This is a genomic window from Micromonospora sp. NPDC004336, assembly GCF_053602615.1.
This window is the reverse complement of record NZ_JBSGDY010000024.1, coordinates 1-50,359: the sequence shown is the minus strand read 5'-3', so window position 1 is coordinate 50,359 and position 50,359 is coordinate 1. Positions and strand designations below refer to the sequence as shown.

General features: G+C 71.8%; 43 protein-coding genes and 2 pseudogenes. 28 read left to right on the top strand and 17 right to left on the bottom strand.

What is annotated here, in order from left to right:
• From ACWENR_RS08380 to ACWENR_RS08370, 3 genes and pseudogenes are all read left to right on the top strand, one after another.
• A pseudogene (locus ACWENR_RS08380) lies at positions 1-243 on the top strand (hypothetical protein); the annotation flags it as partial.
• Positions 244-393: 150 nt separating this feature from the next.
• Entirely contained in the window at positions 394-825 is a 432-nt protein-coding gene (gene yidD, locus ACWENR_RS08375; RefSeq protein WP_452276354.1) for a membrane protein insertion efficiency factor YidD, read from the top strand.
• Between the two features lie 68 nt (positions 826-893).
• Positions 894-1,385, top strand: a complete 492-nt coding sequence (locus ACWENR_RS08370; RefSeq protein ID WP_091097298.1) for a WapI family immunity protein — start codon at positions 894-896, stop codon at positions 1,383-1,385.
• Between the two features lie 33 nt (positions 1,386-1,418).
• On the opposite strand, the gene ACWENR_RS08365 is transcribed toward ACWENR_RS08370, so the two are convergent.
• From ACWENR_RS08365 to ACWENR_RS08350, 4 genes are all read right to left on the bottom strand, one after another.
• The gene (locus ACWENR_RS08365) at positions 1,419-1,847 is read right to left on the bottom strand and encodes a VOC family protein (RefSeq protein WP_452276353.1); all 429 of its coding nucleotides are present in this window, start codon (positions 1,845-1,847) and stop codon (positions 1,419-1,421) included.
• Positions 1,848-1,918: 71 nt separating this feature from the next.
• Entirely contained in the window at positions 1,919-2,599 is a 681-nt protein-coding gene (locus ACWENR_RS08360; RefSeq protein WP_141721638.1) for a hypothetical protein, read from the bottom strand.
• Positions 2,600-2,602: 3 nt separating this feature from the next.
• Positions 2,603-4,663: a hypothetical protein gene (locus tag ACWENR_RS08355; protein WP_452276352.1), complete on the bottom strand. Its 2,061-nt coding sequence runs from the start codon at positions 4,661-4,663 to the stop codon at positions 2,603-2,605.
• Positions 4,664-4,990: 327 nt separating this feature from the next.
• Entirely contained in the window at positions 4,991-6,526 is a 1,536-nt protein-coding gene (locus ACWENR_RS08350; protein ID WP_452276351.1) for a sigma-70 family RNA polymerase sigma factor, read from the bottom strand.
• A gap of 205 nt (positions 6,527-6,731) precedes the next feature.
• On the opposite strand from ACWENR_RS08350, the gene ACWENR_RS08345 reads away from it, so the two are divergent.
• Entirely contained in the window at positions 6,732-7,916 is a 1,185-nt protein-coding gene (locus ACWENR_RS08345) for a phosphotransferase family protein (RefSeq protein WP_452276350.1), read from the top strand.
• 48 nt (positions 7,917-7,964) lie between these two features.
• Positions 7,965-8,270, top strand: coding sequence for a helix-turn-helix domain-containing protein (locus ACWENR_RS08340; protein WP_452276349.1), 306 nt, complete (start codon positions 7,965-7,967; stop codon positions 8,268-8,270).
• A gap of 30 nt (positions 8,271-8,300) precedes the next feature.
• Here the strand turns inward: ACWENR_RS08340 and ACWENR_RS08335 are convergent.
• Positions 8,301-8,458 (bottom strand): annotated as a pseudogene (locus ACWENR_RS08335) (phosphorothioated DNA-binding restriction endonuclease); the annotation flags it as partial.
• A gap of 341 nt (positions 8,459-8,799) precedes the next feature.
• On the opposite strand from ACWENR_RS08335, the gene ACWENR_RS08330 reads away from it, so the two are divergent.
• Both ACWENR_RS08330 and ACWENR_RS08325 read left to right on the top strand, forming a co-directional pair.
• Positions 8,800-9,255, top strand: coding sequence for a very short patch repair endonuclease (locus ACWENR_RS08330; protein WP_452276348.1), 456 nt, complete (start codon positions 8,800-8,802; stop codon positions 9,253-9,255).
• A 456-nt stretch (positions 9,256-9,711) separates the two neighbouring features.
• On the top strand, positions 9,712-11,025 hold the full coding sequence (locus tag ACWENR_RS08325; protein ID WP_452276347.1) for an ATP-binding protein: 1,314 nt from the start codon (positions 9,712-9,714) through the stop codon (positions 11,023-11,025).
• Here the strand turns inward: ACWENR_RS08325 and dcm are convergent.
• The gene (gene dcm, locus ACWENR_RS08320; protein WP_452276346.1) at positions 11,015-12,820 is read right to left on the bottom strand and encodes a DNA (cytosine-5-)-methyltransferase; all 1,806 of its coding nucleotides are present in this window, start codon (positions 12,818-12,820) and stop codon (positions 11,015-11,017) included. The two genes, ACWENR_RS08325 and dcm, sit on opposite strands and share 11 nt — an antisense overlap.
• A 534-nt stretch (positions 12,821-13,354) precedes the next feature.
• On the opposite strand from dcm, the gene ACWENR_RS08315 reads away from it, so the two are divergent.
• The 4 genes from ACWENR_RS08315 to ACWENR_RS08300 all read left to right on the top strand — a co-directional run bounded on the left by ACWENR_RS08315 (position 13,355) and on the right by ACWENR_RS08300 (position 20,780).
• The gene (locus ACWENR_RS08315; RefSeq protein WP_452276345.1) at positions 13,355-15,340 is read left to right on the top strand and encodes an AIPR family protein; all 1,986 of its coding nucleotides are present in this window, start codon (positions 13,355-13,357) and stop codon (positions 15,338-15,340) included.
• 108 nt (positions 15,341-15,448) lie between these two features.
• The gene (locus ACWENR_RS08310) at positions 15,449-16,897 is read left to right on the top strand and encodes an ATP-binding protein (protein ID WP_452276344.1); all 1,449 of its coding nucleotides are present in this window, start codon (positions 15,449-15,451) and stop codon (positions 16,895-16,897) included.
• 2 nt (positions 16,898-16,899) lie between these two features.
• A complete protein-coding gene (locus ACWENR_RS08305; protein ID WP_452276357.1) occupies positions 16,900-17,883 on the top strand; it encodes a PD-(D/E)XK motif protein in 984 nt (327 codons plus the stop codon).
• Positions 17,880-20,780 carry a Z1 domain-containing protein gene (locus ACWENR_RS08300; RefSeq protein ID WP_452276343.1) on the top strand — a complete coding sequence of 967 codons (2,901 nt, stop codon included), beginning with the start codon at positions 17,880-17,882 and terminating at the stop codon, positions 20,778-20,780. The genes ACWENR_RS08305 and ACWENR_RS08300 overlap by 4 nt, the downstream gene beginning before the upstream one ends.
• Before the next feature lie 557 nt (positions 20,781-21,337).
• Here ACWENR_RS08300 and ACWENR_RS08295 read toward each other — a convergent pair.
• A complete protein-coding gene (locus ACWENR_RS08295) occupies positions 21,338-21,841 on the bottom strand; it encodes a flavoprotein (RefSeq protein WP_452276342.1) in 504 nt (167 codons plus the stop codon).
• Positions 21,838-23,088: a helix-turn-helix transcriptional regulator gene (locus ACWENR_RS08290; RefSeq protein ID WP_452276341.1), complete on the bottom strand. Its 1,251-nt coding sequence runs from the start codon at positions 23,086-23,088 to the stop codon at positions 21,838-21,840. The genes ACWENR_RS08295 and ACWENR_RS08290 overlap by 4 nt, the downstream gene beginning before the upstream one ends.
• A 265-nt stretch (positions 23,089-23,353) precedes the next feature.
• Here ACWENR_RS08290 and ACWENR_RS08285 point away from each other — a divergent pair, with 265 nt between their 5' ends.
• From ACWENR_RS08285 to cyaB, 7 genes are all read left to right on the top strand, one after another.
• Positions 23,354-23,593: a hypothetical protein gene (locus tag ACWENR_RS08285; RefSeq protein ID WP_452276340.1), complete on the top strand. Its 240-nt coding sequence runs from the start codon at positions 23,354-23,356 to the stop codon at positions 23,591-23,593.
• Entirely contained in the window at positions 23,590-23,883 is a 294-nt protein-coding gene (locus ACWENR_RS08280; RefSeq protein ID WP_452276339.1) for a hypothetical protein, read from the top strand. Before ACWENR_RS08285 ends, ACWENR_RS08280 begins: the two co-directional genes overlap by 4 nt.
• Positions 23,880-24,962, top strand: a complete 1,083-nt coding sequence (locus ACWENR_RS08275) for an FAD-binding oxidoreductase (protein WP_452276338.1) — start codon at positions 23,880-23,882, stop codon at positions 24,960-24,962. The genes ACWENR_RS08280 and ACWENR_RS08275 overlap by 4 nt, the downstream gene beginning before the upstream one ends.
• Complete coding sequence (locus tag ACWENR_RS08270; protein WP_452276337.1) at positions 24,962-25,228, top strand: DivIVA domain-containing protein; 267 nt, start codon at positions 24,962-24,964, stop codon at positions 25,226-25,228. The genes ACWENR_RS08275 and ACWENR_RS08270 overlap by 1 nt, the downstream gene beginning before the upstream one ends.
• A gap of 71 nt (positions 25,229-25,299) precedes the next feature.
• The gene (locus ACWENR_RS08265) at positions 25,300-26,607 is read left to right on the top strand and encodes a VWA domain-containing protein (RefSeq protein WP_452276356.1); all 1,308 of its coding nucleotides are present in this window, start codon (positions 25,300-25,302) and stop codon (positions 26,605-26,607) included.
• Complete coding sequence (locus ACWENR_RS08260; RefSeq protein WP_452276336.1) at positions 26,604-27,437, top strand: peptidase; 834 nt, start codon at positions 26,604-26,606, stop codon at positions 27,435-27,437. Before ACWENR_RS08265 ends, ACWENR_RS08260 begins: the two co-directional genes overlap by 4 nt.
• Before the next feature lie 202 nt (positions 27,438-27,639).
• A complete protein-coding gene (cyaB, locus tag ACWENR_RS08255) occupies positions 27,640-28,197 on the top strand; it encodes a class IV adenylate cyclase (RefSeq protein WP_452276335.1) in 558 nt (185 codons plus the stop codon).
• On the opposite strand, the gene tmk is transcribed toward cyaB, so the two are convergent.
• Genes tmk through ACWENR_RS08240 form a run of 3 tightly spaced genes read right to left on the bottom strand, consistent with a single transcriptional unit; the run spans position 28,155 to position 31,061 of the window.
• Positions 28,155-28,814, bottom strand: a complete 660-nt coding sequence (tmk, locus tag ACWENR_RS08250) for a dTMP kinase (protein ID WP_452276334.1) — start codon at positions 28,812-28,814, stop codon at positions 28,155-28,157. The two genes, cyaB and tmk, sit on opposite strands and share 43 nt — an antisense overlap.
• On the bottom strand, positions 28,811-30,292 hold the full coding sequence (locus ACWENR_RS08245) for a B12-binding domain-containing radical SAM protein (RefSeq protein ID WP_452276333.1): 1,482 nt from the start codon (positions 30,290-30,292) through the stop codon (positions 28,811-28,813). The genes tmk and ACWENR_RS08245 overlap by 4 nt, the downstream gene beginning before the upstream one ends.
• Positions 30,258-31,061, bottom strand: a complete 804-nt coding sequence (locus ACWENR_RS08240; RefSeq protein WP_452276332.1) for a hypothetical protein — start codon at positions 31,059-31,061, stop codon at positions 30,258-30,260. Before ACWENR_RS08240 ends, ACWENR_RS08245 begins: the two co-directional genes overlap by 35 nt.
• Positions 31,062-31,139: 78 nt before the next feature.
• On the opposite strand from ACWENR_RS08240, the gene ACWENR_RS08235 reads away from it, so the two are divergent.
• Positions 31,140-31,538 carry an HNH endonuclease gene (locus ACWENR_RS08235; protein ID WP_452276331.1) on the top strand — a complete coding sequence of 133 codons (399 nt, stop codon included), beginning with the start codon at positions 31,140-31,142 and terminating at the stop codon, positions 31,536-31,538.
• 81 nt (positions 31,539-31,619) lie between these two features.
• On the opposite strand, the gene ACWENR_RS08230 is transcribed toward ACWENR_RS08235, so the two are convergent.
• Together ACWENR_RS08230 and ACWENR_RS08225 are read right to left on the bottom strand one after the other, a co-directional pair.
• Entirely contained in the window at positions 31,620-31,940 is a 321-nt protein-coding gene (locus ACWENR_RS08230) for a GYD domain-containing protein (protein ID WP_452276355.1), read from the bottom strand.
• A 92-nt stretch (positions 31,941-32,032) separates the two neighbouring features.
• Positions 32,033-35,317, bottom strand: a complete 3,285-nt coding sequence (locus tag ACWENR_RS08225) for an NACHT domain-containing protein (protein WP_452276330.1) — start codon at positions 35,315-35,317, stop codon at positions 32,033-32,035.
• A 204-nt stretch (positions 35,318-35,521) separates the two neighbouring features.
• Between ACWENR_RS08225 and ACWENR_RS08220 the strand changes: the two genes are divergently transcribed.
• Complete coding sequence (locus ACWENR_RS08220) at positions 35,522-36,856, top strand: AAA family ATPase (RefSeq protein ID WP_452276329.1); 1,335 nt, start codon at positions 35,522-35,524, stop codon at positions 36,854-36,856.
• 5 nt (positions 36,857-36,861) lie between these two features.
• On the opposite strand, the gene ACWENR_RS08215 is transcribed toward ACWENR_RS08220, so the two are convergent.
• Entirely contained in the window at positions 36,862-37,767 is a 906-nt protein-coding gene (locus tag ACWENR_RS08215) for a cellulose binding domain-containing protein (RefSeq protein ID WP_452276328.1), read from the bottom strand.
• A 179-nt stretch (positions 37,768-37,946) separates the two neighbouring features.
• Here ACWENR_RS08215 and ACWENR_RS08210 point away from each other — a divergent pair, with 179 nt between their 5' ends.
• Positions 37,947-38,456 carry a peptidase inhibitor family I36 protein gene (locus ACWENR_RS08210; RefSeq protein WP_452276327.1) on the top strand — a complete coding sequence of 170 codons (510 nt, stop codon included), beginning with the start codon at positions 37,947-37,949 and terminating at the stop codon, positions 38,454-38,456.
• Between the two features lie 158 nt (positions 38,457-38,614).
• Here the strand turns inward: ACWENR_RS08210 and ACWENR_RS08205 are convergent, their stop codons facing one another.
• Positions 38,615-41,410, bottom strand: coding sequence for a hypothetical protein (locus ACWENR_RS08205; protein WP_452276326.1), 2,796 nt, complete (start codon positions 41,408-41,410; stop codon positions 38,615-38,617).
• Between the two features lie 251 nt (positions 41,411-41,661).
• On the opposite strand from ACWENR_RS08205, the gene ACWENR_RS08200 reads away from it, so the two are divergent.
• Entirely contained in the window at positions 41,662-42,585 is a 924-nt protein-coding gene (locus tag ACWENR_RS08200) for an S-4TM family putative pore-forming effector (protein WP_452276325.1), read from the top strand.
• A gap of 11 nt (positions 42,586-42,596) precedes the next feature.
• Here the strand turns inward: ACWENR_RS08200 and ACWENR_RS08195 are convergent, their stop codons facing one another.
• Positions 42,597-42,917: a GYD domain-containing protein gene (locus ACWENR_RS08195; protein ID WP_452276324.1), complete on the bottom strand. Its 321-nt coding sequence runs from the start codon at positions 42,915-42,917 to the stop codon at positions 42,597-42,599.
• A gap of 40 nt (positions 42,918-42,957) precedes the next feature.
• Complete coding sequence (locus ACWENR_RS08190; RefSeq protein WP_452276323.1) at positions 42,958-43,179, bottom strand: hypothetical protein; 222 nt, start codon at positions 43,177-43,179, stop codon at positions 42,958-42,960.
• A gap of 403 nt (positions 43,180-43,582) precedes the next feature.
• On the opposite strand from ACWENR_RS08190, the gene ACWENR_RS08185 reads away from it, so the two are divergent.
• The 6 genes from ACWENR_RS08185 to ACWENR_RS08160 all read left to right on the top strand — a co-directional run.
• Positions 43,583-44,278 carry a hypothetical protein gene (locus ACWENR_RS08185; RefSeq protein WP_452276322.1) on the top strand — a complete coding sequence of 232 codons (696 nt, stop codon included), beginning with the start codon at positions 43,583-43,585 and terminating at the stop codon, positions 44,276-44,278.
• 16 nt (positions 44,279-44,294) lie between these two features.
• The gene (locus ACWENR_RS08180; protein WP_452276321.1) at positions 44,295-44,555 is read left to right on the top strand and encodes a hypothetical protein; all 261 of its coding nucleotides are present in this window, start codon (positions 44,295-44,297) and stop codon (positions 44,553-44,555) included.
• Positions 44,552-44,953, top strand: coding sequence for a hypothetical protein (locus ACWENR_RS08175; RefSeq protein WP_452276320.1), 402 nt, complete (start codon positions 44,552-44,554; stop codon positions 44,951-44,953). The genes ACWENR_RS08180 and ACWENR_RS08175 overlap by 4 nt, the downstream gene beginning before the upstream one ends.
• 157 nt (positions 44,954-45,110) lie before the next feature.
• The gene (locus tag ACWENR_RS08170) at positions 45,111-48,392 is read left to right on the top strand and encodes an ATP-binding protein (protein WP_452276319.1); all 3,282 of its coding nucleotides are present in this window, start codon (positions 45,111-45,113) and stop codon (positions 48,390-48,392) included.
• A gap of 130 nt (positions 48,393-48,522) precedes the next feature.
• Positions 48,523-49,047, top strand: coding sequence for a SigE family RNA polymerase sigma factor (locus ACWENR_RS08165; RefSeq protein WP_452276318.1), 525 nt, complete (start codon positions 48,523-48,525; stop codon positions 49,045-49,047).
• A partial coding sequence (locus ACWENR_RS08160) for a hypothetical protein (RefSeq protein ID WP_452276317.1) occupies positions 49,044-50,359 on the top strand: 1,316 nt, incomplete at its 3' end. The genes ACWENR_RS08165 and ACWENR_RS08160, both read left to right, overlap by 4 nt.

The following is a 50,359-nucleotide window of genomic DNA, read 5'->3' as shown; positions in this document are numbered from 1 at the left end:
CCGACGCCCGTGCGCGAGCGGCGGTGCGGCGCCCCCGCCAACCCCATGGGGTACGACTTCTGCGGCGGCGACCGCGTCCGCAGGCCGGCCGCCGAGATCTGCGACTGGTTCGACTGCGTGCCCGAGTTCTGGGCCGGTCGGGGCTACCTCGTGCAGTGCCGCGACGGCTCGGTCAGCCTCACCGGCGGGCGGCGCGACGCCTGCGCCGAGCACGACGGAGTGCGCCGCACCGTGTGGGGCTGACCTTCCCCGGCGGTAGGTCCCAGGTCCAGCCGTCGCCCCGGTCGCCGTCGAGGCCGTCCGCCATCCGCAACAGGCCGCGTCGGCCCCCGGTCCGCCGCCCCGGCGTCGCCCCGGCGTTCAGGGGTGGCGCGGCCGTCGCATCATGTTCCCGTGATCAACCTCAAGCACGACCGGCACCGCAAGAAGAAGAAGCGCGACCACTGCGACGGGTGCAGCTCGCTCGACTGCGACGTGCCCTGCTGCGACCTGGGCCTCTTCTCCACCCTGCTCACCCTCGGCGCACTCTGCGCCCGCCTCGTGGCGCCCCGCCGGGCGTCGGCCGCCGCCGGGCTCGCGTCGTTGGTGGACCCCGCCGGGCGTACGCCGCTGCTGGACCGGGCCGGGCGGGCCGCGATCCTCGGCTACCGGCGCTGGCTGTCGCACCGCTGGCCGGGGCGGTGCCGCTACACCCCGACGTGCAGCGCGTACGGGCTGGCCGCCGTCGAACGGCACGGGTTGGCCGTCGGTGGGCGGATGGCCGCCGCCCGGCTGCGCCGCTGCCGCCCCGACGTGCCGTGCGGCACCCACGACCCGGTGCGCTGACCCGGGGAACGCCTCTGACCTGCGCGACATCCGCCCGCCCGGGCGTGCGGTTCGGCCATGATGGGACCATGGAGATCCGCTCCGACGACGGCGCCCGGGTGAGGATCCGGCCGGTGGGCTACCAGCCCGGGGTCGAGCCGCCCGACGACCCGGACGAGGCGGCGGACTGGGACGACTGGCTGCTCATCGAGACCGATGCCCGCACCGCCGACGGCCAGGCGTGGTCGCACTTCACGCCCTGCCTCACGGTGTCGGAGGCGTACGCGCTGGCGGGCTGGCTGCGGCAGCAGGCCGAGACGACCGGCGACCCGGCGGAGCCGCTGGCGGTGGCGCGCTTCATCGAGCCGAACCTGGCCTTCCGCAGCCGGGTGCTGCGGCGCCGCCGGCTGGCGCTGACCGTCGAGTTCTCCTACGAGTCGCTGCCCCCGTGGATGCGGCGGCAGCCGCTCAGCGCGGTGTACCCGCTGACGCTCACCGTCTCCGCCGACGCCCTCGCGCTGGCGGCGGAGCAGTGGGCGCGGGAGGCCGAGGCGTACCCCCGCCGGGCGACCGCCTCCTGACCCGCCGCCGACCCGGCGGCACAGCCTGCTCCCTCAGTTCGCACCGAAGTCCGGGACGGTGAGCGTGCCGTCGTCGGCGAGGGGGAAGCCGGGGTTCCAGGCGATCTCCCAGACGTGCCCGTCGGGGTCGGCGAAGCAGCCGGCGTAGCCGCCGTAGAACGTCTCCCGCGCCGGCTGCGTCAGCGTCGCCCCGGCCTCGACCGCCACCGCCAGCACCTCGTCGACCTCGCCCCGGGAGCGGACGTTCTGCGCCAGCGTCATCCCGCCGAACCCGTGCCCGTCGACCATGCCGGCGTCGGCGGCCAGCCTGTCGCGCCCCCACAGCACCACCGCCAGGCCGCCGGCCTGGAAGAAGACGGTCTCCTCGACCTCCTGGCCGCGCCAGCCGAGCCGCTCGTAGAAGGCGCGGGCCCGGGCCACGTCGGCGACGCCGAGCGTGACGAGGCTGATCCGCTGCTCCATCGTCGTACCTCCAGAGTCGGCCGTGCCGGGCCGCAGCCAGCGGCCTCCGGACCCGGCGGTTCGGCCGGTGGCTACCGGCCCAGGTCGGGTGTCGCCGGGCCGGTCAGCCGCAGCTGGCGGGCGTTGGCCCGGGCGTGACCGGCGAGGATCTCACGCGCCTCGCCGGGGTCGCGGCGCGCCACCGCGACCACCCTGGTCACCCGCCGGGCGGCCTCCTCGACCCAGTCGAGGGGCTGCGGGTCACGACGGTTCTGCTCGGCGGCGCGCTCGGCGTATCCGGCGGCCACCTCGGCGGCCGGCAGGTCGCCCAGCAGCAGACTGGCGTACGCCAGTTCCTCGTCGAGCAGCACGTCGATCCATTCCTGCCCCGGGTCGAGCTCGGCCAGCCGCTCCCGCAGGTGCGACAGGTAGCCGTCGAGGGTGGCGTACCGGTCGAAGAACGGCACGGCGCGGGCGACGACCGCGTCGACCACCTGCGCGGCGACCGACGAGTATCCGGCCGGCGTGGCGGGCGCCTCCCAACGGCCCAGCCGGAAGCCGCACGTGTAGCTCTCCGGTTCCGGCTCGGCCAGCAGCTGCACCTGCGCGTGCAGGAAGAACGCCGACCCGTACGCCGACGGCTGCGGCACGACCCGCGCGGCCGTCCAGCCGACCGGCGCGCGGACGAGCGAGTCGCCGGCCAGCTCCCACCGCTCGCCCAGCGCCGGGACAACGTGGCGCCGCAGCGCCTCGATCCACACCCGAGTGTCCATCGGTCAGCACCGTACCTCGAACACCGGTAGCTGACGGTTGCGGTACTGCGCCGGCAGGTTGCGGTGGAGCTTGTCGTACCAGTCCTGCTTGAGCCCCTCGTCGCCGGTCTTCAGGTCGAGGAAGAACTCGGGCCGCAGCGGGTCGGCGCCCACCACGACGTCGGCGCGTGCGCTGCCGGCGGGCCAGACCATGCGCCCGAAGTACGGGTTGTAGCGCATCGGCGCGATGCGTCCCCGCAGGTAGGAGACCTCGCTGTGCAGGTTGCCGCCCTCGGCCTCGACGAGTTCGGCGAACCGCTTGTGTACGGCCGTGCCCCAGGTGGCGGCCGTGTGGTGCGGCTGCCGGGCGACCTCCCGGCAGGCCTGCCTCGCGAGCTGCTCCACCCGGGCCTTCGCCTGCTGCTGCGCCGGCGTCAGGCTCGGTGCCGTCGCGGTGGGGAAGACCATCGCGCTGCGGGTGGCCTGCGGCTGGGCGGTGCCGGTCGGGGCGTTCGGCGCGGTGCTGGTCGGGGCGTTCGGCGCGGTGCCGGCCGGGGTGGGTGTCGGCGTGGCGCGATGCCGCCGGTTGCGGGCGAGTTCCTTGGCCAGGTCGTCGGCGAGCGCCTTGATGTCGGCCTGGACGAGCGCCCGGGCCACCGTCGACGCCTGGGCGCGGACCGTGTGGACCCTGGGGTTGCGCGACGGGGGGATGCGGTAGCGGGCGAAGCAGGACGTGGTGACGCTGCCGTTGGGCCGCATGCTCTTCGTGGTGGTGCAGGTGGCGATCGGGCGGCCGTCCAGCGTCATCGAGGTGGTGATGGACGCGTTGACCGGCCGGTTGACCGACAGGTACGGCGAACTCGACACCACCCGGTTCGACACCGTCACGTTGGCGCGGCATCCGTTGACCGTGCACGGTGCGAGGGTGATCGCCCCGTCGAGGGTGAACCTGACCTGGGAGTCGACCGAGTTGCGCAGCTCCTGCACGCGCGTGGCCAGGGTGCGGAAGAACTCCTCGACCTCCTCCGGGGTGAGGCGGGCGAAGCCGAACTCGAACTCGCCGTCGGCCCGCGCGCCCCGGGCGATCAGCCGTACGCCGCCCGACCCGTCGTCGTTGCGGGTGCCGGTGACCGTCGGGCCGCTGCCCGCCCGTGCCGCCACCCGGACGACCTGCCGTGGCTCGGTGGTGGTCACGTGGACCGTCAGCCCACCCGCGTCGATGACCTGTACCGGCACGCCGTCGATCGTCGTGGTGGCACCGGGCACCGGCAGGTCGGTGACGCCTTCGCCCGCCAGCACGTCGGCCAGGGTCGACGGGGCCAGCGAGTCGCCGAGGTCGAGGCCGAAGTGGCCGTCGGTGACCTGCACCCACTGCCGGCCGTACTCGGTGACGACGTCGGCCCGTACGCCCGTGCTCCGCCAGTAGGCGGCGGGGGCCCTGACGAAGGTGCGTTCCCCGGTGTCCAGCGCCTGGAGACGGTGGCCGTTCACGCCGAGCTGCGCCAGCGTCGAGCCCTCGGCGGTGACCCGCGCGTCGACGGTGACCCGGTCGCCGTCGTCGTCGGTGAACCAGCCGGTGTAGCGGGCGCCGGGCACGCCCGCCACCGTCACCGCCGCGGCGGCCAGGTCGCCGGCCGCCGCGACCTGCCGTGCGACGTGCGGGTCGAGGGGCGGCGGCGCGTCGGGGTCGTCGCCGACGGCGCGGACCAGGAAGACGCCGAGCAGGGCGCAGACCAGCAACAGCGCGAGGGCGCCGCCGCCGAGGCCGAGAAAGAGCGCGGTGTGGTTGCGGCGCGGCCGCGGTGGCGCAGGCGGACAGCCCGGGTACGGCGGGGGCGTGGTCGCCCGCAGCGGCGCACCCGCCCACGGCTGCCCCGGCGCGACCCCCGGCCGGTACTGCGGCGGCACGGCCGTCCCGGCGGCGGGGGACGGCGGCGGCAGCGGCGGGCCGGTGTGCGCGGGTGGCGGGCCCGGCGGCGGGCCGACCTGGGCGGGCGGCGGGCCGGTGTGCGCGGGTGGCGGAACCGGCGGCGGGCCGACCTGGGCGGGCGGCGGGATGGCCGGTGGGCCGGGCTGAGCCGGCACCGCACCCGTCGCTGGGCTACCGTGCGCCGGCGGCGGGGGCGCCGGCGCCGGCGCCTGCGGAGGGTGCGCCGGCTGCTGCTCTGGCTGTGTGTCGTCCGCCGCTGCGCCCTGGACCATGATGTCTCCCGGTGAGGTGACCGGCACCGTCGGTGAGAGCCTATGGCCTCGATGCAAGACGGTGTATGTCCGGACGCCCGCTGCGGATGTGGGAGTCATTCCGTGCCGAGCACGACGGAGGCGGCGAACTGAGCCGACCGGCCCGGCGCCGGGTTGGCGTCGGGCCGGTCGCGCCGTCGGCGCTGTGGCAGCCTCGCTCTTGCGAGAGCCTCAGTAGTCGATGTTGATGGCGGCGATCTGGCGGGTGCCGTTCCAGACGATGGCGGGGCCGGCGTAGCGGGAGCTGGCGTAGGTCAGCGCGGTCTTGTGCCCAGGGCTGTTGAACCACGCCTCGATCATCTGCTCGGGTGAGGAGTTGCCCGAGGACGCCCACAGGACCTCGTGGCCGCAGTGCTCGAAGGTGCCGGCGTCCAGGTTCCGCTTCACGCAGGACTCCGCGGCGCGATGCTCCGTCGTGCGCAGCCTCACCTCGGGCAGCCCGAGCGCGCGGCGCCGCTCGTTGAGCAGCACCAGCAGCCGCTGCTCCGCCGCGGACACGCCGGTGGACGTGGCGGCGGCCCGGGTCGGTGACTTCGTCGGCGTCGGCGACTTGGTCCTCGGCGACCTGCTCGGCGTCGGCGACTTCGTGGCGGCGGGGCTCGATCGTGAGGGGGTCGGCGACCTGTCGAGCGCCGTCGGGGAGGGCGACGCGGGCACGGGCCCGGTCGGCTCGGCGGCGGGCACGGTGATCGCGGTCGACGACTGCGCGCCCGTCGCGCCCGCCGGCCGCCGGCTCGGCTCGGCGGAGTAGCCGGAGACGATGAAGCCTCCGCCGCCGACCACGGCGACGGCCGCGAGGACGCCGACCAGGGCCTTGGGCAGGGACAGTGCCTGCCCCAGCAACCCGGCGGTCTTCGCGTGCGCGCCCGCCGCCGCGGCACCCCGCGACGCGCCGGCGGCGGCACGCATCCGCTGCGTGACGTGGGAGGCGAGAGCGACCGGGATCGGCGTGAGCGCCAGGCCGGCCAGCAGCCGCTCGGCCGGGACCAGGTCCGACGTGGCGTCCGGGCAGTACGCGCAGGTCCGGATGTGCCGCGCCAACCGCTTACGCCACACCGGCGCCGGCCGGCCGTCCCAGTCGGCGGCCGTGTCGAGCAGGCCCGCGCAGCCGGGCCGGGCGGCCAGGGCCCGCACCACCAACCGAGCGGTGTCCAGCTGCGCCTTCATCCGGGCCACGCGGACGGTCACGTGGTGCGGCTCCAGTCCCAGGGCGTCGACCAGGTCGGCGCGGGAGAGGTGACCGGCCTCGACCAGCCACCACAGGGACAGCAGGTGGCGGTGGTCGTCGTCCAGCCAGCGCGTGGCCAGGGCGACCTCGCGGCGCTGGTCGGACAGGCGGAGCCGGGTCAGGGTCAGGTCCTCGAAGTCGGAACCCGGGTCGATCACACTGTCGATGTCCTCCGGCGGCGCCGGCGTGGCGCGCTGGTGCTGACGGGAGGCGCGGACCTCGTTCATGGTGACGGCCACCAGCCACGACCGGAAGACCCGCGGGTCGCGCACGCCCGCCAGCCCTCGCACGACGCTCAACATCGTGTTCTGCACGACGTCGTCGACGTCCGCCGACCGGTTCAGTGCCCGGCCGACGATGTTGTAGACGAGCGGCAGGTAGTGCGAGACGAGCGCGTCCAACGCCGCCTGGTCGCCCCGACGCGCGGCGTCCACCACCGTCGACATGTCGGTCCTGATCGGGTACGCGTGATCGGTCACGCTCACAACCTCGCCTTCACGAGACATCCTCGTACCTACGTGGAGACTGGTCGGCACCCGTCCAGGTCACACAAACTCACGTCGTCGTCGGGACACGTTCGGAAAGTACCGGCCAACAGCTCGCCCACGGCATGCCCCGGCGGCCGGCGCGACGTGGGGTGTTAACCGGTCGCACGGGCTCGCCGAGCGCCGGTAGCGTGCCGGCGTGTCCCACCGCACCGTTACCCTCGCCCTGGTCGACGCCGCCGGCACCCCGCTGGGTGCCCTGCCGCCGTTCGACGTGCCGTCGCCGTGGTGGCAGGAGGTCGCGCCCGTCGTGGCCGAGGCCCGCCGACGGTACGGCGTCGAGGTCGCCGTCCTGCGCCTGCTCGGCGGGGACGACACCGGCACCGTCGGCGGCGCGGTGACGTACGTCGGACAGGTCGACGAGCCGCCCGCCACGCCGCTCACCCCGGCGAAGATGGAGCTGTCGGCGGACCCGCTGCGCGCCCCGTACGCCGAACCGGGCGGACCGGCGCGCAGCCTGGAGTGGGCGACGGGGGAGCTGCGGCGGCTCGGCCGGCCGGTCGAGACCGTCATCCAGCAGCGCACCTGGAACCTGTCGGCGGTCTGGCGGCTCGACGGGCCGGGCGGGACGGCCTGGCTGAAGCAGGTGCCGGTGTTCTTCCGGCACGAGGCCGTCGTGCTGCGCTGGCTCGGCCGCGCCGCGCCCGGGAAGACCTCCACGCTGCTCGCCGACGACGGCGACGGCCGGATGCTGCTCGACCACGTGCCGGGCGAGGACCGCTACGGTGCGCCCATTGAGGAACGGCTGGCCATGGCGGCCGACTTCCACCCGGTGCAGGTGCGGTCCGTCGCCGACGTGGCGGAGCTGGTGGCGGCCGGCGTACCGGACCTGCGCGCCCCCCGACTCGCCGGCTGGATCCGGGACCGGCTCGCCGGCCACGACACCTCGCCGGTGGAGTCTGTGCTGGCGGGGCTGCCGGCGCGGCTCGACGAGGTGGGCGGATGTGGGCTGCCGGAGACGCTGGTGCACGGGGACCTGCACCCCGGCAACGTGCGCGCCTGCGAGGGGCGGAACGTCGTCATCGACTGGGGTGACGCGTTCGTGGGACACCCGGCGTTCGACGTGCTGCGGCTGACCGAAGGGCTGCCCGCCGACGACGCCGCTCCGGTGCTGTCCGAGTGGTGCGCGCGGTGGCGGGCCGACGTGCCGGGGTGCGCGCCGGAGCGGGCCGTCGAGCTGCTGCGGCCGGTCGCGGCGCTGCGGATGGCGGCCGTGTACGCGATGTTCCTCGACGGCATCGAGGCCAGCGAGCGGGTGTATCACGCGACCGACGTCGACGCCTGCCTCAAGCAGGCGGTTTCGCAGGTCGCCACGTCGGTGTGACGACATCCGGCAGCCGGCTCGGGCCGTAGCGGCTATAGCATCGATGCTATGGCGATGAGTGATCGCGTCGATTGGAACGACCTGCGTGATCGCCGGATGGCGGAGCCGGGAGCTGCCGAGGCGTACGAGGCGACGCGTATCGCCTTCGAGCTCGGGCAGGAGGTGCGGCATCTGCGGGAGAACATGGGGTGGAGCCAGAGCCAGTTGGCGAGGTCTGCCGGCATGACGCAGTCTGCCGTGGCCCGGTTCGAGGCGGGCGGCACGGTGCCGACCCTGCCGGTCCTGGAGCGCCTCGCACGGGCGCTGAACATGAGGCTGGACGTCAGGTTCGCCCCGAACGCCGACGCCGCCTGAACGTTCTCCCGCCCGTGACCGTCATTCCTACGCGGCGAGATCGCTCAGCCGCTCCTGCGCCTGCGACCACGGCAGCTCGCTCGACCCGCTGTCGGTGAGCTGCCGAGTGCGAGCAGCACGAGCAGTGGCAAGTGTGGGGCACGCCGGCCGCGCTGCTGGTGCTCAATTACTGAGCGGCTGTGGTCGATCCCATCGCATTGGGGCGGTAGCCAGCACGGGCGGCCCAAGCGACAGCGCACGGATGAGGGCCGGGTTCGCGGGCCAGGCAGGGAAGGGCTTCCCTGGCCTTGTCAATATGCTGCTGAGTGCAGCTGGTGGTCGCGGGGCATCTGAGAGGCGACGGTCGTGAGGCCCGAAACGCGAATAGTCGGTAATTTTGTGTCGAGAAGGACGATTTTGTGGTTTTTGAACTGCCTCCCCTGAAAACCGATCGTCAGACCTGGGTCGCGCGTACACCGAATCGGTTGAGGCAGGAACAAGCGCAGGTCGGCGGCAGCCTTGGACGCATGCAGTGGCATCAGGGCGAGTGATGGCACGCTCTGATCCTGATTCCCCACGGAGGGGCAGTGGGGGTGGCTGGGTGGCCACCGCTGAGGGGTCACACCTGAGGGGCCGGCGTACGCGGGACACCGCGCCCGAGATCGCGCTGCGCCGCGCCGTGCATGCCCTCGGTCTTCGCTATCGACTGGGACGAACTCTGGCGAACCGGTGCCGACCGGACTTAGTGTTTGCTGGTCCACGTGTCGCGGTTTTTGTCGACGGATGTTTCTGGCACGGCTGCCCGCAGCATGGACCCTCAGGGTTCAGGGGCCCCAACGCCGACAAGTGGGAAGCGAAGATCGCCGCCAACAGGGCCCGCGATCGGCGCGTCGACAACGAACTCACCGAGGCTGGTTGGCGTGTGGTCAGAGTATGGGAATGTGAAGTTCGGCGCGGGGCAGAAGACGCTGCTCGTCGGGTTGCTGGGAAGGTGCGGGAACCGTAGCGGTCACCGGCCATGGCAGGCTGAGCCGAGCGGTAGCCGCCGCGAGCCTCGGAGTCTGGCTGACCGTCGCGGGCGTGTGAATATGGGCCGGGTGCCGCCGTCTGTAGTGCGGAGCGGCCCGTCGTGTGGCCAGTGTTCGAACTGCGTCGCCTGTGTCGAGGCTGAGAGCCCGGAGAAGTGGCAGCGGTTCGAAGTCGTCATACCCATGTTCTAATTTCACTGCGTGTCGCGCTGAAGCTGCCGTGCCGGGGCGGTTGAGGCAGGCCCCGACCTGTCTGGCCGATATGACAGGACGACCATCGGAGGGGGTGGCGGGTTAACAGGCTGACACTCGCAGAAGCAGCTACTGTGCCCACGGACCAGCCACCGACGAATTCGAGGTGCGTCCCGTGGCGCGGCTTCCGAGGAGTGTGACATCCTGGTCCCCGTCGTCGTTCTCGGACCGGAGGAAGCGTCATGAGCGCACGGAACATGTACAGCGTGGCGCCATCTGCTGCACGCTTGACCGACTCCCTGCGTGACATCGGATACGACTTCCCGACCGCGGTGGCCGACATCGTCGACAACAGTGTCGCCGCAGGTGCGAGCCGGGTCGAGATCGACATCGTCTTTGACGGTTCGGAGTCATGGGTGATGATCGCCGATGACGGTGAGGGTATGAGCGCGAATGGGCTGTTGGAGGCCCTGCGCTTCGGCAGTCGGCGCGACTACGGTCGTGGCGACCTCGGCCGGTACGGGCTGGGTTTGAAGACGGCCTCGCTCTCACAGTGTCGATCGCTCACGGTGGTGAGTCGCAGGAGGGCGGCCACCGCGCGCACTGTGGCGCGGATGGTTGATCTTGACCTGATCGCGGAGATGGACGACTGGGTTATTGCGGAGCCTGAGAGTGACGAGCATGTCACCCGCGCTCGGGCGGCGGTGGCAGGCTCGGGTGGAACCGTGGTCCTGTGGCGCGGGCTTGATCGGGTTTTGCCAGAGCGCAACCCGGAGGGCGGATGGGCGCGTCGTCGGCTGGAGGCGCTGGCAGGAAAGACGGCTGACCACCTTGGTACGGTCTTCCACCGATTTCTTGACGGTGAAGTTGGCGGTGGGCTGGTAATCACGGTCAACGGGGAAAAGGTCGGACCGTGGAACCCGTTCGCCCCACACGAGCCTGCCCGTCAGGTGCTTCCCCCACTGCGTTTTGAGGTGACCGTCGGCGAGGCCACCGGTACCGTGACACTGCAACGTTACGTACTGCCGGCCCGCGACCAGTTCAGCTCCCCAGCCGAGTTCGAGCGGCTGTCGGGCCAACTCAACTGGAACCGCCAGCAGGGCCTGTACGTTTACCGTGCCCAGCGTTTGGTCCAGTGGGGCGGCTGGAACGGTATCCGAGGCATCGATGAGCACACCAAGCTTGCCCGAGCCTCGCTTGACTTCGACACCGATCTCGACGTCGTCTTCAACATCAACGTCGCCAAGATCAGGGTTGGGATGCCCCCGCAGCTACGCCAGCTGCTTGAGCGCCCCGTTCACGAGTTGTGCCTGCGCGCCGACGACGCCTACCGCAAAAACTCGCGCAGTGCCTCCGAAGGAGCGAGGAGCACCTCCGAGCAGCTGGCTGTGATTACGCGAGCCGAGGCGTCGGGCGGCCCTTCCATGCCGGTTGTCGGACTTGCGCTACGCGCTGCGGCGATGCGTGCGGGTGAGTACGCTGCACTTCAGCGTATCGGCGAGACGCTCCGGGCCGAGGCTCCGGACGTGGCCGCAGCGCTCGGCTTCAGAGACTGACCACGGGCAACTGCGCCGTTCGGCTACCACGTGCGGCGGCTTCGCTGCACGTCGCGTTGAGAGGGCACCGTGGGCAGGCGGGCGCCGTAGGTCGACAGACGGAGGCAGCCAGCTCTACTAGGCCTAGATGGGCTCGGCGTGCGTTGGTGCCATCTCCGATCAACCGGGCAGCAGCCAGGCGTCCCGCGGTCATCCTGTTACTGCGCTCGACGTGCTCGCCCGTGAAGCGGGCGGCGACGCGTGGGATGCCCTTCGTGATAAGAACCGGCTCCTCCGCGTCATCCTCGCCGCGCGTTGGCACCGCGAGGATGGCAAGGTCGATCACCGATGCTTCGACATCGGGCAGGGTGTTGATCTTATCGTCGTCAAGCAGGTCCGGCTGCGAGGCGACGATATTGGCCAACTCGAGCAGTCGCTCACTGCGGTGTTCACGCTGGATCCAGCGTCCCATCTCCATGAGCTCGTCACCGCCGTTGACAGTGTTCTGTGGCTGATTCCAGCGCGCCAGAAGCGGCCAGACGAACCGGACTTGGTCGGGGGCGGCTCGGTCGAGAAGCATCTCAGCCGAGATCACCTGCCATCGTGTCTGGGCGCGAAGCCAAGGGAGGGCGGGCTCGCCGAGGGTGTCGAACCAGGTGGCGAGCGCCTCGGCGAGGTCGTGGCTGCGGTAGGGAGCCGGCCTGCGGGCGTCCAACGCTGTCATCACGGCGCGGCCGAGCTGAGCCCCCAACGCCGGGGGTACGGCGTTGCCGATCTGGCGGAACGCCGCCGATGGAGGACCGGCAAAACGGAACCAGTCGGGAAAGGTTTGGAGTCGCGCGGCCTCACGTACCGTCAGTGTGCGGTCTTGGCGGGGGTGGATGTACCAGTAGCCGTCCTTGGCGATATGCGCCGTAATGGTGCGGGAGTAGTCGTCCTCGCTCAGACGCTTGTACTTGTCGTCGAAGATGTCGTCGCGGTAGCGCTTGAACTCATCAGGTAAGTCCGAGTACCGGGTGCCCGCGTCCATCATGTCGAAGGCGCGCTGGTCGTCCTCCCGCACGGGTCGGGTGATGTGGTCGAAAACCTTGCTGGCGTCCTGTGGCGCGACGCCTTGGCGCATCTTCTCCTGGAAAGTCGACAGCGGACCCTGGTAGTTCATCCAGCCTTCAGCGCCGCCCTTGGGTCGCCAGCCGCCCTCCACCTCGGGCAGGTCGCCGATGGCGTTCCAAACCGACACCCGGTCGGGTACCTCGCTCGGCCACTCGAAGGCGATGCCGTCGCGGAGCGCAACCAGGATCAGCCGCTGCCGGAACTGCGGTACGCCGTAGCGGTGTGTTTCGACGACCCGCTCCTCGACGGCGTAACCGACGGACTCCAGTTCGTGCACCATGGTCCGGAGGATGAACATCTCCCGGTCCAATGCCATGTCCGGGACGTTCTCCATGATCACGGCAGCTGGCCTGGCCAGCTGGATCACTTCAAGGAACGAACGCCAGAGGTCCCGACGCTCGTCATGAGCCGGGCGCAAACCGTGGCGGACCTGGTGGCGGATCAGCGAGCGACCTGCCCTGGAGAAGGGCTGGCACGGGGGCCCGCCAGCCAGTAACTCGATCTTGGCGGCCTTCATCAGGGCTGCGATCCGCTCAACGTTCGAACTCTCCCCGAGATCGCAGTCGAGCGTTAGGCCCGGGTAGTGGTGTCTGTGTGTCTCGACGGACTCAGGATCGCGGTCGGCCGAGAGAACGACACGGAACCCGGCCTGGGTGAGGCCGAGACTCAGACCACCGGCACCGCTGAACAGATCCGCCGCCAACCTCTCGCCCCGAGCATGGCACTCTGCGGCTAACCGCAGAAACTCGTCGTCGTTCGCGCATACCTCAGGGTGCGGCGCCAGCCGTACGAACGGACCTCGTACGAGTTTCACCCCGTAACCAGTCCGACGCTGCGCGCCACCTTCGTCCGTCACCCTGTCACCCCTCCGGAATCGGCCAGAACGCACTGGGCAGGTTACCTCCGTGGGCCGACGATCCGGATCAGCCGGCTCAGCACCGTTGCCCGGCCTGTCCCAGCTGCAGGGGAGGCCATACCGGTTGTTCGATGGCGTCGCTGGACGGTTCGTGGTCTACCCGATGTCGAATTGACCTAAGGTGCCGATCCCGCCTCAGCCCAGTGGGTCTTGTCGGGCCTGTCCTTATCGTGGAGAGTTGATGCCATCAGCGACTGAGTCGGGGCGTACTGTGACCGCACGTGCCGATCGACCCTCCGGAGAACAGCATGTCCCTCACGAGCCCGCTCGGGCTGCGTGGCTCGCTTCAGCGTGCCCCCATCCTGCAATTGCGAGGCTCGCGTGGCTGAACTCGACATCGGTGCCTACGCGCACAGCCTGATCGAGGATGTCAGGGCCCAGGCAGAGATCGAGGGCTGCGACCTCCACGAGGCATTCACCCAGCTGATGCTCGACCAGCTTGCGGCCGACGGGCACACCGAAGACGCCGTAGTTGTGCACTTCAAGGATCATGGGGTGGAGATCAGCGGCTACGGCGCGACGGCCGACGACCGGTCGCTCGACCTGTTCCTCACCTATTACAGCCCACGGGCCGACGACGACCACAAGATCGGCCGTGCGGAGGTCGAGGCGGCGTTCAGGCGCCTAGAGAACTTCCTGTCACGCTGCGTGTCCGGCAGCCCGGCCAAGCGGGACCGTTCCTCTGAGGTCGCTGGCATGTGCGCCGCCGTCACGGAGAAGTTCGGCAGAGTCGAGTCGGTCCGCCTGGTGCTGATTACCAACGCGCGCAGTGTCGTGCGGGACAGCATTGCCCCCATGCTGTTCGAGGGGCGGCACGTGACCCGGGAGTTGTGGGACCTGCGCCGCCTGGCGAACTGGTCGGCATCTGGGAACAAGGCCGAGCCCATCGTTGCGGAGTTCCCTGAAGGGCTGCCTTGCCTGGCCACACCCCGGACCGACGAGGACTACTCCGTCCTTCTCGCCATCGTTCCCGCCCGTGGACTCGCCGACCTGTACTCGACCCATGGCGCGCGGTTGCTGGAACTGAACGTCCGCTCGTTCCTGCAGGTCCGTGGCGCGGTCAACCGGGGGATCCTTGACACCCTCAAGAACAATCCGGAGCGGTTCCTCGCCTACAACAACGGCATCGCCGCCACCGCCTCACGAGTCGATTTTGAAGACGCCCCGTCGGGCCAGCGGGTGATCCGCCGCATCCATCACCTGCAGATCGTCAACGGCGGACAGACCACCGCAACCATCCACCACGCCCACCGCAACAAGGTAGACGTAAGCGCCGCTTACGTGCAGATGAAGCTGACGGTCGTCTCACCGGACCGGCTCGACGACATCGTTCCCCAGATCTCTGCCTACTCCAACACCCAGAACCGTGTTACCGCCTCTGACCTCAAGGCCAACAGCGCCTTCCACGTGGAGGTTGAGCGGATCATGCGGACCCTGTGGGCGCCACCCAGTCCGGCGCACCCACACGACACGCACTGGTTCTACGAGCGTGCCCGCGGCCAGTACGCCAATGCCCTCACCCGGGAGGGCACACCCGCCCGGCAGAAGGTGTTCAAGGCCGCCAACCCTTCGGCACAGAAGTTCACCAAGTCGGATCTGGCCAAGTTCGAGCACTCCTGGGCCATGCAGCCGCACCTGGTCAGCCTGGGGGCGGAGAAGAACTTCACGCTGTTCTCCCAGCAGATCGACGAGCATCCTCCACCCGTGGACAAGCAGTACTGCCGGCACCTTGTGGCTAAGGCAATTCTGTTCCGAAAGGTCGACAAGCTCGTCGCCAGGCAGAACTTCGGTGGGTACAAGGCCAATATCGTCACCTACACCGTCGCCAAGCTGGTCCACGCGACTCGCGGAAGGATCGACCTCGACCGCATCTGGCGTACCCAGGACCTCACGTCCGCCCTGCAAGAGGCGATCACAGACCTGTCGTTGCTCATCCAGAAGGTCATCACGTCGCCGCCCGAGGGCCGCACCAACGTCGGCGAGTGGACCAAGCGGCCGGAGTGCTGGGCAGCCGTGCAGGACCTCGACTGGGTCGTGCCCCCGTCGTTGGAGGCGGAGCTCACCGACGTTGACACCTACGGCGACGATGTCAAGGCCATCAAGGGCACCTCCGCGACCGACTGGACCGACCTCGCCGCCTGGGGCATGGACACAGGGCTACTTGACGCCGAGCAACGTCGGTCCGCAGCGGAGATTGCCCAAGCCCTCGAACACGGGTGGGACCCAGCAGGCAAGCACCTGCGCAGCGGGCTGGATGCCATGCGTCACGCCAGGCGCAACGGCTTCCGCCCGACCAGCAGGGTATGAGGATCTAGCTGGCCCGCCCGGCCACCATCACGGGAGCGGTAGATGTCTGTCTGGTCTCAGGAAGTTCCCACCGAGGGAGCGGTCGAGCTGCCACCCGACCCACGAGCCATGGACGCCCTCGGCCGTAACCACTCGTTGGAGACCGCTCTGGCCGACCTGGTAGACAACTCCATCGATGCCGGCGCCACCGACATCCTTGTCCGTTTCGTCCAACGCGGCACACGGTTGGTCGGCCTGTACGTCGTTGACAACGGCCGCGGCATCGAGCCCGAACGCATCGATGCCGCGATGACTATCGGCGGTCAACGCGAGTACACCGGGCAGGACCTCGGACACTTCGGCCTCGGTCTCAAGGCGGCCTCGTTCAGTCAGGCAGCCAGCCTCACCGTGCTGTCACGCGCCGCTGGACACAAAGCTGTTGGACGACGCTGGCAGCTCAACGCCAGTCGGCAGGGGTTTGTCTGCGACATCGTGCCGCATGCGTTCGCCGTCGCTGAACTCGACCGCAACTGGCAACTGCCGATGAGCGAGTCGGGGACCGTTGTCCGCTGGGACCAGGTCAACGGCCTTCCCTCGTCAGACGAACCTGACCAGGTTGATGAGTTCCTCAGCCGGACCATCTCACACCTGCAGGGACATCTCGGCCTGACATTCCACCGCATCATCGTCGACCGGAACGTCCGGATCGTCATCGACGTTGAGGACATCCACCTCGGCGACGGCGTGCGCCATCGGGTAGAACCCATCAACCCCTTCGCCTACCCCGACACACTGCCCGGATGGCCGAAGAACCTGAAGGTGCGGGTCGACGACAGTGATCTGATCCTCGTCTGCCACATCTGGCCGCGCAGGTCTAACGTGCCCGAGTACCGGCTTCCCGGTGGAGCCGAAACCCGACAGGGTCTCTTCTTCTACCGGCGCGGGCGCCTTCTGCACGCAGGAGGCTGGGAGGGCATCCATGCGGCTGACACCCGGCTCCAACTGGCCCGCGTCAGTATCGACATCGACCGAGATACCGCAGGGATGTTCGTCATGAACCCCGAGAAGTCCCGCGTGTCAGCCGGCCCACGCTTCGCCGGTGCCGTTGCGGCGGCGCGCGCCGACGACGGCACCACCATCGCAGACTACCTCCAAGCCGCCGAGGCGGCGTGGACCAACGCGAACCGGAGGGCGACCGCACGGCGTAAGGCAGTCCTGCCGCCTGGCAAGGGCTTCCACCCAAAGGTGTCTCGCGAGATCCGCAGCGAGCTGCCTCTGCTTCAGGACGATTCCCTCAACATTCAGTGGAAGCGTTTCACCACCGACGCGTTCCTCGAGTTCGACCGCAACGCAAGAACTCTCTGGCTCAACCGGGCGTACCGACATGCCCTGCTTGGCGGGCGACGTGGCGGGAGCAACGACCTGCCGGTGCTCAAGGCCCTGTTGTTCCTGCTGGCCGGCAACGTCTTCGAAGGCTCGCACTTCGGCGCCCGTGACAAGGACAACATCGATCTGTGGCAGGAGGTCCTCACCGCCGCCGCCAAGGCAGAGAAGGCGACATTTGAGGCCCGCTCGTGACCATGCACGCAGACCGCCACCTGAGCAGTGACAGCTTCGCCGCGTACCTCCGCAGCCCCGTCCCGATCGATCACCCTGTCCCCGGATCACCGCGCATCGTGCTCTTTGTCGATCCCCACACGCACCGCGTGGGCCTGCGCGGACCGCGTGCACCCCGCGAGGCCCCACCAGCCGGACTTGAGAACCTCAGCGTGCGGGCCGTGCACCACGACGGGCAAGGAATGATCGAGATTGCCGTTACCGACCCGCGGCTCTTCGTCGACGCCTATCCCCTGCTGTGCGCCGTCGCCGACCGAGTTCAGCTGGACCAGCAGACACTGACCGCCGCACTCACCGAAACCCTGCGCCGCCTCGGACACCTCCTACAGACCGAGGACGTCCTGTCGCAGGAGACGGAGACCGGGCTTGTCGGAGAGCTACTGGTCTTCGCCGGACTCGCGCATACCCTCGGTCCGGATACCGCCCTCGCATCCTGGCGGGGCGGGCATGCCGAGGAGCACGACTTCGGGCTCCCTGACCACGACGTCGAGGTCAAGACGACCGTCTCCGAGCGACGTGCCCACTGGATCTCATCCCTGACACAACTGGTCGAGACCGGTGGCCGGCCACTCTGGCTGGTGTCCCTCCAGATTACGGCGGCTGGCAGCGGTGGGCGGGCACTGCCAGACCTCATCGCAGGCGTCCGCGCGCTCCTGCCCTCCACGGCCCAGCGCACCGGATTCGATGACCGGCTGCGAAGCTCGGGCTGGCGGGACCGTTACGTAGCCACCTGCCAACACCGATGGCGGCTGCGAACCCCACCCCAGGCATTTCGAGTCACCGAGTCGTTTCCCCGCCTCACGCCGAAGGTTCTAGTCGACGCCGGCGTCGACGGCACACACGTAACCGACGTCCGATACCGGCTGGATCTGACCGGGCGGACCGGTAACGGCACACCGCAGGTCATCACGGACGTACTAACGAGCGGACAGATGGAGCTGCCATGAGCGACACCGTCACCACCGCCTACAGCGCCGCACTCGACGCCATGCAGCGCACGGGACCAAAGCGTCTGCACGCTCTGGCAGCCATGCTCGGCGGCGACGCCCCGGATGTTGCCGATGGGTCCGCGCTCCTGACCCACCTGCGCGACGCCGGCCCCGAGGACGCGTTGCGCCAGCAGATCGCTCACACCCTGGCAGCGTGGGACCACGAACAGAACGGTGCGGCCTGGACCGGTGGCACCAGCCGCAACACCGCAGAACGCCGGGCGGTGGTGGTCGCTGCGCTCGGTGTCGACGAGGCGACAGCAGCCCTGTTCGCCGACCTGTTCCCGTACGCCGCGGCCGACGGACCCATCGTTATCGCCGACGACTGGGAGGAGTGGCGTACGTCGGAACGCCGCAACGAACGCAGCTTCTACTGGGCGCACTACCAGCGCTACCTGCTCGACAAGTGGCGCAACCCTGACGCGGTCGCTGACCTCGACAAGGCGACCGAGGAGGTCATCCGACGTCTTTCCGACCCGACCCGACCCATGGCCTACCAGGCCAAGGGACTCGTCGTCGGGTACGTCCAGAGTGGTAAGACCGCCAATTTCACGGGAGTCGTGGCGAAAGCCATCGACGCCGGATACCGCCTCGTCATCGTGCTCACTGGCACCACCAACATGCTGCGCGCCCAGACCCAGCGGCGCCTCGACATCGAACTGTGCGGCCGAGAAAACATCGAGCGCGAGATCTCTCCCCACGACCAGAAGGCCCACGAGTACCAGGACGACCCCGACTGGAAACGCGACCGCTTCGTCCGTCACGGCGGCCGGCCCTCCGACGCCGGTTATCCCGACATTCACCGCCTGAGTAACCACGCCGGGGACTACAAGCGGCTACAGATGGGCTTCTCCGCCCTGGAGTTCAAGGGGCGCGAGCGCAACAAGAAGTTCTACGACCCTGCGAACCTGCACACGAGCGACGCGCGTCTCGTCGTAGCCAAGAAGAACGCTCGGGTCCTCGAGGACCTCGTGGCCGACCTAGGCCGCATCAGTGACCGCCTCGGACAGGTACCTGTCCTGATCATCGACGACGAGTCCGACCAAGCGTCGGTCAACACCGTCAGTCCCAAGAAGTGGAAGGAGGACAGCAAGAAACGTACCGCCATCAACCGACTCATCGGTCAGATGCTGCGGATGATGCCCCGGGCACAGTACGTCGGCTACACCGCCACCCCGTACGCCAACGTGTTCATCGACCCGTCCGACGTCGAGGACATCTTCCCTCGAGACTTCCTCATCTCACTGCCCCGGCCCGACGGCTACATGGGCGCCGACGACTTCCACGACTTCGACGCGGAGCTGCCCCTAGACCAGCGTCCGCTCGAAACGTCAAAGGAGCGTGCACACGTGCGCTACCTCAGCGACGAGCCTGACGACGACGAACTACGTCGCGCCGTCGACATGTTCGTTCTCGCCGGGGCTGTGAAGCTGTACCGCCAACGGCACGGCACCACCTACCGGCATCACACCATGCTCGTTCACGAGGCGATGGGCAAGGACTCCCACAGACAGACTGCAGAGCTGATTACTACCCTGTGGAACACCGGCGGCTACTACCGGGCCGTCGGCCTCGCCCGGCTACGGGAGCTCTACAACACCGATGTCCTGCCCGTGTCTCGGGCCCAAGCGCCCACGCTGCCCCTACCAGAAAACTTTGACGAGCTGCGCGACGACATCGGCGAGGCCCTGAGGCTCATCAGCCCCGCCGACCGCCATAGCAGTCCCGTCATCGTCGTAAACAGCGACAAAGACCTCGAGAGGCAGCAGGAAAGCCTTGACTTCGACAAGCGCGAGATCTGGCGAATACTCGTCGGCGGCAACAAGCTTGCCCGAGGCTTCACCGTCGAAGGGCTGACCGTCACCTACTACCGTCGTGCCACTGCACAGGTCGACACCCTCATGCAGATGGGGCGGTGGTTCGGCTTCCGGCCCGGCTACCGCGATTTGGTCCGTCTTTACACGACGCCTGACCTGCACGAGATGTTCGAGGCCGCCTGCCGTGACGAGGACTTCCTACGACGGGAACTGCGTCAGTACGCTGCTCCGGCCGACGGGACGAAGCAGCTGACTCCGCGGCAGATTCCACCTCTTATCGCACAGCACCGGCCGGACCTGCGCCCGACCGGTCGCAACAAGATGTGGAACGCGAAGCTCGTGCTGAAGAGCTCGCCGGGGCAGCCCATGGAGCCTGTGGCCTTCCCGTCGACCGCGTCGAAGATGAAGCACAACATCGAACAGTGGAAGCCGCTGCTCGCCGCCGCAGATCGGACCGCCAGGTTCGCGGTGCCCGGCGCTAGTACAACCTACGAGGCGGCGGTGGCAGTCACCAGTCACTCGGCGCTCCTCGCCGTACTCGGAAACCTCGAGTGGCTCGCCGACGACACCTTCCAACCCGAACTTGCGTGGTTGCGTCGACTCAACGCCGAACAACTTGCGCGGTGGGTTGTCCTGCTCCCGCAGCAGACGAGAGCCGCCACACGACGTCTAGTCGCCGGACATGGACCTTTTAGCATTTTCGAACGTCGGCGAACTTCTCCCGGCGCCTCGTTCCGGGTGTTCAGTGAGGAGCGACATCGAAATGCAGGCATGAGAATCGCGGGGATCGAGACCCCTGTCTCGGATCCCGAGGCCGACGCGTTCAGGAGTGAGGCCACCGGGGCAATCATCCTGTATCCGACCGTCGAGCGAAATAATCTCGACGGCCACCAAGGCGAGGCCATTGCTCTCGAAAAGGTGACAATTGGCTTCCACTTGATTACTCCTCCGAGCACAGTGCCTGCTGGCGGCAAGCTGATGCATTGGGTGACCGTGGACAGGGCTAACCCCGGGGCGCTTGTCGTGGATGTGAAGTGATGGATACAAAGAATGTTTGACTTCAATATCGACCCTCACCCCGTCGCATTCGGCTCCCACTGGCTTCGAATGGTCTTGGTGCAAAGTTTCTCGCGGCGGCCGGACCCCTGGGCAGTGACCTGCTGGGCTTGATTGCAATGAACGGGAGGCTGTTGAACGGCTCGGGTGATCTCCGAAGCCAACGAGGATTCCGTCCGCGTGCTCGCATCATGTTGACGCTGGGGCAGGGGCTGATTAGCAGCGAGGCTGTGGCTTTAACGGAGCTCGTAAAGACTTGCCGTCCGGCGATGATCACCAAGAGTGGGGCGCATGGTCGGCTTGACCGAAGCCGGGGGTGCGGCGTGCAGGCGCACTAGCAGGATAGGCGATCTTCAGGTGTCGAGCACACCTATTGCCTGTGACGACCGGTCGGCGACAGGCGGCAACAGTGTGACTGCAGACAGCCTGGTCTGTGGAGGTCCATGGAGTGGCGTCTTCGGAAGTTGGTTGGACGCCGTCGTCCCGACGTCGGTCGAGCTCGGCGTCAACGTCGCCATCATTGTTCGCACGCTCGGGGATCACCGAGGTCCGCGCGCTTCGCTCGTCCTGCTGGTGACTAGGCGCCAGTCCGAGTCGGGAGCCAGGTCAGTGATAGAAACGCCAGCGGCAGCAAGCTGCCGCAGGCTCGTTTCATAGGCCGGATGCGCGGCGAGTTCTGCCTTGACGTTTGGAAAGGCGTAGACGGGCAATCGGGCGCCGAGTGCTTGGTTGAGAGTGCCGAGGGCACGATTGTCGTTGATGCCGAGTGCCCACTTATTTATAACATTGAAGGTGGCCGGCGCGACGACAGCCACGTCAGGTGCCGGGTGAGGCTCCGGTTCGCTGGGTAGTCGCCACTCGACCCGAACCGGGTATCCAGTTTGCTGAGCTACGGCGTCCCGATCGATCCAGGTTGCTGCAGTCGGCGTAGCGGTCACGCAGACAGTCCAGCCGTCATCCTTGAACAACTCGATGAGTTCACCGATCCGCAGCGCCGGCGGGGCGGCGCAGACAACAAGGGCCAACACCGGATACGTGCTCATACCAATAGCCCTGCTCGCTCAGCCAGCGGTCGGAGCCCTGGCGTAGCACTCCGCCGCTCCTTGGACAGCAGGTCGAGCAGGAGCTCGCGCGCCTGGATGTTGGTGTGTGCCACCTCTGCGGCTACCCGCTCGGCTTCGAGCAGGTGGAGCACAGCAGCGGATTTGTCCGGCGAGCCCATCACCGCTGCTGCGGCCAAATCGACATGCACCTGAGCTCGACGGCCGACGAGCGCGGTTGGCAGGTGTGAGGTGTCGAGCCGGGCTCCGACTTCGACAGCGTGGCCTACGTTGCCAGCACGAACCGCCGCCGAGACGGTGTGGATGGCGACATTGGTGGGACCGAAACCGGTCCACAAGCAGTTGCGGTCCGACCCCAGCTTCTCGGCCAACTCATCGGCTCCGGCGAGGCTCCGTGTCGCCTCCTTCGGCTTACCTCGGCCTGCGGCAATCACGGCAGCCAGGAGCAGCAGTGCTCCGTGCGCGGAGAGGAGGTCACGATCGGCCGATCGCATGTCGCGAGCGAGTTGCGCGATGCTGGTCTGCACGACCTCCTCGGCTTCGTCTTTTCTTCCTGGCAGTCGCAAGAGCCCGCAAGCGGCCTGGTAGGCGGCAACTGCCGCCAAGGCGCGATCGCCAGCGAGCCCGGCGGACGTCGATGCCCGGTCGGCCGCAACTAAGGCGGTGTCGCCATCTCCCACCTTGACCGCGAGCTTCGAGGCCGCAATATAGGCAGCGGCGAGCACCCGGAACGCGCTGGAGCGGTGGACCCCAGACGCCTGCCCCGCCAGGTCGGTGGCCTGGCTGAGCACGTCCGGCAGCAGTCGAGACGTGGAGCTGTAGCTTGCCCGCTGGTAGAGGTTGTGGACCCGACCCACGTTCCGGCGTACCTCTACGAGGGGACGTAGCGGCTCAGCGGACCGGCCAGGTATGTAGTTGGTGAGGAAGGCACGCACGCCGGTGAGGAGTTCCGAACGGGCTGCTGCCGATGCGGGACTGCGGATTTCCTTACCCATCATCTTTCCTCGACACTTCGCCACTGACACGTCAACGAGCATCTCGTCGAGCTGTTCGAGGGTAATTCGCAGCGCCGAAGCGATCCGGCTCCGATGCCATGGCTGTGGGTCTGTCTCGGCGGTTTCCCAGCGGACGACGGTCGACCTCTCCACACCGAGCGTTTCGGCGAGTCGCTCCTGACTGAAGCCCAGCGCCTTCCGCCGCTGGCACAGCCGGTGTCGCTTAAGGGCCACGACCGGTTCTCCCTCCGTATGCCGCCACTGTAGTAACAGTCCGTCGATAGAGCGGGTACGCGCATGCCTCACTTATGCGTCACTTCGGCCCCTCGAACGCTGTAGTGCCTGGTCGGCCCGGCAACGAGGCTGAAGCGCATGGCCCGGGGCGGGTGCTGGCTCCGGAGCTTCGTCGACCCGAACGACGCAGCTCCGCTCCCGCCCGCCCCGGCGCCACTCCACCCGTTAGCAGGGGCACCTGCCTTACACATCTCCCGGAGCCCGCATGCCCACTCTGCTCGATGACTTCCCGGTCCTCACCCCCGTCACCGACGAGGACCTCGCCATCGCCGTACGGGCGGTGCGAACGCATGTGCCCGAGGACTGGCCGGAGGGCGAGCTGTGCCGCAGCGAGCGCGTCCCGTACCCCTGCCGCCTCGCCCGCTGGGGCCGCGCCACCCTGGCAGCCGCCGGCCTCACCGAAGCCGAGGCTGGGGCCGGAGCCAAGCAGGGCGGCTGGGCATGATCGAACAAGAGGCGGTTGGGCAGTGGCTGCGCCTCGTCGTGGCGGATGCGGAGCTGTCGCCGTACCTCGTCGGGGTCGACCTGGAGCGGCTTGGCGCGCACCTGACGGCGACCTTCGCCGCGGCCGTCGAAGGTCACCCGGCCGCGGATCCGTGGCGTGGGATCGGCCTGTCGGAGGCGCAGCACCGGCGGGTCGTGGACTACCTGGTCGGCGTCCTGTGGGCGCTCGACCTGCCCGACGACCGGATTGTCCGCGCCCGCCGGGCCCTCGCCGGCGAGGCGGGCGCGTGAGCGTCGTCGCCGCCTGGGAGGCGGCCGTCGACAGGGGCTTCGACGAGGCCGCCGACGACTTCTGGTGCACGCTGGAGGACGGCCGCCCCGGCCTGCTCCCCGAGCGGGACGCCCCGCTGCTCTTCGCCGCACTCGGCCGCCTGACCAGCGGCGGCGACGACCCCGCCGGGCGGGCGGCGCTGCTGGCGGTGCTCGGCCGCGCGTACCGCCGGCACGGCCTGCTGCCCCACCAGGCCGCCGTCGGCGAGGCGCTGCGGGCCGCCGTGGCCCGGCGGGCCCGCCCGCTGTGGACGCCGCCGGTCGCGGACGCCTGGGAGCGCGCCGGCCGCCGCGCCGCCGAGGCCGTGCGCCGCGCCGCCGAGCAGGCCGGCGACGGCCCGGCCTGGTGGCCCGCCGAGGTGATCGGCCACGACCGGCCGTGCGACACCATCGCGATCCTGACCGTACGCCCCTGGCGTCGCCTGCCCCACCGGCCCGGCCAGGCCGTCCCCGTCTGCACGCCGCGCCGCCCCGGCCGCTGGCGGTGGCTCTCCCCGGCCAACGCCCCGCGCCTCGACGGCACCGTCGAGCTGCACGTCCGCGCCGTCGCCGCCGGCACCGTCTCGCACAGTCTCGTCCACGACGTACGCCCCGGCGACCCGCTCTGGCTCGGCCCGCCGCGCGACGCCGGCCTCAGCCTGGACCCGCTCCCGCGCCGGGACCTGCTGCTCGTCGCCGGCGGCACGGGCCTGGCGCCGCTGCGCGCCCTGGTGGAGCAGGTCGCCGCCGCGCCCGACGGCCGGCGGGTGACCCTGGTCGTCGGGGCGCGCGGATTCGCGGAGCTCTACGACGCGACCGCCCTCGACAAGCTCCAGTGTGCCCACGACTGGCTGACCGTCGTGCCCGCCTTCAGTCACGATCCCGCCGCCGAGCCGGCCGAGCAGGGCGACGCCCTCACCATCGCCCTCGACCGTCACCGCCCCGATCAGGATGTCCACGTCTGCGGCCCGCCGTCGATGCTGGCCGGCGCGCGGCTGCGGCTGCTCGCCGCCGGGGTGCCCGCCGACCGCGTCCACCTGCCGTACGCGATGGTGCCCTGATGGCCGTCTACCGCAGCCGGCACGCCCCGCCCGACCCGCTCACCCCCGACCGGGTCCTCGGCGTGACGCTGCCGCGCGCGCCGCTCGGCCGGCGCGGCTACCGGGTCGACGAGGTCGACGCCCTGCTGCACCGTCTCGCCCACGAGCTGCGCGACCGCACCCGCCAGCTCGACCTCACCCGCGCCGAGAACCACCGCATCAAGGAGGCGCTGCGCACCTGGCAGACCCGGCACGCCGAAGAGCGCTCGCGCGCCCGGCCGGCCTGATCCTCTCCAGTGGACGGTACGTCGACGCCCGGTCGGCCGCGATCACGATGATCACTAGGATCGGCGCCGTGATGATCAAACGACGGCTCCCGGCGGTCCTCATAGGACTGCTGGTGGCCTTCCCGACACTGGGCGTCCCCGCCTACGCCGACGAGCACGAGACCGAGCCCGCCGAGCCGCCCAAAGTGGAGCTGGTGCTCGACGTGAGCGGCTCGATGCGCGCCAAGGACATCGGCGGTCGTACTCGTATCTCCGTCGCCCAGGAGGCGTTCAACGACGTCGTGGACGCGCTGCCCGAGACGACGGATCTCGGCATCCGCGTCCTCGGCGCCACCTACGGCGGCGACGACAAGAAGGTCGGCTGCCAGGACACCCAGCAGCTCGTACCGGTCGGCCCCGTCGACCGGGTGAAGGCCAAGAACGCCATCGCCACCCTGCGCCCGACCGGCTTCACCCCGGTCGGCCTGGCCCTGCGCGAGGCCGCCAAGGACCTCGGCACCGGCGAGACCACCCGGCGCATCGTGCTCATCACCGACGGCGAGGACACCTGCGCGCCGCCGGACCCCTGCGAGGTGGCCCGCGAGCTGGCCGCCCAGGGCACCCACCTGGTGGTCGACACGCTCGGCCTCATCCCCGACGAGAAGGTACGCAAGCAGCTCGTCTGCATCGCCTCGGCGACCGGCGGCACCTACACCTCCGCGCAGAGCAAGGACGACCTGACCCGGCGGATCAAGCAGCTCGTGGAACGGGCCAAGGACACCCACGCCAAGACGCCGGCGAAGGTGACCGGCACCGACGTGTGCGCCAAGGCGCCCGTGCTCACCCCCGGCGTCTACACCGACCGGGAGCGCTTCGAGGAGCACCGGTGGTACCGGATCCCGGTCCAGCCGGGGCAGGAGCTGCGGGCCTCGGTGAGCATCGGCCTGGACCGGCCGTTGAACCGGGACTACGGCGTACTGCTGCGGGCCACCGCCACCGACGGACGGGAACTGGTCCGGGGCAACGACGCCGGCAGCGGCCGTACCGACGTGCTGTCCACCGGCGTGCGCTGGTCGGCGGCGGAGGACGACGACGAGGAGGAGGCCGAGGACGGCGACAAGGGCGGCGTCTTCTCCGGCTCGACCGGGAAGGCCCCCGAGCCCACGGTCGTCTGCCTGGTCGTCAGCAACTCATTCTCCGCCAAGGCGGGTGCGGCTCAGGCGCCGGGCATGCCGCTCGAACTGACCATCGACCTGGTCGACGCGTCGCCCGCCCCGAACAGCCCGGGTCTCGGCCGGGGCTGGGTGCTGCTGGGCGTACTGACCCTCGCGGGCCTGCTCAGTGGGTTGATCGTTGGTTGGCTGACCCGTTGGTGGGTAGCGGTCTGGAGGACCCGATGACGATGCGGAAGGCTCCGGCCCTGATCTCGGCCCGCCGGGCGGCGGTGCTGCTCGCCGCCACCGGTGTCGCCGTCGCGCTGCCGGCCGCCGCCGGCGCGGACACCCCCACCCCGTCGCCGGGGGCCGCCACCATCAACAAGGCCGGCACCTCGTTCCTGACCGCCGCCGGCATCAGCCCCGGCCAGCCGGTACGCGTCGGCGCCTCCGTCGGCGACTACCTGTACTGGTCGTTCACGGCCTCGGCGGGGGACACCCACCACGTGGCGGCCACCGTGTCGCTGCCCGCCACGGCGAGCCGGAAGGGCGACTCCACCTGGACCGTCGAGGTCTTCGACGGGCTGCGCCGCCGGCAGGCGTGTGTCGCCGGGGCGCAGACCCCGGTGGCGTCGAGGAGCGCCGCCACCGTCGAACTCGACTGCGAGCTGCGCCAGGTGCGCTCGTGGGCCGAGCCGTGGTCGGGTGACCCGCTGCCGGGCACCTACTACGTCCGGCTGTCCGGCACCGAGCTGCCGGAACAGGAGCTGGGTCTGCCGATCGAGGTGAGCCTGCTCGTCGGGGTCGAGTCCGACGGCGACACCAAGCCGGAGGGCGGCGACCTGAAGGAGCCCCTGGTGCCGGCGGTCAACCCGGGCAAGGTGCTCGCCGGCGACCCGACCGCCGGCACGCCCGACCCGGCGGCGGCCGGCGAGGACGAGGACGGCTGGTTCGACTGGGTCCGCTGGCCGAGCCTGTCGTCCCGCTGGTACTGGACCGTCGGGGGCGGCATCCTGGCCGCCGTCGCGGGTGTGGTCGGCTTCGCCCTGACCCGCCCCCGCCAGCGCGTCGGCTGACCGGTGACGGCAGGGCGGGCACGACCGCACGCGTCGTCCCCGCCCTGCCGCCAGCCACGCCGCACACGTCGATCGCCCGGCGGTTTGTGTAGGAAGCGCTGCTTTCAACCGACTCGACCACATGGCAGAGTGTCGACCCCGACACGGCCCGGCCCCTGTGGTTGAGTGACCCGGTCGACGACCACACAGCCATGGAGATGTGATGACCGACGGGCTCCGGGAGATCGAGGTCAAGTACCGGGTCAGTGACCCCGACGCGCTGGTTGACGCGCTCGAAGCCCGGGGAGCGACGTTCTCGGAGCCGGTACGCCAGGACGACCAGGCGTACGCGGCCCTCGGCTGGAATTACGGCCAGAGCAAGGCGGGTGCGGCGTTCGCCCGGCTGCGGACCGAGAACGGGCGGCACGTCTTCTGCGTCAAGAAGCCGCTGGACAACGAGCTGGCCTGCCAGGAGCACGAGACGGAAGTGCTCGTCCGGGACCAGATGCACGAGGCGATCCTGGCGATGGGCTTCTACCCGACGGTGCGGATCGTGAAGACGCGGCGGACCGCACGGCTCCGGCAGATGTCGCTCTGCCTCGACGAGGTGCGCGGTCTCGGTGCCTTCTTCGAGATCGAGGTGATGGTCGGCGGCACCCGTCCGGCCGACGACGTGCAGCGCGATCTGGATCGGTTCGCCCGCTCCCTCGGGGTGGAGTTGGAGCGGACCACGGAAACCTACGACTCGTTGATCCGCGCGTCGCTGCCGGTCGGGGCCTGACCGTCACCACCATGGCCGAGCAGCGCCCGGACCGGGTCGAGGAGCGCGGCGACAACTTCCTCCGGTGACTGCGCGCCAACATCATGGACGTGCACGGGAAACCCGGCTTCGCTCAGCTCGGCCGAGACCATGACGTACAGCTCCATCTCCCGTCGCCCCGCGTCCACCCCGCCACGGTGGAATCTGCTGTGGATGCCCCGCGCGGCGGCCCGGCTGCGCGACTGGTTCGGGTCACCCGTGAGGACGACGGTCAGGTCGGGGCGGTCGGCCAGGCGGTTGAGGTCCCAGATGAACGTCGGATCGACCCCGTCCAGTCGCTGCAACACCAGTGACGTGGCGAGGTACCGGTCGCAGAGAACGATCTTTCCGGCGGCGAGCGCCGGCCGGATCTCGGTCTCCAGGTGGTGATAGCGGTCGGCCGCAACGAGACAGGCCAGCGTCAGACCATGGTAGTCATCGGTCCCATACCGTGCGGTCTGGCCCAGCCTGGTGCGGGTGGGCTCCTTCGTTGGATGCACCAGCCAGCCGTCGGCGGCCAGGCTGTCGGCCAGGAGCGCCGTGATCGTGGTCTTTCCGACGCCGCTCGGGCCGTCGACGACGATGAAGCTGCCATTCATCGCGACGCCGATCGGCCGTGTTGCGCGCGGGCCAGCTCGACGAGCTTTCGCCGTAGGTACGGCAGCTCGACCTCCCCGAACTGGAGATTCACCGAGAAGTTGAACTCGTCGCGTTCCCGCATGGCTTCGTCCAGTCCCTCGCCGGTGAGGTCGATCGCGTCGTAATTAAGCAGTTGCGCCGCTTCGTACCGGCCGGTGGCCAGCAGCCGGTGCCACTCCGGAGTCCCGGGGTATGGACGGAACTCGAACACGCTGGCTCGGAAGGATCCAGGCTGGCTGTCGGCAAGGTCCCACAGCTCGTAGACGTGCCGGACGGTGTCGTCGAGTTCGGCCCGGGTCTCCGTGGGCAGGCCAAGGATGAAGTAGCCCTTGACGTTGATGCCGAGCCGGGTGAGTCGGCGGACCACCTGCCGGGTCAGTTCCGGGTCGATCCGCTTTCCGATATGGCCGAGCACCCGGGCGCTGCCGGATTCGATCCCGAGCGCCACCTCCCGGCAGCCGTTTCCGACGAGGCTCTCCAGCAGTACGTCGTCCGCTCGGGCGAGGACATTGATCCGCCCGGTCGCGTCCCAGACGTATCGGCTGCCAATCCCGGCCGCGCCGAAGGCGGCCATGCACCGACGGATGAACCGCTCGTAGCCGAGGAAAAGATCGTCGACGAAGCGGTATGCCGTCACCCCGTATCGGGCGTGGACCGCGTCCATCTCGGCGATGATGTTCTCCGGATCCCGGGTGCGGATCGTGACATCGGGATTCGCGCTCACGGCAGCCCCGCAGAACGAGCAGTCGTAAGGGCAGCCGCGGGCGCCCACCATGGCGGCCTCCAGGGGGCCGTCAGCCGGGCGATAGGGGTCGGCGGCGAAGTAGCGCCGGTCGACGAACGGTAGGCCGTTGATGTCCGGGGCGAGATGCCGCTTCGAGCCGGGGCTGTCTCCGGTCACCGGCGTGCGCAGGACGGGGTCGCGCCACATGACTCCCGGCAGCCGCGAGCGACGGTGGCGCCCGTGGAGCAGCTCCGCGACCCGCGTCTCGCCTTCGCCGAGGACGAGGGCCTCCAGGCGGTCGAACCGGGGATCGTTGATGACCGTGGCGGGCATGGCCTTCGCCTGGTGACCACCGACCATGATGTTGATTGCCGGATCGAGCCGGGCAGCGATGCGTGCGCTGAGATCGTAGGTCGGAGCCAGGAGGTTGAAGCCGACCCAACGCGGCGCGGCCTCGTTGATGATGTCGCAGATCCGGCGGACACCCAGCCCCAGGGCCTCGCCGTCGAGCACGCCTACGCGGAAACCTTGGGCGGCCGCGTAGGTGGCGATGTAGCCCATCCCGAGTACGGGCAGGGTGAAGTCGTTGACGCGGGGGCGCAGGTCGTAGTCGCGTAGCGGGGCGTTGACCAGTAGCAGGTCGAGCGGTGAGCCCGGCGGGGCGCCGAGGACCGGAGAGCTAGACGGATCCGTTGTGTCGGCAACCGAGGGCAAGGGTGAGCAGGGTGTACGTGGCGAGGTCGTCACCGGTCACCCGCTGCCACGCCCGAACGAACGATGGTTCGTCACCCGGCCAGGGATGGTCCGGGTTCGCCCGCCGCGCCCAGGTGCGGACCGCCAGGTCGCCGTAGGGGTAGAGCGCCCAGTCGTTGCTCCAGTCGGCGACCGCCGCGCCGGCACTCCACGGGCCGATCCCGGGGATGGTCTGAAGCTCCTTGACCAGTACCGAGGGGGACAGGTTGGACCAGGTCGGGCCGTGAGCGAGAAAGGCCTGGGCCGCATGCCGCAGCGGACGTCGCTTGAACGCCATACCACACTGGGTAAAGTCGCCATCGCTCAGAGTTAGCACACGGTCAGGAGATGGGAAAGCGTGGATGTCCGTCTCATCGGATAGCGCGACCCCGGGGCCGAAGCGCACGCAGAACTCCCGATACAGCCGACGTGCCTGTCCGGCCCGGATGACCTGCCGGACGATCGCCGTTGCCAGCGCATCCCACAGACTCGGGTTGCGCAGTCGAGCCACCGTTCCCAGCGCTGCCAGCGGGCCGTGGATCGGTGCGGCCTGCGGTTGCGCTGCCGGCGGGGGAGCGAACGTGTCGACGATCGGTCGCGGCCCTTCGCCGGACACGGCCCGGTCGGTGATCAACCAGCCGTTAGCCGTGAGCAGCCATGCTGCTCCACTGTCGGTCGTCACCAGGCGATGGAAGCCATCGTCGTCCGTGTGCCAGGCTGGATGGTCCGTCATGAGGTAGTTGAAGCGCACGCCGCCTCCTCAAAGATCGGCAGGACCATCGGCGATTCTTGCATTCGGACCGCTGCCAGATGAGCTGCCTCGCCGCCGATGACCCGCCTTGGCCGAGGGGGCCGCCGGCTCGCCGAGGTGACCGCCCGCCAGGGCCAGGCCGACTTCCGGCGCAGGCTCGTCGAGGCGTACGGGGGACGGTGCGCGATCACCGGCTGCGACACCGAGGCCGCCCTCCAGGCCGCCCACATCTCCCCCTACGACGGGCCAGCCACGAACCGGGTGACCAACGGACTGCTGCTCCGGGCCGACGTGCACAACCTCTTCGACCGCGGCCTCATCTGGGTCGACGACCAGCTCCGCGTCCGGGTGAAGGGAGAGGCCGCGCACTACGCCCGGTGGCACGGTGCGGAACTGCGCCTGCCGGGTCGTAGGGTGGACCGGCCGGACGCCGCCGCGCTGCGCGCCCACAGACAGAAGGTGGCCGGGATGCCGTGACACCCCGCTGTTCCAGGTGGACCAGGCCCGGTGCACGGATGCGGCGCGTGGCCCCTCCGCCGGGGCGGGCGGCCTCTCGCGTCACCCGCCCGGCGGTTGGTAGGTGACCGGCATCCTGGCTGCCGAGTCGACCTCCTCCGGCGTCAGCAGCGGGACGACGGTGGCTTCCACCCCGCCCGCCGCCCGGACGGCGATGCCCAGCGCGGCGGCGGTCACGTTGTCCGGCACCTCGCCCACCACGTACAGGTCGTGCTGGCCGAACGCGAAGTACAGCGACTCCACCCGACCGCCGGAGTTCTCGACCAGCGCCCGGACCACCTCGGCGCGGGCCGTACCGCCCTCCTTGCCCAGCCCGGCGATGCCCTGGCTGGTGTAGGTCGCCTTGATCAGGAACTTCGCCACGTCGGCACCTGCCTTCCTCACGGTGGCGCAGCCCAGCGCGGGTACCCGCTCGCGGCGCAACCACGCCTGCCGGTTCCCCGCCCGGGACAGGGTCACTTCCGCCAGGCGGGGGCCATCCGTTCGGACATCTCGTGCCAGAAGGTCCGCAGGTCGTCGCGGTTGACCGCCTGCCAGTCGGCCCGCCCGGACGGGCGGAACCACTGCCCGACGAGGTCGATCTGGTGGGCGCAGAAGACCTCGTCCATCTGGTAGCGCAGCTCGTCGCCCTTCGGCGGCAGCGGGCAGAGCCGGAACGCGCAGTCGTCGATGCAGGTGGAGCCCGGCTGGACGTCGTGGGCCTGGCGGCGGCTGAGGGTGACCCGCATGGCGGTGCGGTCGATGGTGAGGCACGGCGGCAGTTCGTGCCGGCTGGCCCGGGTGAGCCGGCGTGCCCGCTCGTCGTCGTCGTGGCCCCGGTCGGCGAGGTTGAGCAGCAGCATCACGTCGGCCAGCAGCCGCTGCGCCCGCGGTTCCAGCACCGCCCAGCCGTGCGAGGGCGGCAGCCAGGTGTCCTGGAGCCGGCGGATGCCGGGTTGCGGGCTGACCGCGCCCACCCGTCCGACGATCTCCCGTTCGTCGATCCAGCAGTGCCGCTCGGGGTGGCGGTCGACGAGCGCCTCGACGCAGAGGTCCGCGACCCTGCGGACGAGCGGGTGCTCGGTGCCGCTGCCGGGGGACGGGGCGGCGTCCGTGCCGCCGGCGATCGAGACCCAGAACTCGACCAGGCCGCGCGGGTCGGATCCGTGGCCCCGCTCGCGCAGCGTCTCCGCCGGGTCGCGGGGCAGCGCCAGCAGGGTCAGCGCCTGGATGAGCACCAGGTGCGAATACCAGAACCGGGAGTGCCGCAGCGCCTTCTCGGCCTCCTCGACCAGGAGGCTGCGGTGTGCGGGATAGACGCGGCAGTTCGCGGCCAGGCGGAAGCCCTGGGCGAGGGTGAGCTCGTAGAGGCGGGCGCCGTCGGAGGCGTCGTTGGCCAGGCGGTGCACCCAGCGTCGCAGGTTCTGGTGGGCCTCGTGCCGCCAGGTGGTGCCGCCGGGGGCCGGCGCGTCGTCGGCGTGCAGGAACAGCGCCGGCGCGATCCAGGTCCGCAGCTCCGCCAGGCGCTGGCGGTGCGGGGCGTCGGCCGCGGCGCCATCCGGGCCGACCCGCCGGGCGGGCGGTTCGGCGAGCAGCTCACCCAGCTCCCGGACGGCCGTGTCGCCGCCGGCGGCGATCGCGCGGGCCGCGGCCAGCCGGGGGAGGTACGACCCCTCCTCTGCCATCATCCGGAACAGCTGCCGGTACTGCGGTGTCGGCCGCCGGGCGCGGAGCCCGACGGGTTCGGGCGGCCGGGCCCCGAGCTGTCGGGCGGCGTCGCCGAAGCGCCGCACGAGGGCGATCTTCGCGTCCTCCAGGGGGCGGTCGGTGACGCTCCCGTCGCCCTGGTAGTGGTGCCAGGCCGCGCGGATGGCGTCGGCCAGCGCGTGATGCGAGGCGTGCCCGGTGGCGGCGTCCATCTCCAGTGCCGCCGCGAACATCTCCAGCGCCCGGGTGCGGTTCGGCGTCCTTCTCGCCTCGTCGCAGAGCCGCCGCACGAGGGCGGACGGCCAGCTCCGCGTGGTCTTCGGCTCCCAGCCGGCCAGCCTCACCTGTTGACGGGCGGCGTCGGCGAGGCGGCGCAGCTCCCCGGGCCGGCCGGCCGGTTTCCCCCGCTCGCCCGCCTCCGCGCGCCCGGCGTGCAGGGTGAGCGCGGAGAGCAGTTCGCGCCCGGGGCCCGCGTTGCGGGTGAACGCGCGGTCGAGGTAGCCGTCGTCGCGCATGGCGGCGGTGAGGAAGCGGGAGCCGAGGTACGCCTGGATCACCCCGTGCTGGAAGCGCACCCCGTCCTTGCGCTTCACCACGATGTTCAGGGCGTCGCCGGTGGTCTCGGCGAGCCCGATGTCCTGCGGGTTGTCGGCGTCGAGTTTCTGTAGCCGGGCCTTCAGCTCGCGCAGGATCCGCCGCCGGCCGTCGCCGAGGGGCGCACCGCCGCCGGTGAGTTCCGTCGTGCGGACGAACTGCCGGTTGTCGTGCAACCCGATGCAGGCGAGGGCGGAGAGCACCTCGATCGCGTCGGACCGTTCGGTCTGCGGCAGGCCGTAGTCCTCGTAGAGGTCGCCGGCGACGACGGCCGCGCGCCACTCCTCGAGCAGCCGCCAACGCAGCGCGGCCCGTCCCGGGTCGACCGCCTTGACGTTGTCGAGCCGGTCGACCTCGTGGAGCTGGCCGATGATCCGCAGATAGAACGGGGAGTCGGCGACGTCGGCGGCCTTGACCAGCTCGGTGATGCGGTCCCAGCGGTGTTCCGTGCCCGAGCGGCGGCTGTGGGCCTGCACGTATTCGAGGGCGGCCCCCTCGCCGAGCGGCTCCAGTTGCAGCAGCAGCGCGTCCAGGCCCCGCAGCGGGTCGTCGGGGCGCGACGCGATCACCAGGGGCAGCCGCTCCCGCACCGCTGCCCGGATGGCGTCTCGGAGCACGCTGTCCCGGTCGGCGGCGGGCTGGTCGGCCTCGGCGAGGGTCTCCTCCAGGCCGTCGGCGAGCACCACGACGCGGTTCTCCAGCCAGAGCCTGCGCCAGATGCGGTCGGCCTCGCCCGCCCCGCGCAGCCGGGCGTCGATGGTGCGCCCGAACTGTTCGAGGGCGAGCTGGTGGAAGTTCAGTTTCTCCGGGTCCTTGACCGTCCGCAGGTCGATTCCGACCGGCACGACCTTGATGGTCATCAGCCGCTCCGCGAGGCGGGCCAGGGTGGCGGTCTTGCCGGTGCCGATGCCGCCCACCAGCAGCAGCGGCCGTCGGGTGGCCCGGTCGCGCAGCCGCTGGATCAGCAGTTCGCACAGCTCGTCGCGGCCGACGACGTCGGCCGGGTCGAGACCCCGTTCGGCGCTGGGCAGCACCATCCGGCTGTTGCGCAGGACGTTGTGCCGGTACCAGCGGCGGACCGGGATGTATCGCCAGTAGTAGAAGATCGCGAGTCCGAGCGCCGTGCCCAGCAGGGGCTTGACGAAGCCGATCACCTGGCGGCAGTAGTAGTCTCGCGGACCCTTCCCGCCGCACCACCCGGACACGCGCATCGGGTCGATGCCGAGGACCGTCAGGATCGCGGAGAGGGCGGCCCAGCCGAGGAACGCCCAGGCGGCGGCGTTGATCGTCCAGCGCAGCCAGCGGTGGTAGCGCCACCGCACCCTGACGTTGCCCCGTTCGTCGGTGCGCCGGCGGCGGTCGCGCTCGGCCCGGCGTTCCCGCCGGGTCCGCCACCGGCGCCGGCGCTGGCGTAGCCACAGCTGGGCCGCCCAGGCCGGACCGCGTTTCGGCCTCCGCATCGGCACCCCCATGATCGACATGGTCGGCCAACGGGCGGCGGCACCCGCCTCCGCCCAACGCCCACGCTAGTGCCCGCCGCCGCAGGCCAGCGGCCGGTTTCCGCATCCCCGCCCGGCCCGGACGCGCCGGTCCCCGCCCGCCGCCCGTCGTGCGTCGCCCGGCTGGCGTAGGGTCCCGTAGACCTCGTGGGGAAGGTGGGATCGATGCGGGCCGGGTTGCAGGTGCCGCCGGCGGTCGAGGCGGAGCGGGTCGTCACGGCCGTGCTGGCCGACCTGCGCTCCGGCGCGCACCGGGGCGTCGTGGTCGACTCCCCGCCGGGGGCCGGCAAGTCGACGTTGGTGGTGCGCGCCGCCGTCGAGCTGGCCGCCGCCGGTGAGCCGCTGATCATCATCGCGCAGACCAACGAGCAGGTCGACGACCTGATCGACCGCCTGGCCCGCAAGGCGCCCGAGCTGCGCATCGGCCGGCTCTCCGCCGGCGACTACCGGCCGTCGGAGCGGGTGCGGGGCCACGAGACGGTCCGGGTGGCCGCGAAGGTCGCCGACCTGGGCGGCCCGGCCGTCATCATCGGTACGGCCGCGAAGTGGGCCACGGTCGCCGAGGGCTCCTGGCCGTGGGCGATCGTCGACGAGGCGTACCAGATGCGGTCGGACGCGCTGCTGCGCGTGGCCGGCAGGTTCGAGCGGGCGCTGTTCGTGGGCGATCCCGGCCAGCTCGACCCGTTCTCGACCGTCGAGACGGCGCGCTGGACCGGCCTGACCTGGGATCCCATGCAGTCGGCGGTGGCGGTGCTGCTGCGCCACAACCCGGAGCTGCCGGTGCATCGGCTGCCGGTGTCGTGGCGGCTGCCCGCGTCGGCCGCGCCGGTGGTCGCGGCGGCGTTCTACCCGTTCACCGGGTTCCGCGCCGGTACCGGCCCCGACGACCGGGTATTGACGTTCACCGAGGCCGGCCCCGGGGACGCGGTCGACGAGGCGGTGGAGCTGGCCGCCCGCACGGGCTGGGCGCTCTACGAGCTGCCGGCCGGCCACACCCTGCGTACCGATGCCGAGGCCGCCTCGGCGTGCGCGGCGCTGGCGCTGCGGGTGCTGCGGCGCGGCGCGGTCGCCGTCTCCGAGCACGCGCCGGCCGGGGCGCCGGTCACCGCCGACCGGATCGCCGTCGGGGCCGCGCACCGCGACCAGGTCGCGGCGATCCGCGCGCACCTGGGCGAGGCCGGGGCGGGCATCACCGTCGACACGGCCAACCGGCTCCAGGGCCGGGAGTACGACATGACGATCGTGTTGCACCCGCTGTCGGGTCGACGGGACGCGACGGCGTTCCACCTGGAGTCGGGGCGGCTCTGCGTGCTGACGTCCCGGCACCGGCACGCGTGCGTCGTGGTGGCGCGGGCGGGGATCGGCGAGCTGCTGGACGCGCACCCGTCGACGGAGATCGTGCACCTCGACGTGCCGGTGAAGTTCCCCGACGGCTGGGAGGCGAACCAGACGATCCTCGCGCTGCTGGCCGGGGCGGCGGCGTCGGCGAACGGGCGGTGACGCGGTCAGGCGTAGGTGTCGCCGAACTCGCGTACGCCGTCGACGTCGAGGGTGATCCGGCTGTTGTCGATCCACTGGCCGGTCGCGGCGCGCCAGCTCGGGTCGTCCCGTTCGTCGATGCCGGTCCAGTCGGGCCGGTGGTGGCGCAGGTGGATCGGGCCGGTGGACGCGCCGGGGGCGAGGACGCCGCCGGTGAAGGTCAGCTCGACCCATCCGGGGACGGGCGTGCCCGGCAGCGGGTAGCGGGTGGGCGTCGGGGTGGGCGTGGGCGTGCCGCCGGCCGGCGGCGACGGCGGCAGCGGCGGCGGGAAGAACGTCACGGAGCGTCCGATCCGGTCGCAGCCCACCGCCGCCCAGTCGCAGTTCGGCACCAGGGACGTGTTGCCGCCCTCGAAGGTCAGGTGGTAGCGCACCCGCACGGTGGCGAGGTCGAGCGGCGCGCTGCCGGTGTTGGCGACCTGCAGGACGTGCTGGATCTGGTTGTCCGTGGGTGACCAGTCGAGGTTGCGGTAGCTGACCTTCGCCCGCCCGTACGCGGTGCGCACCGGCGTGACGAGGGAGGGGTCGGAGTAGCCGCCGAGCGTGTAGGCGCCGACGACGAGCCGGTAGTCGCTGCCGGGGGCCAGGTTCGTCAGCGTCAGGGTGGTCGCGGTGGTGGTGCCGAGGGCGCGGTAGACGTGGGGGCCGAGCTGCGCCCGCACCTCGTAGGTGATCGGCTCCGCGCCGGCCGGCTCGCCCGCCCACGCCGACGGGGTCCAGGCGAGCGTGAGGTGGTGCGGCTCGTTGGCGACGACGACGGGGCTGCCGGGGGTGGTCAGCGCCGGGGTGTCGTCCGCCCGGGCGGCGCCGACGGCGAGCAGGCTCAGCAGCCCGGCGAGGGCGGCGACGGTGGTGACGCTACGGGCGCGCATGGTGACGATGCTAGCGACTCAAATTGATCCACATCAAATTCCGCCGCTGTCAATACATTGATAGTGATCATTGTTAATCGCTCCCTAGGCTGGCCCCGGCGTCACCCGCCGCCCGGCCGGCCGGCCCACCGACCGGCGGCTCTCCGCTCGTCCTCCGCGCTCACATCGCGAGGTGTCGAATGGTCAGTTCACTCCGTCTCCGCGCCGCCCTGGCGGCGGCGCTCACCTGCGTCCTGGTCGTGATGGCCGCGCCGGCGTCCGCCTGGGCCGCCGGGCCCGACCGGGCCGGCGCCCGCGACGAACTGCGCCGGTACCTGTCCGCCCACCCGGGCGGCACGCCGATCAACGACAACGAGATCAGTTACGGCGACGGCGCGCTCGTCGTCACCCTTCGCGCCCCGGTGGGCACGTACGGGGTCGCCGACTGCCCCCTGGGTTCGTTCTGCTTCTACGAGTGGCCCAACTTCGGCTATCCCCGGGGCCGCCTCTCCGACTGCGGCCGGCAGGCCCTCGCCGACTGGCAGTGGCAGTACCGCGTCGAGTCGGCGCACTACAACATCGGCAGTGGGTACGTCTCGTTCTACTACCACAGCACCCGGCTGTTCGACGTCGGCGCGGCGAACCGGGTGCGCAGCGACGCCAGCCCCTACCGGAACTGGGCGAACTACGTCGAGCGCCGCTGCTACTGACCGGGCCGCCGCCGTCGCCCGGGCCGCCGCCCCTCACGTCCGCGCTGCCGCCCCCTGAACCGGACGCCGGGCCGCCCCCGGTCGACGCAGCGACCCCGTGCTGGTGCAGAGCATCTCCACCGTCGACAACGCCGCGGCTCGGTGGCGGCCCGGCCAGCTCACCCGCAGCTCGGCCCGGAGACGGTGTCGGTGCGACCGCGCCTGAGGAAGAGCTGGTGACCCAGGACGGCGTCGTCCGACACCCGGGTCGTCTCGTGGCTGAGCAGCTCGCCGCTGGTGGGATCGAACAGCAGCGTCTCCCGGCGGCCGTGCTGGTCGTCGGCGCTGAACGCCAACCCCGGCCGGCCGGCCCGGTCGGGGAATGCGCCCCGCCGCTGGATGGCCGGCGTGCCGGCCAGATGGTGCAGCAGCGCCGACCGCTGCGCCGCGTCGAGCGGGTGGTAGCGGTTCAGCCGCGCGACCACCTGGAGCGTGCCGGCGGCGTCGCGCTGCTCCGGGGGTAGCGCGTCCAACTGCCGCGCGAACTGGTCGCGCAGGTCGGCGGGGTCGGCCGACGGGCGCGGTGGCACCTCGGTCAGGTCGCCCTCGCCGTAGCGCACCACCGACGGGTACGGCGACCGCCGCCCGTCCGTCACGGGGGTGACGGTCCGGCGGCCGGCCAGGCGGGAGTTCCACCACAGCCGCTCGTCGCGGTACGTCCGCAGGCCGTCGGTGCCCGGCGGCGCGTCGCCGAGGGACCAGACCCGCAGGCAGACGAAGGCGTACGCGCCCTCGGCCGGCGGCTCCACCATCCGGGCGACCGACTGCGCGAGATCGGCCAGCGGCTGCCGCGCGCCCGCCTGTTCCGGGCCGTCGAGGGGCGGCGGGACGGGCGACTCCCGGCGGCCGAACATCTGCGGCGGGTGTTGGGCGACGGCCGGTGCGAGAACGCCGCCGAGCACGGCCACCACCCCCAGCAGCACGGTGACCCGTACCGGCAGCCGGATCGCGGCCCGCGCGGGGGCGCCGGGGAGGCGCTCCGCGCGGGGCACCGGGCGGGCCCGGGGCACCCGCCGGCCGCGCGGCGCGCCGAGATGGCGCGGCGCCGGCCGACCACCCCGGAACAGCCGGGCGCCGGCGGTGGGCCGGCGGCGGCGCGGGGTGGCCGCGTTCTCGCCCGCCGGTCGGGGCCGGAACGCCGGCTGGTTGCCGCCGGCGTCGAGCCACAGCGGCAGGGCGGCACCCGTGCCGGGCCGGGGCGCCGGACCGGTGGGGGGCCGGGACGGCGGACCCGTGTGCGGCCGGGGCGCCGGGGCGGTCGCGGTGCCCTGCCAGCCGAGCGGGCCGGGCGTGGTGGTCTGGTGGCCGGGCGGCCGGGGCGTGGTGGCGTGGTGTCCGGGCGGGCCGGGCGTGGCGGCGTGGTGTCCGGGCGGCCGGGGCGTGGCGGCGTGGTGGTCGGGCGAGCCGGGGGTGGGGGCGTAGTGGCCGGGCGGGCCGGGGGTGGGGGCGTGGTGGCCGGGCGTGGTGGCGTGGTGGGCGGTGGGGCCGGGCGTCGTGGCGTCCCAGCCGGCCGGGCCGTCCGCCGTCGGCGGTGCCACGGCGATCGCCGCGTGCGGCGGCCACGACAGGTCCGGCGGCGTGCGGGCCAGCGGCCCGCGACTGTTCGGCTGGCCCGAGCGCTCGTAGCGGGACGGCTGCTCGTTGTCCGGGGCCACGGCCGTCGCCGGCTCGCACCCGCCCGCCTGCCCCGCCCCGCCCGCCGGCGCCGGCGTGGTGGCCCGGGCGGGCCCGGCCGGGGGCCGGCCGACCGGCTGGTGGAACTCCCGGCGGTACGCCTCCAGCGCCCACGCGGCCAGCTGGAAACACCACCGGCGCGCCGAGAACGGCACGTTGTCGTAGGTGCAGCAGGTCAGCGCCTGGCAGAGCAGGGAGAGCAGGTACTGGGCCCGCCACTCGGAGACCCAGTTGTCCGTCCGGGCGAACGCGCCGCCCACCTGGTGCCCGGCGTTCACCAGCTCGGCGAGCACCGGGGGCAGCCGGGACGGGCGCCGGCCGGTGGGGAAGACGAGGTGTCGGGTCAGGGCATCCGCCTGGTCGGGCGGCAGGTCCGCGACGTGCCGCAGCACCGTGGTGAGGACCAGGGTGGTCAGGTCCCGGGTCAGGGGCGCGTCGTCCTCGAAGGTGTTGAGGTCCACCAGCCGGAAGGTGCCGGGAACCAGCCGTTCCTCGGTGTCCCGCAGCACGAGGACGTTGCCGCCGTGCAGGTCACCGTGGGAGTTGCCGTACAGGTAGTCGATCTCGTCGGCGCCGAACGGCGACCCGGCTCCGAGCGTCCGGAGTGGATTGGGTAGCTCCGGCGCGCCGTCCCACGCCGGCCACGCCGTCTCCGGGCCGGGCAGGCCGAGGTCGCGTACGGCGTCGTGGAGGCCGTCCAGCGCGTCGAGGGCGGCGAGTTCCCGCCGCACGTACTCCCCGACGGTGGCTGTGGCGGTCTGCCGGCCACCGCTGTTCCAGTCGTTGAGCACCCGGTCGCACACCTCGCGGATGACCGGCACGATCTCCTCGTCGTCCAGGTCGTGCAGCGTCACCATGTCGTCCGCCCCGTTGGCGATCTCCTGGAACATCAGGAAGCGCCCGTCGACCAGCGGGTGCGGCGGATAGGGCTGGCGAACGAGGTGCCGCTCGGCGAAGCCAGGGCTGGACGACACGGCCCGCTCGTGCCGTCCCGGCTCGCGCCGGGCGGCCGCGGCGGCCGGCAACACCTTGACCAGGAGCTTCCGTCCGGTGAAGCGGCCCGGGCCGCCGGGCAGCTTCAGGATGATGGTGAACAACAGCGCCGGCGTGTAGCCGCGGGCGCGGCGTGGCCGGCGGGGGCGGTGCACGGTGCCGCCCAGGTGGCCGGCCCAGTCGCGCAGCGCCGCCGCGACTGTCGCATCCGGCGCGTAGCTTTCGAGCTCGTCGAGACCGTCGCCCATGTCCGTCGTTGGACCTTCCACGAGGAGTGAAAGAGGGGTAGGACGAGCGGGGTGGATCGTCCGAAGGGATCGGCGCTGGTGAGCGCGGAGGCAAAGCTACCGCAACTTTCGGGCGAACGCGTCAGTAATTGGCGCTCCACCGCGTACTTACCCAAAAGTAACCACTAGATCACCTTGCGCTCCATGTATGACACGGTCCGTGACATATAGCTCGCTGGATATAGAATCGGCCACCCAGGTGGGAGGCCGCGATGACGGAGCGCACTGATTCCCTGCTCGAACGCCAGACGCAGCCCGAGATGATGGCCCTGCTGCGGGCGATGTCGGTCTGCCACGGCCGGGCCCAGCGGCTGGACAACCTGCGGCTGGGGCTCTCCGTGGCCCTCGGCCTGGCCGGCGCGGTGGTGGCCTTCACCGCCGTGTCGGCCACGCTCGTCACCGCGCTCGGCGCGCTGTGGGCGCTGGTCAACGCGGTCGGCCTCGCCTCCTGGTCGCGCGGGCAGATCCGCCGCGCCGCCGTGCTCCAGGAGATGTTCGACGTCGGCCTCTTCGGCCTACGGTGGAACTCGGTGGCCGTCGGTGACGAACTCAGCGCGGCGGAGGTGAGCCGGCTGGGGCGGGCCTTCCGGGGCGACGAGCAGTACCTGCGCGACTACTACGAGATCCCGCCGTTGCCCCACCCGTACGACGTGCTGGCCTGCCAGCAGCAGAACCTCGGCTGGGGTGCCCGGCTGCGCCGCCGCTACGCGCACGCCGTACTCGCCGGCGTCGGTGCCTGGACCGTCGCCGGCGTGGTGTTCGGGCTGGCGGCCGGGTTGACGGTCTCCGAGCTGCTGTCCCGCTGGTTCGTCCCGTCGCTGGGCGCGCTGCTGCTGGGCCTGGAGATCTATCGCGGGCAGCGGGACGTCGCCGCCGAACGCGACCGGGCGATGTCCGTCGTGCAGCGGCACATCGCCGCAGCCGTCCGGGGTGACTCCGCCGCCTCGGCGGGCGAGTCGATGCGGCTCGCCCGACAGGTGCAGGACCTGATCTTCCACACCAGGCAGGGGCAGGCGCGGGTGCCCGACTGGTTCTTCCGGCGCTACCACTCCAGCGACCGCGTCGACTTCCAGGCCGCCATGGCGGGCCTCGCCCAACTGCTGGCCGCCCGAGGGCCGGTGGCGCGGGCCGACTGACCCGGCCGGTGTCACCGGCCCGGGGGCTGGTACTCGTGCCGCTCCCGGGTCGCCTCGTCGATCTCCTCCGCCGTCAGGATCGGGGTGACCCGGGTGTCCACCCCGCCCGCCGCGCGGATGTCGATGGCCAGCGCCGCCGCGGTCTTGTGGTCCGGCAGGTCGCACACCACGTAGGTGTCGTCCGGGCCGAAACCGAAGTACATCGACTCCATCCGCCCGCCGGCGCCCTCGACCAACTTCCGGACGACCTCGACGCGTCTGCTGCCGCCGTCGGTGGTCAACCCTTTGATCCCGTCGACCGTGTAGGTCGACTTCAAGAGGAACTTCGGCACGCCGTCACCGCCTCCCCGACGCGTCGCCCCGTGCCGGGGCTCAGCTCGTCCCCCGTCGTTGGACCCGCTCGCCACCCGTGACCTTCGCCCGCCCCTGGTCGCGTTCCGTGCCCGCGGATCCGGTGGCGGTGCGCAGGTGCCGGGCCTTCGGCGAGTGCTCGACGGGCGAGCCCTGGTGGCCCCGGGCGCCGCTGCCGGGATGGCGCCGACCGCGCGCCGACTCGCCGCCGGGATCGTGCTTGTTCTCCTTGTGGCTACCCATGCGCCGCGCGTACCCGATCCGCCGGGCGCTAGTCGTGGCGGCCCGGTGGCCGGCGCGGCGTCGAGCGGGTGTTGCGGCCGTCGGTGGCGTGGCGGCCGTCGGCGGCGCGGCGTCGAGCGGTGGCGTGGCGGCCGTCGGCGGCGCGGGCGGATTGTCGGCAGCCGCCGGCCGGCGCGGCGGGCCGTGGTCCGCGCGGTGGGGCAGCTCGACAGCGCGGACGACGGGGAAGAGTCGGGCATCCGGTCCGCTTCGGGCGCAAAGCCGACCGACGGCACAAGACCGCGATCCGCGCCGCCGTCGATCACCGGAGTTCCTGTCGTCCTGCCGATAGAACGGCGGTTCTCCTGATCAACGGTGATCGATAGCGTGGCGACAGGCAAAGGCCGTCCAGGAAAGGCGAGCCATGACCGATTCCCGCACTCCACTGTCCCGGCGGCGGATCCTGCTCGGCGCCGCCGCGGCCTCGGCGGCCACCGTCGCCGGAGCGAGCGCCGCACACGCCGCACCACCGACCGCACCCGTCGGGGGACCGTCCCCGGCGCGACCCGCCCAGCCGCTCCTCGCCCGGGACCGGATCGCCACGGCACGGCTCGCCGGCGGGCCGGCCCGCTTCCAGGCCGATTTCCACGAACGCCTCGACGCCTGGCTGGCCTTCTGGTCGGCCAACTCGCCCCGCAGCTGGAGCACGCCGGTGGCGGTCGAGGGCACGGTGAGCGCGGACGGCGACGCGTTCACGCTGCACGCGATCCGGGTCAGCCGCGACGACGAGACCCGCGACGCCTTCGCCGCCGGCCGGGCCGACGCCGCGCACCTCGGCACCCTCGCCAGCCTGCACCACCACTTTCCGTCGGTCCGCCTCGAGGCCGGCGGCGCGCTGCGGGTGACCGACGGCCCCGCCGGCTGGACCGGCTCGGCCGAGCAGGTCGCCTTCGCGGTCGCCGCCTGCCGCGAGCTGTGGGGGCAGCGCGGCGCCGACGCCACCGACTGGCGGGAGCGCGTACGCCGGGCCGGGCACGCGGCCGACCCCGCCTCCCGGGCCGGCTGGGCGGCATTCACCAGAGCGAGTCTGCGGCGCGGGCTGCGGACCGAATCGTACTGACCACCGGAGGTAGGACATGGCACGCAGCGAGTTCCGATTCGTCGTCGACGGCGTCGAGCTGACCACCGAACAGCAGAGCCTCATCGCCGGCGAGATCCAGAAGGCGGGCCTCAACGCCCTCTCCGTCGCCGGCAGCAAGCTGACCAACCCGCTCGCCGTCGGGCACGCCAACATCAAGCTGCGCCCCGAGTGGTACGGGCTGTGGCTTATCGACGGCCCGTTCGCCGAGCAGCTCGGCCAGAAGATCAACGACCTCGGCTTCTGGATGCAGCGGTGACGGACCCCGTCCACCGGCCGGACCCGCCGGAGCGGATGTGCCCGAGCACCCCCGCGGCCAACGCCACGGTGTTCCTCGGCATGATCACTCCGGCGGGTCGGGTCGCCTACGTCACGCCGCCGCTCCCGGCCGAGGTCGCCCTCGCCCAGGCCGGCCCGGGCGCGGCGGTCGAGTCCACGTACCGGCTCGCCGGCCCCTGTGTCACCGCGAGGTGCGGCTTCTGGACCGGCGAGCACTGCGGCCTGGGCGAACGTCTCGTCGCCTCCTACCGGGAGACGGCCGGCACCCGCGAGGCCGCCCTGCCCCGCTGCGCCATCCGCCGGACCTGCCGCTGGTACGCCGAGCAGGGCGCCGCGGCCTGCGCCGCCTGCTCCCACGTCGTCACCGACGCCCACTGACGACACGAGCGCCTGCGGCGGCCGAGCGGACGGGGGCCGAGCGGTCGGAGTCGGCCGCCGCCCCCGCACCGGTGCCGCAGCCGGCGGCACGGGAGCAGCAGGGCGGGGCGCGGCTGGCGGCGGGATGTCCGACGGTTCCGCTACGGTCTGAGGCGTCATGGAGCCGCGGTTCGGCGAGGTCGTCATCGGGCGGGAGCACCCCGCGGGCCTGCTGCGCGCCGAGGTCGACCGAGTGGCCGCCAGTCACGGCGGCCTCGTCCTGGTCGCCGGCGAGCCCGGCATCGGCAAGACGACGCTGGTCACCGCCGCCGCGAAGGAGGCACGCCAGCGCGGGGCGCTGGTGCTCGGCGCGGCCTGCTGGGACTCCGACAGCGCCCCCGGCTACTGGCCCTGGGTGCAGGTGCTGCGCGGCATGCGCCGCTCGCCAGAGGACTGGGCGGCGGCCCGGGAGGCCGCCGAGCCGGGCCTGGCCGCCCTGCTCGGCGAGACGACCGGCACGGCGACCGACCGGGCCATCCGCGAGACGATCCGCGAGGCGATCGGCGGGCCGGCCGGCGGCGGTGGGGACGACCAGGCGGAGCGGGAGGAGTTCGACCTCTTCGACGCGGTGACCGCCGCGCTGGTCGCGGTCTCCCAGCGCCGGCCGGTGATGGTCGTCCTCGACGACCTGCACTGGGCCGACCCCGCCTCGATGCGGCTGCTCCGGTTCGCCGCCCAGCACACCTGGTTCGAGCGGCTGCTGCTGGTCGGCACCTACCGCGACGCCGAGGTGGAGGCCGCCGACCACCCGCTGCGTCCGCTGCTGATGCCGCTGGTGGCCAAGGCGACCAGCATCACCCTCACCGGCCTGTCCCGCGACGAGACGGGCGCGCTGATGGCCCGCACGGCCGGCCGCGAGCCGGGCGTCGACCTTGTCGACGAGGTGCACCGGCGCACCGGCGGCAACCCGTTCTTCGTCGAGCAGACCGCCCGGCTGTGGCGCGCCGACGGCCAGGTGAGCACCATCGCGCCCGGCGTACGGGAGGCGGTGCGGCGGCGGCTCGCCCAACTGCCCCCGGCGGTGGCCGACCTGCTCGCCGTGGCCGCCGTGCTGGGCCGCGAGTTCCACCGCCAGGTCCTCGCGGCCGGCGCGGGCGCCCCGGCGGCCCAGGTCGACCGGCTCCTCGACCGCGCGGTGACCGCCCGCCTCGTGCTGGCCCGTGGCGGCGGCCGCTTCGCCTTCGCCCACGACCTGGTCCGGGAGACCCTCTACGACGGGCTCACCGACGACGACCGGCGGGCCCGGCACGCCGCCGTGGTCCGGGCGGTCGAAGGCTCGGCGGGGCTCGCCGAGCGGCTGATCCCCGCCGACCTGGCCCGCCACGCCCACCTGGCCGGTGACGCGCTCGCGCCGGCCCGCGCGACCGAACTGCTGATGGCCGCGGCCCGCGACGCGAGCGGCCGGCTGGCGATGGACGAGGCGGTCGTCCACTTCCGTCGGGCGCTGGAGGTCGCCGACGACCCGACCCGGCGCGTGAAGATCATGGTCGAGCTGGGCCAGCTGCTGCACCACTGCGGCGACAACGCCGAGGCCCGCCGACTCGTCGCCGAGGCCGCCACGCTGGCGCCGTCGGTCGACGACCCGGTGGTGCTGGCCCGCGTCGCCCTCACCGTCCACCGGCACCGCCACCAGGCCGGCGACCCGCGCAGCCTCGACGCGGGCGGCCTGCTGCGGGAGGCGTACCGGCGGCTGATCGGCGAGCCGGCGGCCACCCTCGCGGCCGGCACTCTCGTCGCCGACCTGATCACCGCCACCGAGTCGCTCGCCCGGCGGGGCCGGGACGACGAGGCGCTCACCTTCAGCCTGTGGGCCCGGCACGACACCACCTGGGGGCTCGGCACGGCCGCCGACCGGGCCGCGCTCACCGCCGAGATCCGCGCGGTGGCGCGCCGGACCGGCGACCGGGAGACCCAGCTCTGGGCGACCTCGCTGCGCTGGGTGGCGCTGCTGGAACTCGGCGACCCGCGATACCACGACGAGCTCACCGCGTTCGTCGCCGGAGCCCGCGAGGGCGAGGCCCGGCACCGGATCGGCGCGGCCATCGACAACGGCATCGTCGCCGGGTTCCAGGGCGACTTCACCCGCGCCGGCGAGCTGCTCGCCGAGCTGGACGAGCTGTCCGAGTGGGGCCACTCGGAGTCCGCGTTCATGGGCCACCACCTGCGCTGGTCGTGGCTGCTGCTGCAGGGCCGGCACGACGAGGCGGAACTGCTGCTCGACGGGCTGCATCCCGGCGAGCATCCCTACCTGCGGGTCGCCCGGGCCATCACCGCGGCCGAGCGCGGCGACGCCGCGACGGCGCTGCGGCTGACCGCCGGGATCGAGGCCGACGGCACCAGCTACAGCCAGATGGTCGCGCCGCTGTGGCTGCGGCTGCGCGCCCAGGTCGCCGCCGCCACCGGCGACCCCGACCGCTGCGCCGAGGCCCGGGAGGCGCTGCGGCCGCACCGCGGGCAGTGGATGACGGCGCTGTTCGGCTGCGACGTCAGCGGCCCCGTCGACCACTGGCTGGCCGCCGTCGACGCGGCGGAGCGGCGCTGGGACGACGCGGTGGCGGGCTTCGCCGCGGCGCGCGACTCCGCCGACGCGATGGGCGCCCGGCCCTGGTCGGTGCTGGCCCGCGTCGGCCTGGCGGCGGCGCTGACCGGGCGCGACCGCCCGGGCGACGCGGCGGCGGCCACCGCGCTGCACGCCGCCGCCGTCCGGGACGCCACCGCGCTCGGCATGCGCCAGGTGGCCGACCTCCCGGCCGGGTCACCCCTGCCGGCCGACCTCCCGGCGGGGTCGCCCCCGCCGGCCGACCCCCCGACGGATCCGTCCGTCGGGCCCGCCGTCGGGCAGCCACCCGTCGAGGCGTACGAGTTCCGCCGCGACGGCCCGGTCTGGCAGCTCGCCTACGCCGGCACGGTCGTGCACCTGCCCGACGCCAAGGGCCTGCACGACCTGCACCTGCTGCTGGGCCGGCCCGGCGTCGACGTGCCGGCGGTCGAGCTGCTCGACCCGGCCGCCGGGCCGGAGCTCGTCGCCGCCCGCCGGATGGGCGGCGACCCGGTCCTCGACGACGAGGCGAAGGCCCGTTACCGGCACCACCTGGAGCGGCTGGACGCCGAGATCGACCGCGCCGCCGGGCGCGACGACGAGGCGAAGGTGGCCGCCCTCGACGCCGAGCGGGCGGCCCTGCTCGCCGAGCTGCGCGCCGCCGCCGGGCTGGCCGGCCGCAGCCGCCGCCTCGGCGACGAGGCGGAACGCGCCCGCAAGACGGTGACCGCCCGCATCCGGGACGTGCTGCGCAAGCTCGACGACCGGCACCCGGCGCTCGCCGCCCACCTGCGCGACACCGTCTCCACCGGCGGCACCTGCCGCTACCTCCCGCCCGAGCCGCCGCCCTGGCGCCGCTAGCCCGCTGCCGCCCGCCCAGCCGGCGCAGGTGGCGTGCGGGGCCAGCGGCGAGGTGCGCCTTCGGCGGGACAGGCCGGTAAACCGCGCGGCCCTCCGCGGTGTCTTGCTGATCGAGAGACCAGGAGGGTAGATGCGAGATCCGCATGGCACGGAGTTCGACGACTTCGTCCGTACGAGGTCGGTGGCGCTGTTGCGGGTGGCCTACCTGCTGACCGGTGACCGGCACGCGGCCGAGGACCTGCTCCAGGAGGTGCTGGAGCAGATGTACGTGCGTTGGCGCCGGGTGCGCACCATTCCGGAGGCGTACGCCCGGCGGGCCCTGGTCAACCGCTCGATCAACCGGTGGCGGCGGCGGTCCCGGCGGCCCGAACAGGCGCTCGGCGACAACGAGGGGGTCGCCCGGGACCACGCCGACGACATCGCGCTCCGCCAGGCGGTCGTCGCGGCGCTGCGTACCCTGCCGCCCCGCCAGCGCGCCGCCGTGGTGCTGCGCTACCTGGAGGACCTGCCGGTCGCCGACGTCGCCGCCACGCTGCGCTGCTCCGAGGGCGCGGTGAAGAGCCACACCTCGCGGGGCCTGGCCCGCCTCCGGGAGGCGCTGGCCGGATCGAGTCTCGTCCTGTCCGTCCCGACCGGCACCGGGGGTGCGCGATGACCATCGAAGAGAACGACGTGCGGGGCGTCCTGCGTCGGGTGACCGACGACCTCGCCGGCCCGCCGACCCTGCTCGACGACGTGCGACGGGGTGGGCGTCGCCGGCAGCGGCGACGGCGGGCCGTCCTGGCCGCGGTGTGCGCGGCCGTGGTGGCGGTACCCGTCGGCGGCGCGATCCACTTCGCGGGCCGCGGGACCGGCGGGGTGACGGTCGGGGTCGCCTCGCCGCTGTTCGACGCCCCCACCCGCGGCGACCTGGCCGGCGACGAGGAGTACCTGCGGCAGGTCCGCCAGGCGTGGCGGCAGCGGGTGGAGGGCATGGAGTCGGAGGGGGGCAGGCCCGACGCCGGGGGCGAGCCGCGCGTGGTCTGGGCAGGAAACACCCCGGCCGGGCCGGCCGCCTACGTCGCGCAGCGGATCACCGTCACCCGGTCCACCGCGCCGGGCGACGACCGTCTGATCGGGTACGCCGGGTTCGTCGAGCCCACCGCCGACGGTCCCCGGGTGATGACGATGCGCGGCATGAACGAGGGCATGGACGGCAATTCGGCGGCGGTGCTGCTCGGGCCGCGCCGCGACGTGCTGGTCGTGCTCGACGCCGGGTATCCGGTGGATTTCTCGCCGACGTTCCGGTACGCCCCGGACGGCCGGGTCGAGCGCACCTTCCAGCGGGTGACGTTCCGCGACGGGGCCGCCGTGCTGCCGGTGCCGCCGCAGCGCGACAGGGTGACCGTCGCCCTGGTCGGGGTGCCGCTGAACACGGAGACGGCCGTCGAGATCACCAACGCCGACGACGTCCTCTTCCCCGACAAGGAGAAGGCCGGCCCGGAGCCGAGGTGGGTCACGAGCACGCTGCCCGGCGCGGAACAGGTGTGGGGCGGCGACCCCGCCGAGGTCGTCAAGGGCGCGCAGTGGCGGAACGCGCTCGCCGCGTACGAGGATCCCGGCGGCGCCCACCTCGCCGGTGACGCCCCGTTGCTGGCCGTCCACGGGGCGACCCCCGACGGCCGGCGGCTGCTGCTGCGGACCGTCCAGTTCGACGACGACCCCGCCCGCGCGGTCGCACTGCTCGCCCGCGGCGACGCGCCGTTCCAGCCGGCGGCCAGCGGGTTCGTCGACTGGAAGGCGCCGCTGCCGGTGCGGCTGCGGCTGCCGGACGGCCAGGGTGTCCTCGTCGTCGCCGAGGGCGCGACGCTGAGCTACCGGGTCGGCGCCGGCTGGCTCGGCGAGGGCGACAACCTGAACACCGTCGCCACCGTCGTCATCGCCGGCACCGCCCTGGTCGTGCTCTGGGACATCGTCGACAGCGTGGT

What these genes read in the sequence shown, in the direction of transcription:
- cyaB (WP_452276335.1), top strand. Translation starts at nt 27,640, where the DNA reads ATGACCGACGGGCTCCGGGAGATCGAGGTCAAGTACCGGGTCAGTGAC.
- ACWENR_RS08200 (WP_452276325.1), top strand. Translation starts at nt 41,662, where the DNA reads ATGACGGAGCGCACTGATTCCCTGCTCGAACGCCAGACGCAGCCCGAG.
- ACWENR_RS08235 (WP_452276331.1), top strand. Translation starts at nt 31,140, where the DNA reads ATGACCCGCCTTGGCCGAGGGGGCCGCCGGCTCGCCGAGGTGACCGCC.
- ACWENR_RS08180 (WP_452276321.1), top strand. Translation starts at nt 44,295, where the DNA reads ATGGCACGCAGCGAGTTCCGATTCGTCGTCGACGGCGTCGAGCTGACC.
- ACWENR_RS08330 (WP_452276348.1), top strand. Translation starts at nt 8,800, where the DNA reads ATGGCACGCTCTGATCCTGATTCCCCACGGAGGGGCAGTGGGGGTGGC.
- ACWENR_RS08215 (WP_452276328.1), bottom strand. Translation starts at nt 37,767, where the DNA reads ATGCGCGCCCGTAGCGTCACCACCGTCGCCGCCCTCGCCGGGCTGCTG.
- ACWENR_RS08285 (WP_452276340.1), top strand. Translation starts at nt 23,354, where the DNA reads ATGCCCACTCTGCTCGATGACTTCCCGGTCCTCACCCCCGTCACCGAC.
- ACWENR_RS08325 (WP_452276347.1), top strand. Translation starts at nt 9,712, where the DNA reads ATGAGCGCACGGAACATGTACAGCGTGGCGCCATCTGCTGCACGCTTG.
- ACWENR_RS08225 (WP_452276330.1), bottom strand. Translation starts at nt 35,317, where the DNA reads ATGCGGAGGCCGAAACGCGGTCCGGCCTGGGCGGCCCAGCTGTGGCTA.
- ACWENR_RS08220 (WP_452276329.1), top strand. Translation starts at nt 35,522, where the DNA reads ATGCGGGCCGGGTTGCAGGTGCCGCCGGCGGTCGAGGCGGAGCGGGTC.
- ACWENR_RS08165 (WP_452276318.1), top strand. Translation starts at nt 48,523, where the DNA reads ATGCGAGATCCGCATGGCACGGAGTTCGACGACTTCGTCCGTACGAGG.
- ACWENR_RS08340 (WP_452276349.1), top strand. Translation starts at nt 7,965, where the DNA reads ATGGCGATGAGTGATCGCGTCGATTGGAACGACCTGCGTGATCGCCGG.
- ACWENR_RS08210 (WP_452276327.1), top strand. Translation starts at nt 37,947, where the DNA reads ATGGTCAGTTCACTCCGTCTCCGCGCCGCCCTGGCGGCGGCGCTCACC.
- ACWENR_RS08300 (WP_452276343.1), top strand. Translation starts at nt 17,880, where the DNA reads ATGAGCGACACCGTCACCACCGCCTACAGCGCCGCACTCGACGCCATG.
- ACWENR_RS08185 (WP_452276322.1), top strand. Translation starts at nt 43,583, where the DNA reads ATGACCGATTCCCGCACTCCACTGTCCCGGCGGCGGATCCTGCTCGGC.
- ACWENR_RS08170 (WP_452276319.1), top strand. Translation starts at nt 45,111, where the DNA reads ATGGAGCCGCGGTTCGGCGAGGTCGTCATCGGGCGGGAGCACCCCGCG.
- ACWENR_RS08365 (WP_452276353.1), bottom strand. Translation starts at nt 1,847, where the DNA reads ATGGAGCAGCGGATCAGCCTCGTCACGCTCGGCGTCGCCGACGTGGCC.
- tmk (WP_452276334.1), bottom strand. Translation starts at nt 28,814, where the DNA reads ATGAATGGCAGCTTCATCGTCGTCGACGGCCCGAGCGGCGTCGGAAAG.
- ACWENR_RS08265 (WP_452276356.1), top strand. Translation starts at nt 25,300, where the DNA reads ATGATCAAACGACGGCTCCCGGCGGTCCTCATAGGACTGCTGGTGGCC.
- ACWENR_RS08280 (WP_452276339.1), top strand. Translation starts at nt 23,590, where the DNA reads ATGATCGAACAAGAGGCGGTTGGGCAGTGGCTGCGCCTCGTCGTGGCG.
- ACWENR_RS08205 (WP_452276326.1), bottom strand. Translation starts at nt 41,410, where the DNA reads ATGGGCGACGGTCTCGACGAGCTCGAAAGCTACGCGCCGGATGCGACA.
- ACWENR_RS08190 (WP_452276323.1), bottom strand. Translation starts at nt 43,179, where the DNA reads ATGGGTAGCCACAAGGAGAACAAGCACGATCCCGGCGGCGAGTCGGCG.
- ACWENR_RS08310 (WP_452276344.1), top strand. Translation starts at nt 15,449, where the DNA reads ATGGACGCCCTCGGCCGTAACCACTCGTTGGAGACCGCTCTGGCCGAC.
- ACWENR_RS08370 (WP_091097298.1), top strand. Translation starts at nt 894, where the DNA reads ATGGAGATCCGCTCCGACGACGGCGCCCGGGTGAGGATCCGGCCGGTG.
- ACWENR_RS08305 (WP_452276357.1), top strand. Translation starts at nt 16,900, where the DNA reads ATGCACGCAGACCGCCACCTGAGCAGTGACAGCTTCGCCGCGTACCTC.
- ACWENR_RS08260 (WP_452276336.1), top strand. Translation starts at nt 26,604, where the DNA reads ATGACGATGCGGAAGGCTCCGGCCCTGATCTCGGCCCGCCGGGCGGCG.
- ACWENR_RS08270 (WP_452276337.1), top strand. Translation starts at nt 24,962, where the DNA reads ATGGCCGTCTACCGCAGCCGGCACGCCCCGCCCGACCCGCTCACCCCC.
- ACWENR_RS08295 (WP_452276342.1), bottom strand. Translation starts at nt 21,841, where the DNA reads ATGAGCACGTATCCGGTGTTGGCCCTTGTTGTCTGCGCCGCCCCGCCG.
- ACWENR_RS08360 (WP_141721638.1), bottom strand. Translation starts at nt 2,599, where the DNA reads ATGGACACTCGGGTGTGGATCGAGGCGCTGCGGCGCCACGTTGTCCCG.